The 41,690-nt window shown below is 35.8% G+C and carries 40 protein-coding genes, 1 tRNA gene and 2 pseudogenes; 34 read left to right on the forward strand and 9 right to left on the reverse strand.

All coding sequences use genetic code 11. From position 1 onward, the window contains the following. From AXA65_RS19575 to AXA65_RS12445, 13 genes and pseudogenes are all read left to right on the forward strand, one after another. A partial coding sequence (locus AXA65_RS19575; RefSeq protein WP_086048192.1) for an HNH endonuclease occupies positions 1–533 on the forward strand: 533 nt, incomplete at its 5' end. 61 nt (positions 534–594) lie between these two features. Further along, entirely contained in the window at positions 595–1,380 is a 786-nt protein-coding gene (locus tag AXA65_RS12395) for a hypothetical protein (protein WP_063970413.1), read from the forward strand. 51 nt (positions 1,381–1,431) lie between these two features. Further along, positions 1,432–2,613 carry a methylamine utilization protein MauJ gene (mauJ, locus tag AXA65_RS12400; protein WP_063970414.1) on the forward strand — a complete coding sequence of 394 codons (1,182 nt, stop codon included), beginning with the start codon at positions 1,432–1,434 and terminating at the stop codon, positions 2,611–2,613. A gap of 427 nt (positions 2,614–3,040) precedes the next feature. After that, positions 3,041–3,232, forward strand: a pseudogene (locus AXA65_RS12405) (hypothetical protein); the annotation flags it as partial. 1 nt (position 3,233) lies between these two features. Further along, positions 3,234–4,226, forward strand: a complete 993-nt coding sequence (gene traJ, locus AXA65_RS12410) for a conjugative transposon protein TraJ (RefSeq protein ID WP_063970416.1) — start codon at positions 3,234–3,236, stop codon at positions 4,224–4,226. A gap of 12 nt (positions 4,227–4,238) precedes the next feature. After that, positions 4,239–4,862: pseudogene (traK, locus tag AXA65_RS12415) on the forward strand (conjugative transposon protein TraK). A gap of 11 nt (positions 4,863–4,873) precedes the next feature. Then, a complete protein-coding gene (locus AXA65_RS12420) occupies positions 4,874–5,143 on the forward strand; it encodes a hypothetical protein (protein ID WP_086048193.1) in 270 nt (89 codons plus the stop codon). 4 nt (positions 5,144–5,147) lie between these two features. Next, a complete protein-coding gene (gene traM, locus AXA65_RS12425) occupies positions 5,148–6,440 on the forward strand; it encodes a conjugative transposon protein TraM (RefSeq protein WP_063970417.1) in 1,293 nt (430 codons plus the stop codon). An 18-nt stretch (positions 6,441–6,458) separates the two neighbouring features. Next, positions 6,459–6,824, forward strand: coding sequence for a DUF4138 domain-containing protein (locus AXA65_RS20400; protein ID WP_252813550.1), 366 nt, complete (start codon positions 6,459–6,461; stop codon positions 6,822–6,824). Then, positions 6,763–7,362 carry a DUF4138 domain-containing protein gene (locus AXA65_RS12430; RefSeq protein ID WP_256333830.1) on the forward strand — a complete coding sequence of 200 codons (600 nt, stop codon included), beginning with the start codon at positions 6,763–6,765 and terminating at the stop codon, positions 7,360–7,362. Before AXA65_RS20400 ends, AXA65_RS12430 begins: the two co-directional genes overlap by 62 nt. Position 7,363: 1 nt before the next feature. Then, positions 7,364–7,921 (forward strand): conjugal transfer protein TraO, encoded by a 558-nt coding sequence (locus AXA65_RS12435; RefSeq protein WP_063970418.1) that lies wholly within the window; start codon positions 7,364–7,366, stop codon positions 7,919–7,921. An 11-nt stretch (positions 7,922–7,932) separates the two neighbouring features. Next, positions 7,933–8,373 carry a TraQ conjugal transfer family protein gene (locus AXA65_RS12440; protein ID WP_063970419.1) on the forward strand — a complete coding sequence of 147 codons (441 nt, stop codon included), beginning with the start codon at positions 7,933–7,935 and terminating at the stop codon, positions 8,371–8,373. 145 nt (positions 8,374–8,518) lie between these two features. After that, on the forward strand, positions 8,519–9,508 hold the full coding sequence (locus tag AXA65_RS12445) for a DNA adenine methylase (protein ID WP_063970420.1): 990 nt from the start codon (positions 8,519–8,521) through the stop codon (positions 9,506–9,508). A 315-nt stretch (positions 9,509–9,823) separates the two neighbouring features. Here AXA65_RS12445 and AXA65_RS12450 read toward each other — a convergent pair whose 3' ends face one another. The 3 genes from AXA65_RS12450 to AXA65_RS12460 form a co-directional block, all read right to left on the reverse strand. After that, positions 9,824–10,267, reverse strand: a complete 444-nt coding sequence (locus AXA65_RS12450; protein ID WP_063970421.1) for a JAB domain-containing protein — start codon at positions 10,265–10,267, stop codon at positions 9,824–9,826. A 61-nt stretch (positions 10,268–10,328) separates the two neighbouring features. After that, the gene (locus AXA65_RS12455) at positions 10,329–11,402 is read right to left on the reverse strand and encodes a DUF932 domain-containing protein (protein WP_063970422.1); all 1,074 of its coding nucleotides are present in this window, start codon (positions 11,400–11,402) and stop codon (positions 10,329–10,331) included. A 41-nt stretch (positions 11,403–11,443) separates the two neighbouring features. After that, positions 11,444–11,854 carry a single-stranded DNA-binding protein gene (locus tag AXA65_RS12460; protein ID WP_063970423.1) on the reverse strand — a complete coding sequence of 137 codons (411 nt, stop codon included), beginning with the start codon at positions 11,852–11,854 and terminating at the stop codon, positions 11,444–11,446. 475 nt (positions 11,855–12,329) lie between these two features. On the opposite strand from AXA65_RS12460, the gene AXA65_RS12465 reads away from it, so the two are divergent. The 5 genes from AXA65_RS12465 to AXA65_RS12485 all read left to right on the forward strand — a co-directional run bounded on the left by AXA65_RS12465 (position 12,330) and on the right by AXA65_RS12485 (position 16,519). Beyond that, positions 12,330–13,394 carry a YhcG family protein gene (locus AXA65_RS12465; protein ID WP_063970424.1) on the forward strand — a complete coding sequence of 355 codons (1,065 nt, stop codon included), beginning with the start codon at positions 12,330–12,332 and terminating at the stop codon, positions 13,392–13,394. A gap of 100 nt (positions 13,395–13,494) precedes the next feature. Continuing rightward, a complete protein-coding gene (locus AXA65_RS12470) occupies positions 13,495–14,055 on the forward strand; it encodes a Crp/Fnr family transcriptional regulator (RefSeq protein WP_063970425.1) in 561 nt (186 codons plus the stop codon). A 64-nt stretch (positions 14,056–14,119) separates the two neighbouring features. Further along, entirely contained in the window at positions 14,120–14,449 is a 330-nt protein-coding gene (locus tag AXA65_RS12475; protein ID WP_063970426.1) for a DMT family transporter, read from the forward strand. Positions 14,450–14,640: 191 nt separating this feature from the next. Beyond that, entirely contained in the window at positions 14,641–14,856 is a 216-nt protein-coding gene (locus tag AXA65_RS12480) for a hypothetical protein (RefSeq protein WP_131797813.1), read from the forward strand. A 100-nt stretch (positions 14,857–14,956) separates the two neighbouring features. Then, positions 14,957–16,519: a recombinase family protein gene (locus tag AXA65_RS12485; RefSeq protein WP_086048194.1), complete on the forward strand. Its 1,563-nt coding sequence runs from the start codon at positions 14,957–14,959 to the stop codon at positions 16,517–16,519. Here AXA65_RS12485 and AXA65_RS12490 read toward each other — a convergent pair. Then, positions 16,485–16,558: transfer RNA gene (locus AXA65_RS12490), tRNA-Arg, on the reverse strand. The two genes, AXA65_RS12485 and AXA65_RS12490, sit on opposite strands and share 35 nt — an antisense overlap. A gap of 47 nt (positions 16,559–16,605) precedes the next feature. Between AXA65_RS12490 and AXA65_RS12495 the strand changes: the two genes are divergently transcribed. From AXA65_RS12495 to AXA65_RS12510, 4 genes are all read left to right on the forward strand, one after another. Then, positions 16,606–17,658, forward strand: a complete 1,053-nt coding sequence (locus AXA65_RS12495; protein WP_063970428.1) for an ABC transporter substrate-binding protein — start codon at positions 16,606–16,608, stop codon at positions 17,656–17,658. Beyond that, positions 17,659–18,474: a CPBP family intramembrane glutamic endopeptidase gene (locus AXA65_RS12500; RefSeq protein ID WP_063970429.1), complete on the forward strand. Its 816-nt coding sequence runs from the start codon at positions 17,659–17,661 to the stop codon at positions 18,472–18,474. A 201-nt stretch (positions 18,475–18,675) separates the two neighbouring features. Continuing rightward, on the forward strand, positions 18,676–19,260 hold the full coding sequence (gene rdgB, locus AXA65_RS12505; RefSeq protein ID WP_063970430.1) for an RdgB/HAM1 family non-canonical purine NTP pyrophosphatase: 585 nt from the start codon (positions 18,676–18,678) through the stop codon (positions 19,258–19,260). Between the two features lie 55 nt (positions 19,261–19,315). Further along, the gene (locus tag AXA65_RS12510) at positions 19,316–20,233 is read left to right on the forward strand and encodes a ribonuclease Z (protein WP_063970431.1); all 918 of its coding nucleotides are present in this window, start codon (positions 19,316–19,318) and stop codon (positions 20,231–20,233) included. Between the two features lie 7 nt (positions 20,234–20,240). On the opposite strand, the gene AXA65_RS12515 is transcribed toward AXA65_RS12510, so the two are convergent. After that, positions 20,241–20,636, reverse strand: coding sequence for a hypothetical protein (locus AXA65_RS12515; RefSeq protein WP_063970432.1), 396 nt, complete (start codon positions 20,634–20,636; stop codon positions 20,241–20,243). 130 nt (positions 20,637–20,766) lie between these two features. Beyond that, positions 20,767–20,946 carry a hypothetical protein gene (locus AXA65_RS20220; RefSeq protein ID WP_228391678.1) on the reverse strand — a complete coding sequence of 60 codons (180 nt, stop codon included), beginning with the start codon at positions 20,944–20,946 and terminating at the stop codon, positions 20,767–20,769. 154 nt (positions 20,947–21,100) lie between these two features. Here AXA65_RS20220 and AXA65_RS12520 point away from each other — a divergent pair, with 154 nt between their 5' ends. Continuing rightward, complete coding sequence (locus tag AXA65_RS12520; protein ID WP_063970433.1) at positions 21,101–23,533, forward strand: thiamine pyrophosphate-dependent enzyme; 2,433 nt, start codon at positions 21,101–21,103, stop codon at positions 23,531–23,533. Here the strand turns inward: AXA65_RS12520 and AXA65_RS12525 are convergent. Next, positions 23,530–23,799, reverse strand: a complete 270-nt coding sequence (locus tag AXA65_RS12525) for a hypothetical protein (protein ID WP_131797814.1) — start codon at positions 23,797–23,799, stop codon at positions 23,530–23,532. The two genes, AXA65_RS12520 and AXA65_RS12525, sit on opposite strands and share 4 nt — an antisense overlap. Positions 23,800–24,021: 222 nt before the next feature. Between AXA65_RS12525 and AXA65_RS12530 the strand changes: the two genes are divergently transcribed. The 9 genes from AXA65_RS12530 (at position 24,022) to AXA65_RS12575 (ending at position 38,861) form a co-directional block, all read left to right on the forward strand. Beyond that, positions 24,022–26,784, forward strand: coding sequence for a hypothetical protein (locus AXA65_RS12530; RefSeq protein WP_063970435.1), 2,763 nt, complete (start codon positions 24,022–24,024; stop codon positions 26,782–26,784). A gap of 94 nt (positions 26,785–26,878) precedes the next feature. Next, the gene (locus AXA65_RS12535; protein ID WP_165596603.1) at positions 26,879–31,501 is read left to right on the forward strand and encodes a TonB-dependent receptor plug domain-containing protein; all 4,623 of its coding nucleotides are present in this window, start codon (positions 26,879–26,881) and stop codon (positions 31,499–31,501) included. 76 nt (positions 31,502–31,577) lie between these two features. Beyond that, positions 31,578–32,078: a GbsR/MarR family transcriptional regulator gene (locus tag AXA65_RS12540; protein ID WP_063970437.1), complete on the forward strand. Its 501-nt coding sequence runs from the start codon at positions 31,578–31,580 to the stop codon at positions 32,076–32,078. A gap of 462 nt (positions 32,079–32,540) precedes the next feature. Then, positions 32,541–32,933 (forward strand): hypothetical protein, encoded by a 393-nt coding sequence (locus AXA65_RS12550; protein ID WP_063970439.1) that lies wholly within the window; start codon positions 32,541–32,543, stop codon positions 32,931–32,933. A gap of 83 nt (positions 32,934–33,016) precedes the next feature. Beyond that, on the forward strand, positions 33,017–33,478 hold the full coding sequence (locus tag AXA65_RS12555) for an SRPBCC family protein (RefSeq protein ID WP_063970440.1): 462 nt from the start codon (positions 33,017–33,019) through the stop codon (positions 33,476–33,478). Positions 33,479–33,569: 91 nt separating this feature from the next. After that, complete coding sequence (locus AXA65_RS12560; RefSeq protein WP_063970441.1) at positions 33,570–34,094, forward strand: RNA polymerase sigma factor; 525 nt, start codon at positions 33,570–33,572, stop codon at positions 34,092–34,094. Between the two features lie 11 nt (positions 34,095–34,105). Beyond that, positions 34,106–36,496: a vWA domain-containing protein gene (locus AXA65_RS12565; RefSeq protein WP_063970442.1), complete on the forward strand. Its 2,391-nt coding sequence runs from the start codon at positions 34,106–34,108 to the stop codon at positions 36,494–36,496. A 103-nt stretch (positions 36,497–36,599) separates the two neighbouring features. Next, the gene (gene lpdA / locus AXA65_RS12570) at positions 36,600–37,991 is read left to right on the forward strand and encodes a dihydrolipoyl dehydrogenase (RefSeq protein ID WP_063970443.1); all 1,392 of its coding nucleotides are present in this window, start codon (positions 36,600–36,602) and stop codon (positions 37,989–37,991) included. 66 nt (positions 37,992–38,057) lie between these two features. Then, on the forward strand, positions 38,058–38,861 hold the full coding sequence (locus tag AXA65_RS12575) for a patatin-like phospholipase family protein (RefSeq protein WP_063970444.1): 804 nt from the start codon (positions 38,058–38,060) through the stop codon (positions 38,859–38,861). Here AXA65_RS12575 and AXA65_RS12580 read toward each other — a convergent pair. Next, complete coding sequence (locus AXA65_RS12580) at positions 38,833–39,627, reverse strand: alpha/beta hydrolase (RefSeq protein WP_063970445.1); 795 nt, start codon at positions 39,625–39,627, stop codon at positions 38,833–38,835. The two genes, AXA65_RS12575 and AXA65_RS12580, sit on opposite strands and share 29 nt — an antisense overlap. A gap of 137 nt (positions 39,628–39,764) precedes the next feature. Beyond that, positions 39,765–40,592 carry an ion transporter gene (locus AXA65_RS12585; protein WP_063970446.1) on the reverse strand — a complete coding sequence of 276 codons (828 nt, stop codon included), beginning with the start codon at positions 40,590–40,592 and terminating at the stop codon, positions 39,765–39,767. A gap of 121 nt (positions 40,593–40,713) precedes the next feature. On the opposite strand from AXA65_RS12585, the gene AXA65_RS12590 reads away from it, so the two are divergent. Beyond that, positions 40,714–41,169, forward strand: a complete 456-nt coding sequence (locus AXA65_RS12590) for an antitoxin Xre-like helix-turn-helix domain-containing protein (protein WP_086048195.1) — start codon at positions 40,714–40,716, stop codon at positions 41,167–41,169. Positions 41,170–41,175: 6 nt separating this feature from the next. Then, positions 41,176–41,628 carry an RES family NAD+ phosphorylase gene (locus AXA65_RS12595; RefSeq protein WP_063970447.1) on the forward strand — a complete coding sequence of 151 codons (453 nt, stop codon included), beginning with the start codon at positions 41,176–41,178 and terminating at the stop codon, positions 41,626–41,628. Positions 41,629–41,690: the final 62 nt, after the last annotated feature.

Below are 41,690 nucleotides of genomic sequence, written 5' to 3' on the forward strand. Positions count from 1 at the left end.
TAATGCACTACGAGTTATTATATAATGATGATGAAAATGTGTACTATGAACAATTGCAGGAAAGAGATTTAGAACTTAAACAATTAATATTAAGTCTTTGTGAGGAATATGAAGATAGTATTCAAGCTAAAAAACTAATATATGCTCAAGACTTTGCTGAACGCGTATTTCATGATAGAGTACTTTGTGAATTTATTTCAAAGCTTTTATTAGTTATAGGTTTTGATGGTACAGAAGAAGAGAATGAAGAGCCAAAACAATGGATTAAGAGAAAGTATCTTCAAAGTTGGGCGAAAAAAGCAATTATTGCAAGAGATCGAGGGCAATGTGCTAAGTGTGGTCGAAATTTAGTAATGGAACTTGTTGCTAGTTACCATTTTGATCATATTCTTCCATTATTCCAGGGAGGAACAAACGATCTTTCCAATTTTCAATTATTGTGTGAGGGATGTAATTTAGAAAAGTCAAAAAATATTATTCCCGTTAATACATCAATCCCTAAATATCTTCAGATTAAAAAGTCTAAAAATTAAAAATAGTTGCAGATTAGAAGATGCAAATAATAAAGTAACGATTATTATAAAATTATAAAAAATGGTTGGAAATATAAAACATATTATTTTGATTGATAGTATAGATGAATCTGAAAATGTAAATTTTAATGCAGAATCATTTTACAGAGACAAAATTAGATACCCTGCAATAGCTCAAGAGTCAACTATCACACACGAATACAAAAAAGCACCAAACTCAGAGACCTTTTTTGAAATTCTTAAAAATTTAAGTAAAGACTATCATTATTTAGCTGATGGGTTGCTGCTACATTTTGATATTCATGGAGACAAAAATAAGAAAGGTTTTGTCTTGGAAAGTAATGAATTAATACCATGGTCTGAAGTTATTAACCATTTAAGGACGCTTAATTTGATGCTGAAAAACAAATTATATCTTACGATGACCACCTGTTTTGGAAGATATCTTTATTTAGGAGTAGAGTTTAAATTAAAATCACCATATTCTTGCTATATCTCTTCATCTGAAAGCGTGGGAGAGATTGATGCCTATGAAAATTATGGAATATTATTTAATAAGCTTTTTGAAACAGGTAATCTTATAGCATCTTATAATGAAATGGATAATACAGATAATAAGATTTTTTATTACAAAGACTCAGAAATGACCTTCGAAAATGCTTTTAACTCATTATATGAGAAACTAACAAAAGATGGATCACCTCTAAAAAAAATAGCTTTAGATAATGCAATTAAACATAGTCTTGAGCAAACCGGAAATAAATTAAGTTACGAAGAAGCGGAGGTGCTACAGCTTGCATCTTTAAATAAACTTCATAAAATCGTTAAAGAGAATTATCAATTTTAAATTAAAAAAATTATCTCTCGTTATTTAAGTAATAATTTAGATTATTATGTAATGGTATTAACAGAAAAATATATAAAGGATATTGAGAAAGGCATTTTGATTCTTGATCCTGATAAAGAATTAGAAATAGAAACCGCAGAGTTAAAAGTTGGGGATAAAGAAATTATGCTTTTTTTTCCACGAGACGAAATTCGCATTTCTGTTACTGAATTTTTAAAATATCTTCCAGAGTTTGATAGTATTCATTGTAGCGACACGAAAGTTACATCTAATAAATTTACTCAAGTTCCGGTTTATAGTTTCGGAAAGCCAATTGATTACATAGCAAATGAAATAAATTTTGTTGTAGAAGAGTCATTATATAAATTAAGACTGGTTAATAACCCAATTTTGATTGGAATTGCAGCAACAAAATTAGGTTTGTATGATAAGTATGCGCCACCTTGCTCATCTTACGTTGCACTCGAAATTGAGTATAAATCTCAAAATAGCCGCCTTACAGATGATGAAGAACTAAAAATTATCAAAGCTTTTCTTTATGAAATGTCGTACGTATCAAAATCATCGATTGATTTTAATGTCATACAGGAAAGTGGTTTTTTTGATGATTATGAAAAGCCACAAAAACAAGATATTACACTATCTTCATTAACTGTTTATAGTGAAGGAATGGATTTGTTTCGAAAAGCCATAAATTCAACCGATAAGGAAATCTCGTTTTTATACTTTTATAAAATTATCGAATACTATTCTCCAATTGCCGCAAGAAAATTAGCTTTTGAGAACCTTCTAAAAAAGATTGACACATTTAGATATCGAACTGCAACCAGTAATGATTTGGCTTCTATATTTTCGATAGCTGACAAATTCAGAGTATCACTAACTGATAAAGAGCTAGCGCAAACATTGCTTGTAGATTCAATTGATATTGTTGATTTATTCTCAAAACTTCCGTCTGAGATAAAACTTAAAATGACGAAAAATTTACATTTTCAAGAAAGTGACTTAAATTATAAAAGTAAAAATGAAATACTGCAAGGAATAATAAAAAGTTTAGGAAACATCTTGTACAGTACTAGGAATTCAATTGTTCATGCAAAGTCTAATTATAATAGTGATAACAATGAGTGTAGCAGCGAAGGGCTGCCCGGATTAAATGAGTTTCTCAAAGAAGCCTGTTATTCTATTATAAGTTGGAATAACCGTTTACCTAACCATTTAAAATTTGAATAATGATATTCTGGTCAAAGTTTCCTTTAAAAACATAAAACTTTATGTAGCGCTAATTAATTCTGGAAACGAATATCTTTGCATGATTTCTCATATAAGTGAGTTTTCATGGTTATTAGTTTTATCCCTATTTATTGGGAATTTTTAATTTTTATATCTACAATTATTCAGAGTATAAAAAAATCCTGACAACAAGTCAGGATTTAGTATTTCAAGTATATAGAATATAGCCTTATAAGTTTTTTCTTCGAATTTATTGCTTTATCAATTTCATCGTCGCTGACATCCTTGACTACTTCAAAATATTTACTGATATCAATTTTGAAATAATCATAGATAAGATAGATGTTTTGCAGAGTTGTATTTGGAAGTGATTCTTCGCGAGCGCAGTTCCAATCGATATTGTATTTTTCCTTTATATCATTATTTAAATATTTCGCTCAATGATAAAGAAAGAATGGATGTTGTTGACAGGGTCTACAAAGAGGTCAAAGAGTACCACAATCTGGTGCGTTACTATACCAACAAGAATATTTCTGTCAGCTATCTCAGAGCAAAAAAACAGAATAATACCCAAAGGGTGCTGGATCTTTACGGTACGTCAAACCAAAAATACTGGTAAGATGGAACCGAGTAATTTACACGAAGTCCTTCGTTCTGTTTATGATGAGATGATGCCATTGTGCGCCGATATGGCTGCAGTAGCAAAGGGCGTGGCTGGCCTAGGCGCACTGTTTTATGTGGCCATCAAGGTGTGGCAGTCGCTGAGCCGTGCGGAACCGATTGATCTGTTTCCAATGCTGAGACCCTTTGCCATCGGCATCTGTATTATGTTCTTCTCGACATTGGTGCTTGGCAGTATCAATGGCGTTTTAAGTCCGATCGTTCAGGGTAGCCATTCAATGCTCGAAGATAAAGTCCTGGATCTTAATGAACTGCAACAGCAAAAAGATCTTCTGGAACGGGAAGCCATGCTCAGAAATCCCGAAATGGCCTATCTGATATCGGATGAGGAATTTGATAAAAAGTTGGAAGAGCTGGGATGGTCGCCATCCGATCTGGTCACGATGTCCGGGATGTATATTGAAAGAGAAATGTTCGATATCAAGAAGCAGATCAGGGATGGATTCCGCGAGTTTCTGGAGATCCTATTTCAGTCCGCAGCGTTGGTCATTGACACGATCCGGACCTTCTTTCTCATCGTTCTTTCCATATTGGGACCCATTGCGTTTGCCATCTCCGTTTGGGACGGATTTCAGACCACGCTGACCCAATGGCTGACAAGATATATCAGTGTCTATCTGTGGTTGCCGGTTGCTGATATTTTCAGTTCGATTCTGGCCAAGATACAATCGCTCATTCTGGAGCGGGACATTGAGATGCTGGCAGATCCGAACTTCATTCCTGATACTTCTAACACGGTTTACATCATCTATATGATCATCGGGATCATCGGATATTTCACGGTTCCGACCGTTACCGGATGGGTCATTCAGGCAGGAGGAGCAGGAAATTTTATGCGTAATGTCAATCAGACCGCCACAAAATCAGGAAATATTGCAGGGGCAGCAGCGGGCTCTGCAACAGGAAATATCTCAGGCAGATTATTAAAATAAAAACACGATCCAATGGAATTTAAAACTTTAAGAAATATAGAGAGCAGCTTCAAACACATCCGTTTGTTCACATTTGTTTTTGCAGTGCTTTGTTTTGCAGTGGTAGGAATCGTTGTTTTCAAGTCCTATCAATTTGCCGAGGAACAGCGACAAAAGATCTATGTATTGGATAACGGCAAGTCGCTGATGGTGGCACTCTCTCAGGATATGTCCATCAATAGACCTGTAGAAGCCAGAGAGCATGTAAGGCGATTTCATGAATTGTTTTTTACGGTGGCTCCGGATAAGAATGCCATCGAAAGCAATGTTAAAAGAGCTTTCAATCTGGCAGATCAGTCTGCCTTTAACTACTACAAAGACCTGCAGGAAAAAGGTTATTACAACCGAATCATTTCCGGCAATATTCAGCAGAGGGTTGAGGTTGACAGTGTGGTGGCTGATTTCAATAATTACCCTTATCAGGTTAAAACATTTGCCAGGCAGTTCATTATCCGGTAAAGCAATCTGACGATACGGAGCCTGATTACCGACTGTTCACTGGTCAACTCAGTGAGGTCAGACAGCAATCCCCAGGGATTTACTATTGAAAAATTCAATGTCATTGAAAACAAAGATGTTGAAACTGTTGAACGTTAAAAATAAGAACAATGAAAAAAATAAGAGATACAATAGAACGTCATGTTTTAAAGGCCGATCAAAAATGGAAGGCGCTACCAGCGGCTCAGCAGAGGTTATTGACTAAGCTTTTTTTTGGATGTTATGCCGTGCTTACAGTCATTGTGCTGGTCAGTATAGCTGTTTCGACTGGAAATAAGAATAATACCATGTCGATCAGTCACATCACCACCTTTTCAGACCGTGTTGATGTGGGAAATGCTGCAAATGATAGTCGCACGAATACCCCGCTTAAAAGATAGTCTTATGAAAGATTCAAATACAATTAAGATCACTGAAGGTGATTCAACGCAATCTGAGCAAGAACCAAAAAACTTTCAGAATTCACAGTGGGAGCGACTAAAGAAGCCTGTGATTTATTTTTTGATGGCAGCGGTTTGTGTCGGTTGTTTTTACCTCATTTTTAAGCCTGAGGAGAATAAAATCGTTGATGATTCCGGTTTTAATGCGGGTATCCCGCAGGCCAAGGATGATCAGCTGCAATCTGACAAACAGAAAGCCTATGAACAGCAATTATTGGAGCAAAAAAATGAGGAGAAAAGGAATGCGATCACCACTTTATCGGATTACTGGTCTGACGAAAACAACCTAGACGCTAATCCCAATGGAAATTCTTTGACAGAAAGTTCGGCCGGCCTTCCACCGTCTGGTCAGAATGCTGTTAAAAGTTATCGCAATGCGCAGCAAACATTGAGTTCCTTCTACAGTCGCGATGATCGTGAAGTAAATAACCTCAGAAATGAAATCTCCAAATTAAAGAATGAGGCTGCCCAGAACAATGCTGTCCCTGCAGGTATGGGCGTCAATGACCAGCTGGAACTGATGGAGAAATCCTACCAGATGGCTGCCAAGTATCTCCCTGTCAATAATAAGGAGGCGGAATCAGTGTCCGTAAAAGATGATGTGAAACCATCTACTAACAAGGATCCGCTTTTCACAGCGGCAAAACCGGTCCGTCAAAATGTTGTCTCATCCTTGTACAGGGAACCGTCAGACAGTGCATTTGTAACAGGTTTTAATCATCGTTTTTTTGGATCTGACCATGATATTAAAGATGAAAGGCAAGTCGGTAATGCGATTAAAGGCATTGTACAGGAAACAAAAACAATGACTTCTGAAAGTACTTTATCCATAAGACTTGTGGAAAATATGCGACTTGGCCGCAAGGATATTCCCACCGGAACATCGCTTAAAGCTACAGGAAAGTTTCAGGGTGGGAGGCTGCAGCTCATCATTTCATCCATCGAATATCAGGGCAGTATCTATCCGGTAGAGATCAATGTTTATGACAATGATGGTCAGCCAGGTTTGTATGTTCCGTATTCTCCGGAACAAAATGCAGTGACCGACATTATGGGCAATATGGGTCAGACCTCCGGCACCAATATTATGATGACCCAATCGGCAGGACAACAGATCGCTGCAGACTTGAGCAGGGGGGTGGTTCAAGGCTTGTCGGGCTATTTCCAAAAACGAGTCCGACAGCCCAAAGTCACTGTAAAGTCTGGTCAACAGGTATTTCTGGTATCTAAAAAATAACCAATCAAAAAATAAAAAATGAATAAAATTAAAAGTCATTATCTATTGATAATTCTGTTTTTGCTCTTTGCGAACAGATCGTCCGCTCAGGATTCTATCTTAACTCATCTGCCATTGGAAGAGGCAAAATTAGCATCCTACAAAATGCAGGTCACGTACAACAAGACTTCCCATCTGCTGTTTCCTTCACCGATCCGCTATGTTGATCTCGGAAGTGATATGGTGATCGCCAGTAAGGCTGATCCTATCGGAAATGTTCTTCGTGTCAAATCTGCCGTCAGGGATTTTGAAGAAGAAACGAATTTTTCAGTGATCACAGAGGATGGAAAGTTTTACAACTTTGATGTCTATTACAAGTTCTTATCCGGACGTGCTCAGTTATGATTTGTTAAAGCAGCAAAGAATCATGGAACAACAATATTCTACGGATGTTTTGTTTGAAGACCTGAAAGGAAGTTCGTCTTCCCTTATAGAACTGATCATGGAAAATCTGTATGAAAAAAGCCATAGAACGATCAAACATATTGCTTCTAAAAGCTTTGGAATTCAGTTTTCAGTGAGGGCGCTGCATGTCAATGACAACAAATATTATTTTACTTTACAGCTTAACAACAGCAGTAATGTAGCCTATGAAATCGAATGGGTCACTTTTAAAATTGTCGACAAGAAGATTTTAAAAAGAACCGTTGTGCAAGACAAAATGTTAGAGCCGATCAGGGTCAATATGCCGGTCACAACAGCTTCTCACCATTCCGACCTGATGGGAATTTATTTATTGGATCAGTTTACCCTTTTGAAAGATCAGGTTTTAGAAATCGAAATTCTGGAAAAAAATGGTGGCAGGCATCAGAAGGTAGAACTTGAAAATAAAGATCTCATCAATGCCAGATTGATCAACGGTTTAACTATAAAATCGAGATAAGATGAAAAAGATATTTTTGATAATCATAGCATTACTGATGAATAGTAAGACTGGTGCTCAGCAAATGATCCCGAAGCAAAAAGGTTTCGAGATCTCATATTCCGTATTTCCGCAATCGCCTGAAAAACAAAATTATGCCCTAAGTGAAGGTCTCATCTCTTATGGCAAAAATGGGAACTATCTTTTCGGGTTGGCGGAATACGGAAGAAAATATAATGATTATACCCATTATGATATTCCGATTGATACTTTCCTGCTCAATGCAGGTTACAGTCTCCATCTATGGGGAGATCATTTGCGAAATGTCAATTTAAATCTAGGTTTAGGCGGGCTAGCAGGTTATGAGCAGATCAATAAGGGAAATGAAATGATCGATGATGGCTCTAAAATTAATTCAACCGAGAATTTTATTTACGGTGCCAATGGTAAGCTGTCTTTGGAAAGTTACCTGACGGAACAACTGGTTGCTCTGGTCAATGGGCAATTACGCTATCTGCTAAACAGTCAGCTTGTTCAATTACACGGTTTGTTTGGTTTTGGATTTCGATTTAATTTTTAAAATGTTACAAAATGAAAAATGTCATCACAAAAAAATTATCAATATTGTTTCGGTATTCGCTGGTCATCATAATTACAATTTTGCTACTGAGTTCTTGTCAAAACAACGATCTGGAAATCCAGCAGGACTTTCCATTCGAGGTTGAAATATTGCCTGTGCCTTCAGAGATCGCGGAAAATGAAACCGTAGAAATCAGGATATCACTTATTACTCTTTCAAATTTTAACGGCACAACATACAGTGTTCGTTACTTTCAGTTTGAAGGCTCCGGTCAACTTCGCTATTACAACGACGAGCCCTACCTGCCTAATGATGAATATCCATTAAAGCAAAAGCAATTCAGGCTTTACTACACCTCTCAAGCTTCGGAATCCCATCAGTTCAGTATTTGGATCAAAGATAGTTTTGGAAACGAACGAAGGGTCGATTTTGAATTTGACAATGCTTCATAAAAAAATAAAATTGCATTACAGACGGCTTGGTTTATACCAAGCCGTTTTTTCATAACCAATTCATAACGACATTCATAGCCAAATCAGGTTACTGACAGACCGAATAAAGTTTCAGCTTCCTTATGCAGGAGATTGCAAATAAAAAATGAATTATCTGGGATCTAAAGTAAGACTATCCGAATTTATCTTCAATGTCATATCAAATTCTGTAGATCAAAAACTGTCTGATTGCAGTTTCTTCGATCTGTTTGCAGGAACCGGAGCAGTGGGAAATTATTTTTATAGTAAAGTTAAGTCTATTGGGTACAATGACCGTGAATATTACAGCTATATTCTCAATTCCGCATTTTACAGTGAAGTAGGCGAGGGGCGATACCAGTCGATGCTTGACGAACTCAATCAGTTAGAAGGGATGGAAGGATTTATTTTTCAGGAATACTCGGAATCAGGAAGTGCCGGGAGATTATATTTCTCCGCAAACAATGGAAAGAAAATTGATTCGATGAGGCTGTACATTGAACAACTGTTTCAATGTTCTGAAATAAATGAAGACCTCTATATTTTGTTGATAGCGACACTTCTTGTCGCTGCAGATAAGGTTGCCAATACTGCATCCGTTTATTGCGCATACTTAAAAAATTTGAAGAAAACAGCGACTTTTAATATTGAGCTAAATCCCATTAAAAGGGCTATGACATTTGTAGAATATAAAGTCCACAAAGATGATAGCAATATGTTGATTAAAAATATCACAGGAGACATATTATATCTGGATCCGCCTTACAATGGCAGAGAATACGGATCATACTATCATTTGCTCAATACCATTTCCATTTATGATACGAAATTTCAACCCAAAGGCAAGACCGGGATCAGATCCTATGAAACATCTAAATTCTGCCTGAAAAAAGAAGCGGACAAAGCGCTTCTGGAAATACTCAATAGTGCTGATTTTAAGCATATATTTCTGAGCTATAATAATGAGGGTTTCATTTCGCAATCCCGAATAAAAGAGATGATGACGGCTTTGGGGCATTATGAATGCTCATCTTTAAAATACCCAAGATTTACAAGTCATAGAGGTGATCCAAAGTCTTATACTGAGGAGTCGTTGCACCATTTAATCAAATATTAAATGAATCATCATCTGCAACTTTTTTGAATAGGAAAGTCATTGTTCGGAAATTCAAATAGGTTGCTTAAAATAGTCAAAAAGATATTTTCGCCCGCAGAAAGAAATTATTTTTTTCGTACCTCTTTCAAAGAAAGACTATAAAACTTCCAACAACTGTTTTGATCAAGCAGGATAGGGAGGGCATATCAAAAGGGTTGTATCATTTTTTTGCGAAAAGACGTTTCCGAGCATCGGAAGGAATTGTCTTTTCGCCCGAATTTGAAAATACACGACAATTCAAATATTGTCGTGTATCTTTTTAATGATATGAATCATTTATAAATGACCTTCGTCGGCAAATGATAAATGATCGGTTGATGTCAGAATGAAATGATCCAGTAATTTTAGGTTTAAAAATTCAGATGCGTTTTTAATGCTCTGCGTAATTTTCAGATCCTCAGCGGAAGGTTTTAAATTTCCGGAAGGATGATTGTGAGCCAATATCACAGCTGAAGCGTTACAAAGTAGTGCCGCTTGCATGATGATACGGACATCAACAACAGTGGAAGAAATTCCTGATTCAGAAATTTTTCTTATTCCCAAAACCTTATGAGCCTGATTCAAATACAATGCGAAAAAGGATTCTCTGTAGTCCATTTCATCAGCGTCAAAGTGTTGACGGAAAACTTCAACCGCATCCCGTGAACTTCCTACCAATTTCTCAGAATTTCCTTTTCTGGAATAACTTAATTTTATCTCGTTGACAATATTGAATTTCATAGGTATTGCTCTTGTACGGCAGAGACTTAAATTTCCCGTACTTGAATTTTAAAACTGATAGTTAATTCATAATTAAAGTTTCTGCGCCAGATCGGGCAAACTTGTCGCAAAGATCAAAAGCCTTTTGAGACTTTAACTGTGCGGTTCCTCCCAAGACTATGGACTGAAGTTTGGCTTCATTATCCTTGTAATTTCTGACATTCTGAAAGTAACCTGTAACAGCATTGTAAGCACCAAACAAAGTTCCTTTAGTGGTTTCGGTCTGTTGGCTTTCGCTGATCATCGCATAGGCGAATGCATCATCAACGGTGTTTTTAAATACGGTTGACAGATCATCAAAATTTCCTTTTTGTAGATGGTTTAAAGTTTCTTTGTTAGGACAAAGTGCCAATTGAATTAGTTTTTTCATCTCATTATCACCGACCGTGATCTTCGCCCAATGATTAAAAGTACTTTCCAATTCAGTACTCAGTTTATTCGCTAATCCCATGACTTTGTGGGCATCTTCCAAACGCTGTTTTGCGCCTGCGGTGTGTCTAATCCGTATAACGTTGCTCATATTTCGCAACGATGCATTCAATGTATTTTGACAGACAATGCGCATAGGGGTAAAAGCGGCGGTAATGCTTCCGCTTCCATCGTGGGAGGTGGTCAGGAAAATATATTTCTCTGTAATGTCGTCACCGTTTCCAACTCTAATATAATCGGGTAATTTGGCGGTGATGAAAATCCGCTCACCATTTCCCAAAACGCCTGCAGTCTCGTATAAGATTCCACTGTTTCCGCCTACAATAGAATCAAAAAATGAAAAGGCTTCACGGTTTTGTACAATATGGTAATCTCTGCCGACTACGCCTAAAACGGTGTTGTTATCTGTTCGGATATTGGCAAAGTAGTTGGGGGCTTCCAATTCTGAATCGATCATTTCTATTCCGTTGCTGTTTTCGATAATTCCCGCACCTTTTGTAAATAGGGGAGACTTTTCGACCTCGTAGTCAAGTCCTGCAAATTTAATGGCTTCTTCACTAGTTGGGTATTCCTCTACGATCTGCCCCAAGTTATGCCATGCTTTTTCCTTTACGCTGAAAAATGAATATTTTCCTGTTCTGTTGTTGAAATTTAAATTATGTGCCATGATGTTAATATTTAATTGTTAGAGAATTTTGTTTGATTGTTTTAAAATGGAAGGTCATCATCCTTATCGCTGTCATTGGATTCGGATTTAGAGGTTTCTTTCTTATCTGTTTTGTTAGACTCAGCAGATTTATTTTCAGTTCTTTTGCTACTGCTGTGAACCTTGATCTGTGAGGTGTGGAAATTCAATGCTGCATGAGGTTCTCCGTCTTTTCCTAACCATGCAGAGGTGTAGGCTCTTCCGCTTAATTCTACCAAAGTGCCTTTTGTTAAAAGATCGGCCACTTTTGGAGAGATCCAGTAGGCGCATTCGAAATACGTGGTCTGTTCGATTTGTTCGCCTTGTTTATTGCGATAGTTATCGTTTGTAGCAATTGAAAAATTAGCTACCTGTTTTTCATTTGGCAAGTGGCGCACTTCCGCATCCCTTGTCAGTCTTCCGATAATGTTCATAATCGTAGGTTTTTAAGATTGTACATTTTGATTTGTTCTCAATCTCTTCTCCGACCCATCCCCTAAAAGCCTTTCAGGCTTCGCTGAATATTTTTCAAAAGAAAAACCGGAAAAAAGAAAGCAGATAATTTTAGCGGGCAAAGGGAAAAGCCAAAAGGAAACGGAATAGTTGGAGGGTACCTTTAGGGAGGAAACCGTTTATGCCGTAGTCTTTTGGGTGGATTAAGAAAAGGCTGACCGATATACCTTAGCTGCCTTTTTACCGGTTTATTGTGAAAAAATAATCATTCAATAAATCCAAATTAAACCTGATCCATTTTTTAAAAGCCAGGATGTTTTCTTAAGCTATATTTTGTGATACTGCAAATGCCAATGGCTACCAAATGAAGTCAGCTACTTGGGTATACGTTAAAAATTATAATTCAAAGAATATCTTGGTAGATTGTAATAAAGAAATAATACTAAATTTGTAATTATGCATCCATTATCGTCCAATCTTTATAGCTCTGTTAAGCATTTAATTGAAAATGCCAAAAGTAAGATCGTCCGAAATATTAACATGACGATGATAATGACCTATTACCAAATAGGTGAAGTCATTGTTGAGGATGAACAAAGTGGAAGAGATAGAGCTGAATATTCAAAAGAGACGCTTAAAAATCTCAGTAAACACCTGATAGAAGAATTCGGAAGAGGATACTCTGTCGACAATCTTCAGTGGATGAGGAAATTTTATTTAATGTTCCAAAAGAGAATTTCTCAGGAAGTAAACGATGCTTCCAGAAAATACGAAACACTGTCTCGTATTTCTGTGCAGGATCCAAATTACGAAACACCGTCTCGTACTTCTGCATTTACACTGTCGTGGTCTCATTATATTCAGCTGATGAAAATTGAAGATGAAAATGAAAGAAATTTTTACGAAATAGAAGCGACTCAAAACAATTGGAGTGTCCGAGAACTTACCCGGCAATTTAATTCTGCGTTATATGAGAGATTGGCTTTAAGCAAGGATAAGAACGACATAAAACAATTGGCGCAAAAAGGTCAAATTGTAGAAAAGCCGACCGACATACTAAAAAGTCATTATGTTTTGGAATTCCTTGATCTAAAACAAGATCACCGTTACTCTGAAAGTGACCTGGAAACGGAGATCATTAACAAGCTGGAGCATTTTATGTTGGAATTAGGTAAAGGTTTTTTATTTGAGGGAAGGCAACGTAGATTCACTTTTGAAGGGGATAGTTTCTTTGTAGACCTGGTTTTCTATAACCGGTTACTTAAATGCTTTGTGCTGTTCGACCTCAAGATCGGTAAACTGACCCATCAGGATATAGGGCAAATGCAGATGTATGTCAATTATTACGACAGAAAAGTGAAGCTCGAGGAAGAAAACCCTACGATCGGAATTATTCTCTGTAAGGAAGAAAATAAAACCGTGATTGAATTCACATTACCAGAAAACAATAATACCATTTTTGCGAAAGAGTATAGAGCCATTCTTCCAAGTAAAGAAGAGCTTAAAAAACAGATCGGATAATCAACCAATAAAAATACAACCAGTATCATTATAGGAAATAATCGCTTAAAGTTCATTTGCCCTTAGAGCTACCGGAACAAGCAATAAAATCTTTAAAGTAATGAATCCTTTTATAGAACAACTGAAAAAATATGGTCATTTGACCGCAGAAACTGAAGAAGAAGTTAATGGGAAGATTAAAATTTTAAGAAAAGAGAAGGGCGATTTTCTGCTAAAAAAAGGACAAATTATTTCAAATTTATTCGTTATTGAAAAGGGGGCTGTCCGATCTTATTATCAGACCGACCAGAAAGAAATAAACTTATGGTTTGGTTTCGAAAATACGATTTTAGGTTCTATATTGCCTTTGTATCTTAATAGGCCCTCTATCGAAAATATCCAGTTTTTAGAATATACAATTTTACATTATATCTCCCATGAAGACCTTGAAAGCGTCTATAAAACTTCTCAGGAAATGAATACCATCGGGAGAAAAATTGCTGAAGAGTACTGCACCGTTTTAGAAGAACGTTCATTTATACTGCAGACACAAATTGCCGAACAGTGTTATCGCTGGTTTTTAAAAAACCAGCCAGGAGCTTTACAAAGAGTATCTTTAGGCCATATTTCTTCTTACCTCGGTATTTCGCAAGAGACGCTTAGCAGAATTAGAAAGAAATAATTTGACTTTTGTCAAAAAAAGAAATACTAGTTCTTTGTTTCTTTGAGCCAATAAAAAGAAGACAATGAAATATTTATTTTTATCTTTAGCCATCGTGCTTGAAGTTATAGGTTCAAGCTTTATGAAAGCATCACACGGTTTTTCTAAATTGTTACCTACAACCCTGACAATTGCAGCTTATATTGCGTGCTTTTTCTTTTTATCTCAGGCACTTAAATCTATTCCATTAGGAGTTGCTTACGCGATTTGGGGTGGTTTAGGAATTGTTCTCACTGCTGTTATTTCCGTTGTTGTCTTCAAACAATCATTGGACGTTCCTACAATTATTGGTATTGTTCTCATTGTATCCGGAGTTATTGTGATGAATATTTTCTCTAAGTCACCAGCTCACTAAAATTTCGTTTACTTGTCAAATTAGAGAATAGCCCAGATATCACTTTTATAGAACGTATTAGAAAGTGTTCTTTTGAGTAATTTTATGTCAGTAAATGAGTGCCAAAATCAGTCCCTCGCTGCAAAAGATGGGAAATACATATATTGCTTTCTAACTTACAATCATTGAGTCTATTTCTCAATCAGATTGTTATGAAGAAGGATAAAAACAAAATTAAATTTAAAGGTCAAAAAGAAGTTAACAAGTACATTCCTTCAATTGCCATAAAGAAAATTCCTCCCGAAAGAGCTTTAGCTATTCTAAAAAAAGCAGGATGCAATATAGACGAGGAACAGTCAGAAGAAGTGATGGAGTTTTTATACATTATTGTTAAATTAACCCTAAAAGAATTTTTTACATCTGACTGATTATTTGTATTTTAGTACCATATTAGAATGATGAATTTCTGCTGCAACCAATTTTCTCAAAGTTGCTCCTAAAATAATTTTTAACGAAATCATCAAGATAATGATAATTGCAGATCTATACATAAGAGTTTCCACTGATGAACAGGCTGAAAAAGGCTATTCCCAAAGAGATCAGAACGAAAGACTACGCAAATATTGTGAAAACAACAACATTATAGTCAACAAGGTTATTTACGAAGATCATTCAGCCAAGAGCTTTGAACGCCCTGAATGGAAAAAATATCTGATTGAAATCAAAAAAAGAAATCATAAAAGCAGTCTGGTTCTCTTTACAAAATGGGACCGTTTCAGCCGTAATACAGGAGACGCTTATCAGATGATCAGTCTTCTTCATAAAAACCATATTATTCCTCAAGCCATTGAGCAGCCTTTGGATATGTCTGTCCCCGAAAATAAGCTAATGTTGGCTATTTATCTTTCAACTCCAGAAGTTGAAAATGACAGACGGGCACTGAACACCTTTCATGGAATGCGAAGAGCAAAAAAAGAAGGTAGGCTAATGGGTATTGCACCATATGGCTATATTAACAGAGCCCATGAAGACAGTAAAAAGTACATCGCTATTAGAGAACCAGAGGCTTCGAATATTAGATGGGCTTTCAATGAATTGGTTAAAGGCCATATTCCAGCTGACCACGTAAGAATTCAGATGAATAAGAGAGATGGGATATCGATGGGAAGAAGTGCATTTGCTAAAGCTATGAGGAATCCGGTCTATTGCGGTAAGATCTACATTGAAGACTATAAACAGGAGGAAGCTTACTATACTGATGGTAAGCACGAGGCACTAATAACTGAAAGACTTTTCAACCAAGTTCAGAAGATCATCGACAAAAAAAGAAAAGTCGAAGGTCCCGGTGGAAGAGTTTTTGGCAATGAACGATTTCCCCTAAGAGGTCTTCTGACCTGCCCAAGGTGTGGCAAGAATCTAACTGCTAGTGGCGCAAAGGGTAAGTCTAAGACCTATTACTATTATCATTGTCATTATAAATGCGGATTCAGATTTGACTCTGACAAGTTAAATGAACTTTTTGAGTTGGAAATTTCAAAGTTAGAATATAATCCAATCATAAAAGATCTTATGAAGGAGATACTCCTGGATAATTATAAACAGTTCACTTACGACATAGAAGCGAAAAGAAAGTCAATAGCAAAAGACATCACTTTACTCAACGAAAAAGTGGCCAGTGCGAGAGATAAATATCTTGCGGACAAATTAGATGAAGATGATTATAAAGACATCAAAATGCTCACGAGATCACAAATTGAACAACTGGAGCAGGAGCTTCAACACATTGTTTCAGAAAGCAAAGAACTTGACATCAGAACAAAAATAGAGAACGCACTTGATTCAATGGAAAATCTTGCAAACCTCTACCAACAGGGCGATCTGCTGACAAAAAGAACAATAGGGTGTTTGATATTTCCCGAAAAAGTCGAATTTGATGGAAAAAGTTTTCAAACACCTAAAATGAACATTGTCGCCCAGTGTATCTATCAGTATAACAATGGATTAGGAAATAAAAAAAACCGACAAAGAAGTGAAAAAACTTCAAATGTCGGTCTTGTGACCTCGACTGGATTCAAACCAGTAACCTTCTGAGCCGTAATCAGATGCGCTATTCAGTTGCGCCACGAGGCCTTGTTTAAAGGTTTGCAAATATAGTACTTTTTTGCTTTCTTTGGAAGATGAAACGCATTTTTTTACTCTTAATTTTATTTCTTTTTTCAATTTCCTGCAAAAAAGAAAACGTTCAAAAATCAAATGACAATATAACCATCTCATCACGAGTTAATTATATTGAAAATCCGGAGAGCCTCACGTTGACCTCAGGAAAATTCAAAAATGTAATTCCGAGCAAAAATCTACCTTTCAAAAAAGCAATGCTACTAAATTCTAGCTTGATTGGCTTCTTTTCGGAACTTAATTTAGAAAATAAAATCACAGGCGTCTCTAGTCCAGAGTATATTTTTTCAGAAAAAATCCACCGTTTAATCAACGAAAGTAAGATCCTGAACATTGGTAACGAACAAAAATACGACATCGAAAAAATCCTTTCCAACAAACCGGATGTCATCTTCACCAATTACGTTCCCAACTTCGCCAACACATATGAAGTCCTGAAGAACAACGGCATCGAACTCATTTTCCTCGACGACTTTATGGAACAAAATCCATTGGAAAAATCAAAATACCTTTTGCTCTTCGGAAAATTGTTCGGGAAAGAGAAAGAAGCCGAAAAAGCCTATCAAAACATCGAAGATAACTACAAGAGAATCCAGGCCTTAAGCAAAAATTCAAAATCAAATTCCTTGGTTCTCTGCAACGAGATGTACGGAAGCCAATGGTTTCTCCCAGGCGGAAATTCCTTCGTAGCCAAACTAATCAACGATGCTGGCGGAAATTACATCCTGAAAGACAACAAAGAATCCACCTCGGTTCCTCTAAGTTTCGAGGAAGTTTTCATCAAATCAAAACAAGCCAATTTTTGGATTAATATCAGTCCGCACAAAAACAAAAAGGAACTCCTGACTCTGAATCCTAATTATTCCAAAATGGACGTTTTCAATTCCGGCAAATTATATATGATAAACAACCGCGAAAAAGACCAGGCCAACGACTATTTCGAAAGTGGCGTTGTCCGTTGCGACGTGGTTTTAAGAGATTATTTCAAGATTTTTCATCCAGAAGACGTAACTTTCCAGTCAGAACCGTTGGTCTATCTCAAAGAACTTAAATAAATGCAGGAACAAAATTACAAAGTCGATTTTTTCATTGGAATCATCCTCGTGGTCGGACTTTTCATTGGGCAATCATTCGCGTACGCTCTCGGTTTGGGATTGTCGGCGTTATTCAATCAAGACATCAGCGAATCCGGCGGTTTCAACATCTTTATGTACTGTGCAACAATGCTCACGCCTGTATTATTCTTCGACCTTTTAGTTGTTAGAAAAGAAAAAAAGAAACTCAATTTTGACTTTTCAACCAAACCATTTCGCGTATATCTATTGATATTCCCAATGATGTTTGGGATGATGCTCGTCGCCGATTACACCACGCAGCTCATTCCAACAACCGGCGGAATCCTCGGACCGATTTACGAACTCTACACCAAAGAATTCGCAAAACTCCTCAAAGACCCGGTTGCATTGGTCATTATGACCGTCATCCTCGCACCAATCCTGGAAGAAATCCTTTTCCGAGGCGTTATAATGAAAGGAATGATAAACAACAAGGTCGCTCCAGCCACCGCAATTATCGTTTCCGCCTTGATTTTTGGCGCCGTCCATTTCAATCCGTGGCAGTTTGCGGGCGCATTTTTGCTCGGTTTGGTATTAGGTTTGGTGTACTACAAAACGAAATCTCTGCTGATGCCCATATTGTTGCACGCCTTCAATAACTTACTGTCCGCATTGATGATGATGTACTCGGATTCAGAAACTTTTTCCGGATTATTCAACATAAACAAAGAACTTCTTCTTGTCGCAGGCGTGGTAATTTTCGCAATTCCATTTTATTTTTTCGCCATCCACAAGAATATTATTTATAAAGATTAAAATTATGGCAACTTATCCGTCTTCCGCTCCCAATCTTTTTGCCCTCGCTTTTCCAGCCACAAAAAAGGATTTCCGCTCAAGCCGGGTTGCGCTTCGCAAAGTTCAAGATTTGTCATCAAATCAAGTTTTGTCAAAACTTCGAACTTTCAAAAATTAAATCATAATCAATTATCACTCATCAATTATCATTTATAACAACCTATGGAAATCCTAATCGCCACACATAACCTACACAAAAAAGAAGAAATCCAACAAATCCTCGGTCCAGAATTCATCGTGACGTCACTTACAGATTATAACCTGAACGACGAAATCATCGAGGACGGAAACACCTTCCAGGAAAACGCCCTCATCAAAGCAAAATACTGCTTCGAGAAAACCGGAAAGGGAAGTGTTGGCGACGACAGCGGATTGGTTGTGGAAGCCCTGAACGGACGACCTGGGATTTATTCCGCCCGTTACGCAGGAAATCACAATTTCAAAAAGAACATCGAGAAAGTTTTAGAAGAACTGAAAGATGAACCAAACCGACGCGCTTATTTTATCACAGTTCTGTGTTTCAAAGACAAAGATGGCGAACATTACTTCGAAGGCCGGGTTTATGGAAACATCACAACAGAAGTTTTTGGCGAAGATGGTTTCGGTTACGACCCGATTTTTATTCCGGACGGCCACAATATGACATTCGCTCAAATGTTGCCGGAAGAAAAAAACAAAATCAGCCACAGAAGTGAAGCTTTGAAAAAATTCTTAGAATTCCTCAATTCCAAAGGGGGTGTCTTGTAATTTTTATGATGTTTTTGTATCTTTACCCTTTTAATTTTCAATACAACCAAGAAAATTGAGTACATATCTTACAATTTTGGGATTTAACTCCGCAATTCCAACCATCAATTCCTCTCCAACTTCTCAGTTTTTGGAAATGGAAGAACGTCATTTCCTCATCGATTGTGGCGAAGGAACTCAGGTTCAAATGCGAAAAGCAAAAGTGCGGTTTTCCAAAATCAATCATATTTTCATTTCCCATCTTCACGGCGACCATTGTTTCGGTTTGCCGGGATTGGTTGCCTCTTTCCGACTTCTGGGAAGAAAAACCCCATTGAATATCTACGGGCCAAAAGGCATCAAAAAAATGATGGACACGATTTTCGAAATCACAGAAACGTACAAAGGTTTTGAGGTCATCTATCACGAATTGGAAGGCAAAGAATCCGTAAAAATCTACGAAGACAAAAGGGTAGAAGTATTCACGATTCCGCTCAATCACAGGATTTATTGCAACGGTTATCTCTTCAAAGAAAAACCAAAAGAACGCCACCTGAATATGAAAGAAATCTCAAAACACAAAGAAATTGAGATTTGTGATTTCCAGAATCTTCGTTTAGGGAAAGACTTCGTCTCAGAAGATGGAAACGTCATCGATAACGCCTCATTGACGACGGACCCGCAACCTTCCGTTTCGTACGCATTTTGTAGCGACACCAAATACAAAGAAGACATCATCCCAATTATCGAAAAAGTCGACGTTCTCTACCACGAATCAACGTTCTTAAATAATCTAAAAGAAATGGCAGATTACACTGGACATTCCACAGCTTTGGAAGCCGCAACGATTGCCAAAAAAGCACAAGTTGGAAAACTGATTTTAGGACATTTCTCCAACCGCTACAGCGACTTAAGTGTAATGACAGATGAAGCAAGACAAATTTTCCCGAATAGTTTTTTGCCTAAGGCTTTGGAGACGGTGAAGGTTGGGTAGGATATTGCTAAATTATATCTTCAATTCTAATTTCATCTTTAGTAATAATAAAACAATCAAATCCGGCTGTTTGTTTAAAAGTGTAGAATTTATTTTTCGCAGATTTTAATTCTTCTAATAAATCTGATGAAATGTAATTTTTCATTTTCTCAAAATATAGATTGTGTTTTTTAGAAAATGTTTCAAAATTATCATCAATTTCGACTGTGTTAAAGATGTTCACGAAATCAAATTGTGAAAATTCTTGCCAAATTACATTGGCAAATATTATTTTTTTTGTAGGCTTTGAATCTGCTTTTATATATTGTCCAAATTCTAGAGTAGTTTTCCTTTCTCGAAAATCTACATTTAAATTGTAAACAAATAAATCTCCTAATTCTCTTGTCACTTTATCACTGTACATTTTAATCTTTTATTCATTAAACCACATCAATGATCACAATACAAACCGCCAACGAGATACAAAGCAAAGCCGCAAAGAAAAGAATATCTGCTATATTTTCTAATTTGTCTGACAGTTTTTCCTTTTCTGTTCATATGGCAAGAAATGACAAAGTGCAACTTACCATTAAACAGAAAATCGCTCCAACGGTAAATTCATCCAAATAAGAATGATGACTAAACTTCGTAATCTTCAAAGAAGTGATGATGACGAGACAAAATCCCAGAAGATTTGTGGAAGCGTTCAGAATGTGTGGTGCCGTTTTTTTCATTGGTTCAAATTGATGATTCAAAAATATTCATTAATTCTGTGGAAAAAATATAATTGATGAATTTTTATACTTTATAAAATTATCTTATTTTTACTGAATATCAAATCAATAAAAATTTCAGTAAAAAATTTTATATTTGTCAAAATTCAAAGTTATGCAAACAACCTACATAGAAACTCAGCAAATCTCATTTCAGGATTTTAAAAACAGCATTTTGGAAGATTACCGTTTAGGTAGAATTTCCCGCGAAATGTCCTACTTGGGAAGGCGCGAAGTTCTGACTGGTAAAGCAAAATTCGGGATTTTCGGAGACGGGAAAGAGTTGCCACAGTTGGCAATGGCAAAGGTTTTCAGAAACGGAGATTTCCGTTCTGGCTATTATCGTGACCAGACTTTTGCGTTGGCAATCGGTGCTGTTTCTGTCGAAAGTTTCTTTGCGCAATTGTACGCTGACACCAGCGTGGAAAGAGAACCAGCATCTGCCGGAAGACAAATGAACGGCCATTACGCCACCAGAAGTTTGAATGCTGACGGAAGCTGGAAAAATTTAACTGAACAGAAAAATATTTCATCAGATATTTCACCAACAGCTGGACAAATGCCGAGATTATTGGGATTGGCTCAGGCTTCCAAAGTTTATAAATCAGTAAAATTTGAAGGTTCTGAGAAGTTTTCAAAAGACGGAAACGAAGTTGCTTTTGGAACTATTGGCGATGCATCTACTGCTGAAGGTCATTTTTGGGAAACTTTGAACGCTGCCTGCGCTTTGCAAGTTCCAATGGTAGTTTCGATTTGGGATGACGGTTACGGGATTTCGGTTCCGACCCAAAATCAAAGAGCGAAAGCTGATATTTCCGAAATGCTTTCCGGTTTCCAAAGAAAAGCGGACGAAAAACAAGGCTGTGAAATCATCCAGGTGAAAGCTTGGGATTATCCGGCTTTGATGGAAGCTTATGCAAAAGCAGAGCATTACGCAAGATATGAAAGTGTTCCGGTTGTGATTCACGTGACCGAAGTTACTCAGCCTCAAGGACATTCAACTTCTGGTTCGCACGAGCGTTACAAAAATGAAGAACGTTTGAAATGGGAATCTGAGTTTGACGGAATGTTGAAATTCCGTGAATGGATTTTGGATTATAGCATTGAGATTGAAGGAAATGAAGAATATTTGGCCTCAGTTGAAGAGTTAGATTCTATCGATTCTGAATCAAAAAAATTGGTAAAAGACGGTCAGAAAAAAGCTTGGGAATCTTATCAAAAAACTATTTCAGATTTAAAAAATGAAGTTTTACCGTTTGTAGAATCCATTAAAAGTCAAAATGTTGAAGTTGCTCAATTAATTGAGAACTTTAATAAAATAATTTCTAAAAGCAAAAAAGATATTTTCCATTTGGTAAGACAGTCTTTATTAGTTACAAGAGCTCAAAACTCCGCTGAAAGAACTGCTTTAAAATCGAAGTACGAAGAAATCTTCAAAGTTGAGAAAGATAATTATTCATCGCATTTATATTCTCAATCTGAATGGAAAGCAACGAATGTAAAAGAAATCAAACCAATCTATTCTGACGCTTCGGAAGAAGTGGACGGTAGAGTTGTGGTGCGAAATAACTTCGATAAAATCTTTGCAAAATATCCACAAGCCTTAGTTTTTGGGGAAGATGCGGGAAATATCGGTGATGTGAATCAAGGTTTGGAAGGACTTCAAGAAAAATATGGCGAAGTTAGAATCGCTGACACCGGAATCCGTGAAGCAACAATCCTCGGACAAGGCATTGGAATGGCAATGCGCGGTTTGAAACCGATTGCTGAAATCCAATATTTAGATTATATTTTGTACTGTTTACAAGGAATGAGCGATGATTTAGCAACCGTTCACTACAGAACGAAAGGTGGTCAGAAAGCGCCTGTTATCATCAGAACGAGAGGACACAGGTTGGAAGGCGTTTGGCATTCTGGTTCGCCAATGGCAGGAATTCTTAATCTTTCTAAAGGAATTAATATTCTCGTTCCTAGAAACCTTACGAAAGCCGCAGGTTTTTACAACACAATGCTTCAAAGTGACGAGCCAGCCGTGATTGTAGAATGTTTGAACGGTTATAGATTGAAAGAAAAACAACCAGACAATATAGGAGAATTCACAATTCCAGTAGGAAAAATCGAGGTTACAAAAGAAGGAAAGGATGTGACTTTGGTGACTTATGGCTCGACTTGGAGAATCGTTTCTGAAGCGGCGAATGAATTGGAAAAACTAGGAATTTATGCAGTAGTGATTGATGTTCAGTCATTGATTCCATTCGATTTGACCAATGAAATTGCAGAAAGCGTGAAGAAAACCAATCGATTGGTTGTTATTGATGAAGATGTGGAAGGTGGAACTTCAGCTTTTATTCTTCAACAGATTTTAGAGAAGCAAAAAGCCTTCAAATATCTGGATTCGGAGCCGTTGACAATTTCTGCGGAAAATCACAGGCCAGCTTTTGCAAGTGATGGTGACTATTTCAGCAAACCTTCTTCTGATGATATGGTTGAGAAGATCTACGCGATGTTTACTGAAATCAATCCTCAGAAATATCCAGCGATCTATTAAGAATTAAAATTTAAAATTTTATCAAAAAAGCCTTTTGGAGATTCTATTTTCAAAAGGTTATTTTTTTGCAGGTCTTCTACAAACTGGCTTTCATCTGCATGACGGATCAAGATATTTTCAAACGTGATCTTTCTGTAAGAATAGCCTTCCATAAAATCTTTGTTATCTCTCCAATATTGCAGGTCCGTCTTTCTCATCCAACTAATAAAATGAGAATGAGAATCTGTACGTAAACTCTTATTTCGTTTTACTAAAGTATATTTCATGAGATTTTTAATTGAACAAATTTAACAATAATAAATGCTTATTGTTGTCGATTGTTAATTGAAATTAATATTGGATTGTCACATTCTTTTTTTGTCTTTTATTCAAATATGATTTTTTTAAATTATTTTTTCTAAATTTACGATTCACAAAAACACAACTTATTTCTCTTTTTCCAACTACTTGCAATCTAAATGCATCTTTCATTATAAAATCAGGATTTTATGAAGCATCTCTACATTCTATTTTTCACGATTTTGTTTCAGAATTTTTTGTTTTCCCAGGATTCTCAATTGTACTATGAAGGTTATTTTTATGTTTCTACTAATAAACCATTGAAAAACCTGATTGTTACAAACAAAACTTCTGGCAACTACGACTTTACAGATGAAAAGGGCTATCTGATGATAGAGGCAAAAGCTGGTGATACTTTACTTTATGGTAAGAAAAATTCAAGAGTTGTTCAAGCTTACGATTTGAAAGAACTCAAGACCATCATCGAGTCCAAAAATAAGTCTGCTTCAGCGAATGCTATTATCTCGAATGATTATTTGACAGCAATTAATTCTAATAAAAAAGTAGATTCTACCAATTTTCATCAATCAAAAACAAACGCCAAAAAAATTGGCGGAAAATCTGATAGAATACAATCGATAAGACGAACAGATGCTGATTACGTCATTAAAAATCAAGTTTCCAAAAAACTGTTTTACTCTGGTTCTTTACAACTTACAACAGAATTTGGTTCTCCAAATGTGCAACCAAAACTTCAAAACCAATTTGTACAAGGCCGAAACAATAATGGTGCTTTGCAGTGGAATGGTCCAGAAACTTCCGAAATATTCAGCTTTGGTCCAGACATTTCGACTTTAGGTTTCGACGGAAATCCTTACGCATATGATGTCAATGGAAGATTGGTCTCCAAAGCTAACAGCATTGGCTCTGCTAAAATATACAACAATTCGATTTTACGAAATACACAGAAGTCATCAACTTTTCTTTCCATCAATTCTTATTTTGAAAAAGACTACAGTAGAAAATGGAATGCCGGCTTGGATCTAGGTTGGGTTCGAGAAGATTTGTTGATTAGAGACCAGTTTCAGGATAGTAAAAACTTTGGGGTTTCTTTTGGGAAGAATAATATTTTCAGAAATCATAATCTTAGTTTCAATTATAAATTCAATGAACAAAAAGCGACGAACACAAACAGAGTTGGACTTTTCAATAGAGTTTATCAAAATGCTTTATTAACGCCGATTTCTTTTGAAAACAAGCAGGGAAACCTACTTTTTGACCTACAACGTAGCTATAGTTCATTTGCAGACAATCCTTATTTTTTACTTCAAAATATAAGAAGGTATAATTTTAATGAACATCAAAATGCATTGAATCTAAAGTTGGCAAAAGAGGATGGGAAATGGCAATATTATGTTTCTCAATCTTATGAAAATACGCAATTTTCCAATTTTGATTCATATAAAAATTGGACTTATGGTTTTCCAAACGGAATAGAAACGGGAAGAAATCAAAATAACAATAATTACAATTTAAATTTCGGCGGTTCGTATTCATTTAGAGATAGTTATTATAGTAATGATAAATTATACTTCAATGCAATTATAAATCATAACGATACCAAAATCTCTTACACCAATTTTGAAAATTACCATTATCACAGATTTTCTCAGGATTACATATTGAGATATAAATTCAGTTTTAAAAATGTTGTCTTTGATAATTTTAATTTGGAAGGTGAAGCTGGTAACGGAATTTACGCTTCAAATACTACAACCAAAAACGAGTTTTTCATTCCAAAATTAGCTTTGAGTTTGGATATTAAGGAATTGATTGGTTATCGTCTGCATGCTAAATTCTTTGGCTCGATTTACAAAAATGTTTACGAGTCCGATTTCAGTAAAAGTTATAGTAATTTTCTTCTGACACAGATTGATGATTCGCAACTCAATACTTATTTTCCGATTCAGGAAGTGCAAAGTTTCAACGGTTTGAAATCCATCAATAATTTGGAATCGAAAGTTGGAATCAGGCTTTATCATGATTACAGATATCATCTCGAAGGCAGTTTTACCAACAAGAAATTCACTAATGATGTTTTCCCTGTTTTTGAAAATGGACAAATCTTACTAAAAAATCTTGTCGACCACAATTACAAAAGTTATGATTTGAACTTTGGTCTTCAAAATTTTCCTTTTAGGTATGGAAATCTTCAGATTGGATTTAATAAAACAACTTCTGAAGTTACCAATGTATTAGGAGATTTTCAAAATGCACCAATTTCCGGGTTCAATTCCATTTACAGAGGGATTGTAAAAGACGAAGCTTTGGGTGTTTTGATTGGAACTGCCTATCAACGAAACGAAAATGGCGATATGATTATCGGGAATGATGGTTTTCCTTTGGTTTCTTCGGAGAAAAAAATCTTGGGAAATCCGATTCCAGATTTTACAATGAAATTCTCTTACACCCAAAACATCAGAGAATTTAGTCTAAATATAGACGTAGAATGGCGAAAAGGTGGTGATATCTGGAACGGAACCAATGCAAACCTTGATTACTACGGACGTTCTGCAAATTCTGCGCAACAAAGAAATGTTTCAAATTTTGTTTTCGATGGCGTTTTACAAAATGGAAGTGTCAACAATATTCCGGTTGATTTTTTCAATGTTGATCAGCCTTTTGACCAAAATAAGTTTTACCGATACGGAAGTTTGGGTGTAGCAGAAAATTACATTGTGAAAGGCGATGCAGTAAGAATCAATAATATCACTTTGAGCTACAGTTTCAGGAAAGCAGAATTTCTAAAGAATATCAGACTTTCCGTTTTTGCAAAGAATATTTTGCTTTGGTCCAAAAACAAAATCGATGCACAGACGTCCTTTTTCGATTCTGACAACGGACAAGGTTTGAATTTCTATAATCTTCCATCGATGCGTACTTACGGAGGAAGCGTTTCTTTTATATTTTAAATTTTTGAATGATGAAATCGATATGTTTAATAAACACAAACACCTGTAAAGATACAACGATTGCATATGACCTTTAAAAACAATGAAATTGCATATGAAACTTAAATATATTTCCTTTTTATTTCTCTTTTTTGTCCTTTTCTCAAAGGCACAAAAAGCAAGTTACTATTACGAAAAAAACGAAAACGATTTGCGTGACAAACCTTTGGATTCCAAAGAGAAAAAATTGTTCGTGGAACTTTTTGGCGACAGAAAAACTCAAATTTTCAAGAAAGAAAAAGTCTATGCACATTCCAATCATGTTTTTTATCGTCCGAACGAAATCATCTATTTCAAATCTTATATTGTAGATGCTCAGAATAATTTGCCTTCGGATTGGAGTCAGATTTTGTATGCGGAATTGTACGACCCTGCAGGAAATCTGCTTTCAAAAAATAATTATCAAATCATCAATGGTGCATCAAACGGCGATTTTTTCCTTAATGAAAAAGCGAAAGGCGGAATTTACAAATTGCGTTTGTACACCAATTGGATGCGGAACGAAAACCACAAAAATTATTTTGAAAAGGAAATTACGGTTCAGAAAACTTCTTCCCCAAGGATTTTGATGAAACTCGATTTTCCTAGAAAAGGCTTGAGTTCCGGCGATGAAGTTTTGGCGGATTTCAGTCTGAGAAATCTTCAGAATCTTCCACTTTCTTTTTATGAAGGGAATTATGAAGTTTTGGTTGAAGGAAAAGAATATGTGAAAAATATATTTACAACAGATAAAGAAGGGAAAGTTCAGCTGAAGTTTAATTTGCCTAAAGATTTAGCTTCGTCAGACGTTTTGCTGAATATTAAACTTAATTATAATTCTTTCCAGGAATCGATTTCTAGAAGCGTTCCTGTAACTTTGAATCAAGTTGAGATTTTGTTTTTTCCAGAAGGTGGAAGTCTAATCAACGGAAAACAGAGCAATATTGCCCTCAAAGCTTTAAATGAATTTCAGCAACCAGTCGATATCAAAGCAGAAATTGTGGATGAAAAAGGAAAGACAATTTCAACAACAGAATCTGTGAAATTCGGGATGGGAAAATTTTCTTTTTTACCGATTCAAAACCAAAAATTCTTTCTGAAATTGACGTCTCAAAAGATTTCAAAATTATACGAAATTCCAAGCGGAACGGAAAACGGCGTGAGTTTGAACATCGAAAAACTGAATGGAAAAATTGTTTTAAAAATTCAATCCAAAAATTATCAAAAAGTAAGTGTAGAAGCTGGTTTCCGTGGAGAAACTATCCAAACAAAAAATAATGTTTCCACCAATTCTGAAATTGAATTTGATGAAAATATTTTCCCATCTGGAATTGCAAGATTCACTCTTTTTGATTTGGATAAAAATCCTTTGGCAGAACGAGTTGTTTTCGTGAATAAAAATCAAAACGTGCAGATTTCCATTAAACCAGATAAAACCGAATATTTACCTAGAGAAAAAGTGGTTTTGGATATCGAAACCAAGGATTTTAACGGAAAACCTGTTGCTTCAAATCTTTCGATGAGTGTTTTGGATGACAAACTTTTCAGTTATGCGGACGACAGACAAAATACGTTGATTTCCTGGTTGCAAATGGATTCTGAACTGCAGGGTAAAATTGAAGAACCTCCATTTTATTTCAAAAAAGAAGAAGCAAAAGCCTATGAAGCTTTGGATTTGGTAATGTTGACCAATGGTTACCGCTATTTTGAATTGTTGCCAGAAATTGAGAGCACGAAAAAATTTACTTTTCAAAAAGAGGAACTCAATTCCATCTACGGGAAAATTGAAAATGATAAAGGAGAAACAGTAGATGCAGAAGTGTTTTTGATTAATGAAAGTTCTGAAATTCTGAAACAAAAGACTAAGAAAGGTCGGTTTTACTTCAAAAATTTTCCTTCAAGAAACTCTTATCAATTGGTTGCGAAATCTAAAAAAGCACGAGAAAATATCAAGATTAAACTTTTGGCATCAGAAATCAGTTCAGATATTGTGACTCAGAAAATAAAATCTGGAACTTCGGGGAAAGATTTTGAAGTCATTGTAGATAATCCGGTTCTGGAAGAAGCTTCAACGGATAATAATCAAGTTTCTAATCCAGTGCAAAATAAGATGAAATTCCAGAGTAGAGGAAGAATGGTTTATTCTGATACTGTAAGTACGAATAAGAATATTGAAGAAGTTGTAATTGTGGGATTTGGGGAGAGAGCCAGGCAAAGTTTAACAGCTTCGGTTCAAACTGTAACTCGGGAATCGATATTAAATAGTGTTCCTAATGCCTTGCAAGGGAAAGTTGCTGGTCTGGAAATTATAACAAATTCAGGAATTCCCGGAAATACAGAATCGGTGGTGATTCGTGGCGTTTCCTCCATTACAAACGGAAAACAACCTTTGGTCGTCATTGACGGAATTCCAGTTGATTATCCTAATTTTAAAATCAATTCAGAAAATATTAAAGACGTAACTATTCTGAAAGATGCTTCTGCAACAGCGCTTTACGGAAGTCGTGGAAGCAATGGCGTGATTATCATTAATAGTCTGACATCTAAATACAACAGCAAAAAAATGAGTCTGAATAGGCGGACTTTTTATACCCAGGAATCTCTTTACAACTACAATAGCGATAATATGAGTTATGGAAGGGTTTTCAGTTATCCTGTTTACGAAACGCCAACAACAAATTATCGGACAGATTTTCGAGAAACCATCTATTGGAATCCGACAATCCAAACGGATAAAAACGGGAAAGCAAAAGTGGAATTTTACAATTCTGATGCGAATACAACTTTCCGGACCATTGCGGAAGGAATCTCAGCAAACGGACTTTTGGGACGTGAAGAAAAAACTTACTCAGCACAAAGTACGCTTCAAATCGATGCGAAAATTCCACAATATATGACGCAAGGCGACGAACCGAAAATCGTGGTGGTTTTGAGAAATAATTCTGATAAAAAGAAAACAATAGATTTCAATAAAATCTTTCCAATTTCGATTAGAAGTGGAATTTCGGACAGTTTAATTACTTTGAATCCGAAGGAAAGTGGAAGAATCATTCTGCCTTTGCAAGGTAACAAAGTCTCGCAATCCAACATCCAACTGATTGCAGAAACTGATACTGAAAAAGAACGTCAGATTTTGCCTTTTACAATTGATGCAAAAGGTTTCAGACATAATTTGGAACATACCACAACCAAAGATTCTATCATTTCGTTTACAATTCCGGATTATCTGGATGAAAGTTTGATTGCAAATATTCAGGTTTTCAGAAGTTCTGCAAGTCAATTTTTGAATAATATTGACAGGTTAAAGGAAAAACCTCACGGCTGTTTCGAGCAGACTTCATCCACAACTTATCCAAATTATTTCATTTTAGATTTCCTAAAAAATAAAGGAAGTATCGACAGTAAAGAAGCCAAAAGGGCAATCGAATTACTGAAATCAGGATTTGAACGTTTGCTCACGTTTGAAACTAAGGACAAAGGTTTTTCTCTCTTTGGAAGTTCGCCTCCGAGTATTACTTTGACAGCTTACGGCTTGATGGAATTCAATGATTTGAAAAATGTCTTGGCCGTGAATCCAGCTTTGATTGAAAGAACTTCGAAATTTATTCTGTCAAGAAGAGATGGAAAAGGTAATTTTATTTTGAATGATTATGTCAAAGATAACAATGACACGAACAATAAAGACCAATATTTTTGGAATCAACAAGGTTACATTTTGTACGCACTTTCTGAATCTGGAATGAAAAATGAAATTGCAAAAGAATATTCGCATTTGTATCAAATCAATCAATATTCTGATGATTTTTATCTGCTTTCATTAATGGCAAATGTGGCCTATCAACTCAATAAAACAAAAGATTATGAATTTTTGGTCAATCGAATGACGGAGAAATTCAATAAAAATAATGTGGTTGCTGAGACCAATTTTATGCAGGGTAGAGGCGATGATATCAGAAAAGAAGCTTTGTCTTTGTTTGCTTTGTCATTGATGAAATCTCAAAAAAACAACAAAGATTTGGTTACAAAAGTAATCAACCGAATCAATCTGCAAAACACAAATTACGAATCCACACAAACTTTAGTCATCAAACTGAAAGCATTGACAGAATTTTACAAAGCTTATCCGAAAGCTGAAAGTTCGGAAGAACCACAGTTTTTTGTGAACAATACAGAATTAAAAGTACTTTCGACAATTGGTCAATTTTTAAAGAAAGGAAACAATATATTGAAGATTAAATATCCTTCTGGAAGCGGTTTACCTATTCTTTTTTCTTATAAATACAATGATTTGATTCCTGATAAAAATCCAAATCCTGAACTTTATTTTACAACGACTTTAGATAAAAGCAAAGCTAAAATCGGTGACAATGTAAGAATGACTATCAAAATCGAAAATCCAATTTTATTAAATTTTGGCATGATAACGGCAAAAATCGGAATTCCTGCAGGTTTAACAATGGACCCGAAAAACCTGAAAGCCATGATTGAGCGTAATGAAATTGCCTATTATGAGATTTTCGATAATTATCTGGTTTTGTATTGGTACAAACTAAATGCAAAGAAAAACATAGAAGTTCATCTTGATACCAAAGCCGAATTTGCTGGGAAATACACCGGAAAAGCCAATCACGCTTTCGAATATTATTTCCAACAGAATTACCAGTGGACGAATGGTGTAGTGGTGGAAATTTCTGAATAAATTATTTTATTTTCAATAATTATTGAAAGTTTAGAAATTATTAATTACATTTGTACAACAATTCAACCTTACAAAAATGAAACTCGAAGAAGCCAAAGAAAAATACATCCAAACTTGGGGAACTTTTGCCACAAGCTGGGGAATCAACCGGACCATGGCGCAGGTTCACGCTTTGCTTTTAGCCGAGGGAAAACCTTTGTCAACGGATGAAGTGATGGAAATGTTGCAAATCTCTCGTGGAAATGCCAATATGAATCTACGTGCTTTGATGGATTGGGGAATCGTGAAAAAAGAATTTGTGAAAGGGGATAGGAAGGAATATTTCATTGCAGCAAAAGATGTCTGGTTTCTATTCAAACAAATTACAAAAGAACGTAGAAAGCGTGAGATAGAGCCAGTTGTAGCATTCTTGGAAGAACTGAAAAATATAGATGACGATTCTAATGAAGCCAAAGAATTTATCAAATTGATGGACGATTTTGGAAACGTGACCAATAAGATCAATAATATCATGGACTTAGCGATAAAAAGCGATGACCATTGGCTGGTGGGGAAAATCACCAACTTGTTAAAATAATTGTCGTTCTGAGCTGAGCTTGGCGAAGAATTTAAAAGGAAAACAGTTTCCTTTTTTATTTCAGATTAAGTTTCAAAAATTACTGAAAATATAAAAATTACAAAATGAATAATCTGATTTCATATTTGATTTATTTTCTCATCACAGTTCCAATGATTGTTTATGTAGGGTGGAAGTGCTTTACAGTCGGGAAAATTTATCTCATGGATTTGTTTACTGATATCCATATTTGTCATTCCATCAATCGAATTTTGCTGATTGGATATTATCTGATGAATATCGGCTATGTTACTTTCTCTCTTTCAGAAGGTCTAAAAACAGAAACATCAGAACTATTTATTGTTTCGATATTCACAAAACTCGCCAAAACTCTTTTACTGATTGCAATAATGCATTATATCAATATTTTTCTACTGGCTAATTTTCGCAAACAAATTATATTAACTTTTAAATCATAAAATTATGAGCGCTACTTACACTTTTACCGCCTACGCAATCTATCTGCCAATCGTTTTAACATTGACCGTTATTGTTTCCGAACTACTTTTCCGCAATGCAAAAGTATTTATGATGGACATTTTTCATCAGAAATCAGACATTGCTTTAGCTACCAATTCTTTATTTAAAGTTGGATTTTATCTTTTGAATTTTGGTTTTGCGCTCTTAATTATAGAATTTAATCAATTGATAACTGGAGAATCTTTGGTTGTTGGTTTGAGCAAAAAAGTAGGCGGATTCTCAATTTATTTGGGATTAATGCTTCTTTTCAATCTGTTACTTTTTATGAAAGGAAGAAAAAAATCTAACGAAAAAGAAATCTTACAAAATTTGAATCATGAAAAATCTAATATTTAAAATCATCATGTTCTTTCTTTTTAGAAATAATAAAAGAACGCGGGCCGATTTTCTAAATCTTTAACTTCAAAAAACTTTTGATAATGACTAAGATTCATCTGGAAACCTTAATCAATGCTGATATTCAAACGGTTTTTGACTTATCTCGTAATATAGATTTTCACCAAAAGTCAACTTCCAAAACCAACGAAAAAGCAATCGCCGGAAAAACCAGCGGATTGATTGAGTTAGGCGAAACAGTAACTTGGCGAGCCAAACATTTAGGATTTTATCAAACTCTAACTACGAAAATTATAGAAATGGAAAGTCCGAAAATGTTTACAGATATTATGTTAAAAGGCGCTTTCAAATCGATGAGACATCAACACATTTTCAGGGAAGAACAAGGTAGAACGTTGATGATTGATGTTTTTGAATTCGAATCACCTTTTGGAATTCTTGGTAAAATTGTTAATCAATTTTTCTTGAATAATTATCTTAGAAATTTTCTAATTGAAAGAAACAGAATGATAAAAGAAATTGCAGAACCATCGGTTTCAAATTAAACCTATATAATAATCAGATTATTTTCATAAATTTTCAAAAAATTTCCAACCTTTTTTAAACTATTGCATCTTTCCTTATAAACGCCAGAATATGGAACACGAATTATACATAAGATGCAAAAATAAAGACCGCAACGCACAGCGGAAACTTTATGAAGAATATGCAGGCCGCTTCTTCGCAACCTGCAAGCGTTACCTGAAAAACGACGAAGATGCGGAAGAAGTTTTGGCGGATGCTTTCTACATTATTTTCACAAAGCTTGACCAATTGAAAGACCTTCAGGTTTTCGACGCTTGGGCCAAGAAAATTGTGGTGAATCAATGTCTCCAAAAACTTCGCAAGAAACAACCATTTTCGATTTCGATTGAAGAGAATTTTGTGGATTTGGTTGAAGCTGAACCAGAAAATGTTTCGGAAGAGAAAGGTATTTTATCACTTCTAAACTTTCTTCCGGAAGGTTGTCGCACGATTTTCAATCTGTTTGCAATGGAAGGTTATCCGCACAAAGAGATTGCTCAAATGCTTTCTATTTCTGAAGGAACGTCCAAATCTCAGGTTAGTTTTGCCCGCAAAAAGTTGCAGGAATTGGTGAAACTTCAAACAATTAATTCTTAAAGTTTAAAAAAATGGAAAATCAAGATATCGATAAAATGTTCAAAGAAGCCGGAAAATCGGCGGAAGAAAAACCCACTTTTCCAAATTTCGAAAAAGTGTGGCAAAACGTTGAAGAAAAATTAGATAAAAAACAAGAAAAGAAAAGAATCATCCCACTTTGGTTGCCTTACGGAATGGTTGCTGGCTTAGCTTTGACATTTGGCGTTTTATATTTAATGAATGATGATAAGGTAAAAATTGAACCTCAAATTGTTTCAAAAGATTATGGAAAACCAGCCACTGAAAACACAGCCGAAATACCAACAAAAATAGATGACCTTAATAAAACTTTTGAAGAAAATCTGAAGAAGGACACTCAAATTACACCTCCAAATGCGAATGGAATTATAGCTTATCAAGATGTGAAAGCTAATAAAGAGTTTGTTGACAATATATATAAAGAAACAAAAGCCAATTACCAAACAGAGGAAAAATACATCAAGCGAGTTGAAGTAGGAAATGTAAATATGCCTCATACATTTTCTAAACAATTGGAAATAGGTCCAACAAATATGTACACGCCGCCACCACCACCGCCAGCAACTGGAAGAGTTGTGAGTGCCGAAAGCGTTGGTGTAACAGCAATGGGAATCAAAAGAGAACAGAAAAATCTAGGATATGCCACTACAACCATCAATTCTGCTTTGAATGGAAGAGTTGCTGGACTTCAAATAACTCCAGAAATTCCAGGAAGCTCTCCGCAATTAATGATTCGTGGTGTTGCTTCTTTAACCTCCAACAATCAGCCTTTGTATGTTATTGATGGAATCCCATATCAAACTGCAAATCTGGAGAATATCAATCCTAATAAAATAAAAGATGTTCAAGTTTTAAAAGATGCAGCTGCAACTACTCTTTATGGAACTCGAGGAAGTAATGGCGTAATTATCATCAAAACTAAAGGTCTATCAAAAGACGAAATAAGATCTTTGAATAATACGCAACCGATTCAAAATCAGGAATCTTACGACACATGGAAAGAGAATAAATTCGAATCAGCGAAAGCAGAACCGCTTTCTACTTTCTCAATTGATGTAGATAACGCAGCTTATTCCAACATCAGAAGAATGATAAACAATGGACAGAAAGTGGATAAAAACGCTGTGAGGATTGAGGAAATGATTAATTATTTCAAATACAATTATCCTCAGCCAAAAAACAATCAGCCATTTTCTATCAATACAGAATACAACGATTCACCTTGGAATCCAAAACATAAACTTTTGAAAATTGGTTTGCAAGGTAAAAATCTGGATGAGAAAGAATTACCAGCTTCAAATTTGGTTTTTCTAATTGATGTTTCCGGCTCTATGAATGAGCAGAATAAATTGCCATTGTTAAAAACTTCATTCAAAATTTTGCTGGAAAAACTTCGTCCGCAAGATAAAGTGGCGCTCTTGACCTATGCAGGAAGTGCAGGCGTAGTTTTGGAACCGACTTCAGCTAAGAATAAGGAAAAAATCCTGACAGCTTTGGAAAATCTAAGCGCTGGAGGAAGTACAGCTGGTGGAGAAGGAATCGAATTGGCTTATAAATTGGCTCAGGAAAATTTGGTCAAAAATGGAAATAATAGAGTAATTCTGGCAACCGACGGCGATTTCAATGTTGGGGTTTCCGATAATTCTGAACTTCAAAAGTTGATTGAACAAAAAAGACAATCCGGAATATTTCTGACTTGCCTTGGTTTCGGGATGGGAAATTACAAAGACAATCGTTTGGAAATGCTGGCTGATAAAGGCAATGGAAATTACGCTTACATCGATAATATGCAGGAATCCAATAAGTTTCTTGGGAAAGAATTTGCAGGAAGTATGTATGCGATTGCGAAAGATGTCAAGATTCAAATTGAGTTTAATTCAAAGTTTGTAAAATCCTACCGATTAATTGGTTATGAAAATAGAAAATTGAATAATGAGGATTTCAAAAATGATAAAATTGATGCTGGGGAATTGGGAATTGGTCATACGGTGACAGCTATTTACGAAATCATTCCTGCAGGTTCAGATTCCGACTTCAGTCCGCAAGATGTTGATTTGAAATATTCTAAAATCGATTCTAAAAATGAATTTGGAGACGAATTGGCAACAGTGAAATTCCGTTATAAAAATCCGGATGAAGATGTAAGTAAAGAATTAATTCAGACTATCAAAGATTCTAAAAGTCAATTAAATACTACTTCGTCAGATTTCAAATTTGCTGCGTCTGTTGCTTGGTTTGGTTTAGTTTTAAGACAATCGGAATTCATTAAAGATAAAGACCTTGACAAAATGATCAATCTTGCAAAACAAGGAAAATTTAATGACGAAGATGGTTATCGTTCAGAATTCATCCGACTGATAGAAAGCTACAAGCAGATAAAGTAAACTTCTCAATATTAAATTTCTGAAAAGCAACTCCAAGAGTTGCTTTTCGTCATACGATGCTTTCAATAATTTTCCGTAAATTCGCTAAAATTTTTTAATCACAATGAACTACGATATTATTGTTATTGGAAGTGGACCTGGCGGTTATGTGACTGCAATCAGAGCTGCTCAATTGGGTTTCAAAACAGCCATCATCGAAAAAGAAAATCTTGGCGGAATCTGCCTTAATTGGGGTTGTATCCCGACAAAAGCGTTGTTGAAATCTGCTCACGTTTTCAATTATCTGAAGCACGCAGAAGACTATGGTCTTAACAAAGTGGAAAATCCAGGATTCGATTTCACAAAAGTAATCCAGAGAAGTAGAGGTGTAGCTTCTAAAATGAGCGGTGGAATTTCTTTCTTGATGAAGAAAAACAAAATCGATGTCATTATGGGAACTGCCACTGTGAAAGCTGGTAAAAAAGTAACGGTAGTAGATGCTGAAGGAAAATCAACTGAATATTCAGGAACTAATATCATCATCGCAACCGGAGCACGTTCTAGAGAATTACCAAACCTTCCTCAGGATGGTAAAAAAGTAATCGGATACAGACAGGCATTGTCTCTTCCTGAGCAACCAAAATCTATGATTGTTGTAGGTTCTGGCGCTATCGGAATTGAGTTTGCTGATTTCTATAACGCAATGGGAACTAAGGTGACTGTTGTAGAATTCTTGCCAAACATCGTTCCTCTGGAGGATGAGGAAGTTTCTAAACACGTTGAGAAATCTCTTAAGAAATCAGGGATTGAAATTATGACCAACGCTTCTGTAGAATCTGTGGATACTTCAGGAAATGGCGTCAAAGCCAGCGTGAAAACGGCTACTGGAAACATTACTTTGGAAGCTGACATCTTGCTTTCTGCCGTTGGAATTGCTTCAAACCTTGAAGGAATCGGACTTGAGGCAGTTGGAATCAAAACTGAAAAAGGAAAAGTTTTGGTAAACGAATGGTACGAAACTTCTGTTCCAGGATATTACGCCATTGGTGATATCATCCCAACTCAGGCTTTGGCTCACGTGGCTTCTGCAGAAGGAATCACTTGTGTTGAGAAAATCAAAGGTCTTCACGTAGAAGCGATTGATTACGGAAATATCCCTGGTTGTACATACTGTCATCCAGAAATTGCTTCTGTTGGTTTGACTGAAAAACAAGCTAAAGAAAAAGGTTACGAGATCAAAGTGGGTAAATTCCCTTTCTCAGCGTCCGGAAAAGCTACAGCTAATGGTGATGTTGACGGATTTATCAAAGTAATTTTTGATGCGAAATACGGCGAATGGCTTGGTTGTCATATGGTTGGCGACGGTGTTACCGATATGATTGCTGAGGCTGTGGTTGCGAGAAAATTGGAGACTACAGGACACGAGGTTCTGAAATCTATCCACCCGCACCCAACTATCTCTGAAGCTGTGATGGAAGCTGTAGCAGCTGCTTATGGCGAAGTGATTCATATATAATAAGAATAACATAATATTCATATATAAAAACCGCAGATTCTTCTGCGGTTTTTTTAATTTTACTCAATGGAAAATTCGAAGATAGGATTGGTTTTGTCAGGTGGTGGAACGCGTGGGTTGGCTCACGCCGGCGTTTTGAAGTTTCTTAAGGAAAAGAATATCGAACCTGATATCCTCTCTTGTTGCAGCGCAGGTTCTATCGTCGGTTCTTTGTATGCTGTGGGAAAGACGCCGCAAGAGATTTTGGATTTTTTTCAGTCAATTTATTTCTTCAACTGGAAACATTTTACATTTAATCAACCTGGTTTTGTTTCGTCCATTATTTTCCTTAATTATCTTACACCAATTTTCCAGGATATGACGATTGGAGATTTGAACAAAGATGTAAGGATTGTAGCAACAGAACTTGTAACAGGGCAGCAGAAGGTCTTTGAAAAACACTACAAAGTTGTGGATGCAATTATCGCTTCCTCGTGTATCCCTGGGATTTCTACACCTTATTTTATTGGGGAAGAGATGTACAGCGACGGAGGTGTTCTCAATAATTTTCCAGCAGATATCATTAATAATGAATGTGATAAAATGATTGGCGTATATGTCACGCCGCCTCAGGATGTCGAAGTTCAGGATTTAAGAACGATAAAGGCTGTAACAACACGTGCTTACGAATTATTATCACACCGAACTGAGATTTACAAATTTGCTTATTGTGATTGGTTCATTACTTCCAAGAAACTGTCCAAGTACGGCATTTTCGAAAGAAAACCTCAAAGCATGGAGGAGATTTTCAAAATAGGCTATGAAGAAGCAAAACGAACATTTCTGGAAAATGAAGAGGAATTTACCTTAATGTTTTCAAAAAAGGAATAATAGCTTGCCAGTTTTCTTCGCTGTCATCATAGAATGAGGAAAGTGCCATTGTGCCGTGATGGCCTTTGGTTTTTGCCGGCAGATAAAATTGTTTTTTGGATGTTATCGAATTGTAAATTGATTTCCAGCTGGATTCTTCATTTCTTGCAGATGAAGTGTAGACAGGGATTTTAACATCCTTTGCGAATTCTGCAATATTTTTATTTTCAATTTTAAAATATTCCCCCGGAGAATAAGCGATAAGCGCGTTGTAATCTTTCGGATATTTCGCTGCCATATAAAATCCTAAGGACGCCGAATAAGAGCTTCCCCAATAGATTATTTTCCTAGATTTGATTTGATTTTTAGCATATTGGAAAGAAGCTTCCAGATCGGGGATTACATCCTGGAAAGCTGTTGATATCCCTTGTCTTAAAGCCTCTTTTTTGGTAAGATTTGTTACTTGATTCAAGATGTCTCCGGAACGCAAGTCGACCGCTAAAACATTAAAGCCTAAGTCAACCAGTCTTGGTGCAATACTCCTGAATTCGCCTCTGCTGAAACCAGCTTGGTGATAAAGGATGATTAATGGGCCTCTTTCGTTATTGCTGGAATATAAATCTGCATAAACTTTGAGCCCGTCAGAAGTCTCAAAATTTACCGTTTTATAAGTGTGGTGTTTTACATCTAGAATATGTGGGATCGGGTCAGAAATTGACGCTGTAGATGAACAATGGTACAAACAATTTAAAAGAATAACCCAAAGTATGAAATAAAATTTTTTCATAATTCTCTGTTTAAGCTATTTTGTTATTATAATTATATATTATTTTTGATTCGTCAAATATAACTGATTATTTATAATTATTTGTATTATAATATTAATTTAACTTAAAGTAAAAAGAAATATATTTTTTATTTTGATTAAATAATTTTCTCGCCACAGATTTTGCAAAAACGCGCATTCTCATCATTATCTTCGTTCCCGCATCTGTTACAGTGAAAATCGTTTCTCTTTTGTTTCCGGAATTCTGAGGTTACAATCCCAGTTGGAACAGCAATAATACTGTATCCGCAAAGCATTACGATTATAGATAATATTTTTCCAATTGGAGTTCCTGGAGAAATATCGCCATAACCAACGGTTGTTATGGTTACAACGGCCCAATATACACTTTGAGGAATGCTACTGAATCCATTCTTTCCTCCTTCGATAAGGTACATCAAAGAACCTATGATAACAATGAAAATTGCCATGAACAATAGGAAGATGTAGATTTTTCTTGAGCTGTGCTTAAGCGCGGAGACTATGAATCTGCCATCGTGCATATAATCTGCAAGGTTAAAAATTCTGAAAATCCTTAAAACTCTCAACATTCTGATGATAGCAACAAAATGCCAAATCGGAAAAAATAGGCTTATGTAAAAAGGAATTATGGAGAGGAAATCAATAATTCCCAAAGGGCTGAAAATGTATTCTTCTCTGTCTTTCACGCAAATTATCCTCAAGATGTATTCTACTGTAAATATCAAAGTGATAAAAAATTCTGCGTAATAAAATTCTCTATGGTATTCTAATCTAAAGATAGGGATAGTCTCGACCATCAACAGAGCGGTGCTAATGAGAATCAAAACAAGCAAACAGATGTCAAATATCTTTCCTGCTTTTGTGTGGGACAAATACACTGTTTCATATATTTTTTTTCGCCATCCGTCCTCCGGAATGAGGTCAAACTCTGGTTTTATTTTCATTTTGTAAAAATTAAATGGAAGGTAATAAAATAAATCAACTTAAAATAAATAAAAAATTAGACAAAAGTCTTTTTTTGTTTGGACAAAAGTCATATCTTTGTGGTGTAGAAAATTAAATGTGATGAAAAAATATAAAACAACAGATACCACACATTCCGTAGCAGAGCCAGTGGCGCTTTATGGATATCAGAATTTTGATGATGGTGGTATTTTCAGAATGATAGAAATAGCAGAGAAAGGTATTTCATTTAAGTTATTCGATAATCTTGTGAAAAAGTTTCCTTTCAGCTTTCAAGAATGGGCTGGTTTTCTTCATATCTCTGGGAAGACATTGTCCCGTTATCAAAAAGAAGAAAAAACCTTTGATACACTACAATCAGAAAAAATATTGCAAATAGAGATGCTATATAAAAGAGGAGAAGAAGTGTTTGGCTCATCAGAATATTTTTTGATTTGGTTGCAAGCAGAGAATTTGGCTTTAGGCAAAACAAAACCACAAGATCTAATTGGCAGCAACTTTGGGATTTCTCTTTTGATGGATGAGCTTACAAGGCTAGAGCACGGTATTTTAGCGTAAGGTCTTATGATTGTTTACAGACTTTCAAAAGAAATCTATGCCAATGACCTCTCAGGAAAAGGAGCTGAAATAGCCGGTGGGAGATGGAATAGCAAAGGCAATGCAGCTTTGTACACTGGACAATCTATTGCTTTATGTGTTACAGAAATTGCTGTTCACATTCCGCTTGGAATCATTCCGAAAGATTTTCGGTTGGTCCATATCGAGATTCCCGATGTTGACATTTTTGAACCGAAAAGATTTCCCAAAGACTGGAATACTTTTCCGCATCTTGACAGCACTCAAAAAATGGGTGATAAATTCCTTAAAGAAAATAAATTCTTAACGATGAAAGTTCCTTCGGCTGCGGTTCAAGGGGAATTCAACTATATTATTAATCCTCGTAATGTCAATTTTAAAGACGTCAAAATCAAGAAAGTGGAGAAGTTTACTTTTGATGACCGATTGTTTATCAAATAAAAAATACTAATTAACCCGTAGTGCATTATAAAAAAGGTTACCCATAATACGAAAATTTCGTA

Origin of the sequence: Chryseobacterium sp. FP211-J200, from assembly GCF_001643375.1 — a bacterium.
Lineage (GTDB): Bacteria > Bacteroidota > Bacteroidia > Flavobacteriales > Weeksellaceae > Epilithonimonas > Epilithonimonas ginsengisoli.

Excerpts from the sequence above, each read along its gene's own strand:
- AXA65_RS12485 (WP_086048194.1), top strand. The coding sequence starts at position 14,957 with ATGATAATTGCAGATCTATACATAAGAGTTTCCACTGATGAACAGGCT.
- AXA65_RS12450 (WP_063970421.1), bottom strand. The coding sequence starts at position 10,267 with ATGAAATTCAATATTGTCAACGAGATAAAATTAAGTTATTCCAGAAAA.
- AXA65_RS12395 (WP_063970413.1), top strand. The coding sequence starts at position 595 with ATGGTTGGAAATATAAAACATATTATTTTGATTGATAGTATAGATGAA.
- AXA65_RS12520 (WP_063970433.1), top strand. The coding sequence starts at position 21,101 with ATGCAAACAACCTACATAGAAACTCAGCAAATCTCATTTCAGGATTTT.
- AXA65_RS12420 (WP_086048193.1), top strand. The coding sequence starts at position 4,874 with ATGAAAAAAATAAGAGATACAATAGAACGTCATGTTTTAAAGGCCGAT.
- AXA65_RS12550 (WP_063970439.1), top strand. The coding sequence starts at position 32,541 with ATGAGCGCTACTTACACTTTTACCGCCTACGCAATCTATCTGCCAATC.
- AXA65_RS12480 (WP_131797813.1), top strand. The coding sequence starts at position 14,641 with ATGAAGAAGGATAAAAACAAAATTAAATTTAAAGGTCAAAAAGAAGTT.
- AXA65_RS12580 (WP_063970445.1), bottom strand. The coding sequence starts at position 39,627 with ATGAAAAAATTTTATTTCATACTTTGGGTTATTCTTTTAAATTGTTTG.
- AXA65_RS12455 (WP_063970422.1), bottom strand. The coding sequence starts at position 11,402 with ATGGCACATAATTTAAATTTCAACAACAGAACAGGAAAATATTCATTT.
- AXA65_RS12435 (WP_063970418.1), top strand. The coding sequence starts at position 7,364 with ATGAAAAAGATATTTTTGATAATCATAGCATTACTGATGAATAGTAAG.
- traM (WP_063970417.1), top strand. The coding sequence starts at position 5,148 with ATGAAAGATTCAAATACAATTAAGATCACTGAAGGTGATTCAACGCAA.
- AXA65_RS12445 (WP_063970420.1), top strand. The coding sequence starts at position 8,519 with ATGAATTATCTGGGATCTAAAGTAAGACTATCCGAATTTATCTTCAAT.
- AXA65_RS20220 (WP_228391678.1), bottom strand. The coding sequence starts at position 20,946 with ATGAAAAAAACGGCACCACACATTCTGAACGCTTCCACAAATCTTCTG.
- mauJ (WP_063970414.1), top strand. The coding sequence starts at position 1,432 with ATGGTATTAACAGAAAAATATATAAAGGATATTGAGAAAGGCATTTTG.
- AXA65_RS12495 (WP_063970428.1), top strand. The coding sequence starts at position 16,606 with ATGAAACGCATTTTTTTACTCTTAATTTTATTTCTTTTTTCAATTTCC.
- AXA65_RS12595 (WP_063970447.1), top strand. The coding sequence starts at position 41,176 with ATGATTGTTTACAGACTTTCAAAAGAAATCTATGCCAATGACCTCTCA.
- AXA65_RS12500 (WP_063970429.1), top strand. The coding sequence starts at position 17,659 with ATGCAGGAACAAAATTACAAAGTCGATTTTTTCATTGGAATCATCCTC.
- AXA65_RS12535 (WP_165596603.1), top strand. The coding sequence starts at position 26,879 with ATGAAACTTAAATATATTTCCTTTTTATTTCTCTTTTTTGTCCTTTTC.
- AXA65_RS12555 (WP_063970440.1), top strand. The coding sequence starts at position 33,017 with ATGACTAAGATTCATCTGGAAACCTTAATCAATGCTGATATTCAAACG.
- AXA65_RS12515 (WP_063970432.1), bottom strand. The coding sequence starts at position 20,636 with ATGTACAGTGATAAAGTGACAAGAGAATTAGGAGATTTATTTGTTTAC.
- AXA65_RS12460 (WP_063970423.1), bottom strand. The coding sequence starts at position 11,854 with ATGAACATTATCGGAAGACTGACAAGGGATGCGGAAGTGCGCCACTTG.
- AXA65_RS12575 (WP_063970444.1), top strand. The coding sequence starts at position 38,058 with ATGGAAAATTCGAAGATAGGATTGGTTTTGTCAGGTGGTGGAACGCGT.
- AXA65_RS12440 (WP_063970419.1), top strand. The coding sequence starts at position 7,933 with ATGAAAAATGTCATCACAAAAAAATTATCAATATTGTTTCGGTATTCG.
- AXA65_RS12565 (WP_063970442.1), top strand. The coding sequence starts at position 34,106 with ATGGAAAATCAAGATATCGATAAAATGTTCAAAGAAGCCGGAAAATCG.
- rdgB (WP_063970430.1), top strand. The coding sequence starts at position 18,676 with ATGGAAATCCTAATCGCCACACATAACCTACACAAAAAAGAAGAAATC.
- AXA65_RS20400 (WP_252813550.1), top strand. The coding sequence starts at position 6,459 with ATGAATAAAATTAAAAGTCATTATCTATTGATAATTCTGTTTTTGCTC.
- lpdA (WP_063970443.1), top strand. The coding sequence starts at position 36,600 with ATGAACTACGATATTATTGTTATTGGAAGTGGACCTGGCGGTTATGTG.
- AXA65_RS12465 (WP_063970424.1), top strand. The coding sequence starts at position 12,330 with ATGCATCCATTATCGTCCAATCTTTATAGCTCTGTTAAGCATTTAATT.
- AXA65_RS12585 (WP_063970446.1), bottom strand. The coding sequence starts at position 40,592 with ATGAAAATAAAACCAGAGTTTGACCTCATTCCGGAGGACGGATGGCGA.
- traJ (WP_063970416.1), top strand. The coding sequence starts at position 3,234 with ATGGAACCGAGTAATTTACACGAAGTCCTTCGTTCTGTTTATGATGAG.
- AXA65_RS12540 (WP_063970437.1), top strand. The coding sequence starts at position 31,578 with ATGAAACTCGAAGAAGCCAAAGAAAAATACATCCAAACTTGGGGAACT.
- AXA65_RS12470 (WP_063970425.1), top strand. The coding sequence starts at position 13,495 with ATGAATCCTTTTATAGAACAACTGAAAAAATATGGTCATTTGACCGCA.
- AXA65_RS12430 (WP_256333830.1), top strand. The coding sequence starts at position 6,763 with ATGGAAAGTTTTACAACTTTGATGTCTATTACAAGTTCTTATCCGGAC.
- AXA65_RS12530 (WP_063970435.1), top strand. The coding sequence starts at position 24,022 with ATGAAGCATCTCTACATTCTATTTTTCACGATTTTGTTTCAGAATTTT.
- AXA65_RS12590 (WP_086048195.1), top strand. The coding sequence starts at position 40,714 with ATGAAAAAATATAAAACAACAGATACCACACATTCCGTAGCAGAGCCA.
- AXA65_RS12525 (WP_131797814.1), bottom strand. The coding sequence starts at position 23,799 with ATGAAATATACTTTAGTAAAACGAAATAAGAGTTTACGTACAGATTCT.
- AXA65_RS12475 (WP_063970426.1), top strand. The coding sequence starts at position 14,120 with ATGAAATATTTATTTTTATCTTTAGCCATCGTGCTTGAAGTTATAGGT.
- AXA65_RS12560 (WP_063970441.1), top strand. The coding sequence starts at position 33,570 with ATGGAACACGAATTATACATAAGATGCAAAAATAAAGACCGCAACGCA.